The organism is Thiomicrospira microaerophila (assembly GCF_000934765.1).
GTDB classification, from domain to species: Bacteria; Pseudomonadota; Gammaproteobacteria; order Thiomicrospirales; family Thiomicrospiraceae; genus Thiomicrospira; species Thiomicrospira microaerophila.
Genome location: NZ_JYNN01000004.1, coordinates 114,579 through 158,077, shown reverse-complemented (window position 1 = coordinate 158,077; position 43,499 = coordinate 114,579). Strand labels below are relative to the sequence as shown.

Genomic DNA, 43,499 nt, shown 5'->3' with positions numbered 1-43,499 from the left:
GCGTTGGCACGCCATGCGCCGGTGTAGTAGCTGCCGTAGTTGTCGATCCAGGCGTTGCCGGTGTAGCGTGGGGTGGCGCGAAAGGCGACATCGACCCGGGTGGTGCCAAATTCGCGGCCGCGCTGGAGATTGGAGGTGGCGCTCACCCCAGCGAGGTCGTTAAGCAGGAGCATGCCGCGTTCCATTTTGGTGGCGCGGATAATGTCGTTTTGGTCGGGGCGTAGCGCGTGGTTAAGGGTTTGGTTGATGCGTTGGTTGCTGAGGTTAACGCCCTGCCCCGCGGTGACGTTGCGTTCCCAGTTGCCGCCGCCTTCTATGCGTCCGGGTTGGATGCGGATTATCAGGTTACCTTCGGTGATGTCTTGTTCGGGTAAGTAGGCGAAGGCGAGGAAGTAGCCTTTGTCATTAAGGTATTCGGTGATTTTGGCGGCAAGATGTTGCAAGCTGTTAAAGCCGTGCTGTTGGCCTATCGCATCTTGGATGATGCGCTGGAGTTCGGGTTCGGTGGCGAGGCCGTTATAGTTTTCAAATATTACCGACTTAAGGAGGATGGTTTCGCCTGTATCGGGCATCGGCGCAGGGAGTTGCGAGCCGAAGGCGGGGGTGATGTCAAATTGGGGGATGTTGGCTTCTTGGTCACGCAGTAATGAGCCGGCGTCGGGGGTTTGGGCGTGGGCCAGTGTTTGCGATGTCAGCCCGGCCAGCAGCGCGAGCAGGGTTAAATGATGTTTTTGATGACGCATAGAGAACTCCCTTTCATTGTTTTAATATTGTTAGATAACCTATCCCAGCACGGGTGAAATTCATTAAATGCGAACTTCCAGCGCTTATAAAAACTGGGGTTTTTCGATTTAATCTAATGATAAAGAAGATCGCTCAAAATTTAACTATCCATATTTGCCAGTTTTCTATCAATTTGCGTCAATCTCGGTTTTGCGTGTTTTTAAACGCTATTTTTGTCTTAAAATAGCGAAACGAATGATTTATAACCTAAACAATGAGACCCCGATGAACGCTAAAACATACAATATCTGTCAGGAATTTTATGCGGCTTGTTACACCTTGGACGTGGATAGTGAACCGGTGCTTAACGCGATTGGTATATCAACCCATGGCGAGAAGTTAAATAGCTTATATATAACCGCGCTCCAAATCAGCAAGCTATTTGAGGCTTTGGTGGTACGCTATGGCAAGGATGATTTCCATATTAAATTGGCAGATGGATTTTCAAAGGCGGCGTTTGGCCATGCCTTTTTAGCCTTGCAATGCAGTGAAAACCTAGTCAGCGGCGTGCACAGAGTGGCGCGTTTTAAAGAAATCATTGAGCCGGTGCGCTGGCATATTACTGAAACCCAGGATCGATTAAGCATTGAGTTGCAAAGCCTAAGCGAGGATTTTCCTTTGTATGGTATAGCGCAAATTATGAGTTTTTTGTGGTTGGTGAAAAGTTGCCGCAATGTTAGTGCGAGAAAGGTGGTGCCACAGAAAGTCACCCTAACCGATCCGGCGCCGCATCAATTGGAAATCGAGCAGGAAATGGGCTGTAAGATCGAGATCGGCGATAAACCGGTGATTGAATTTATGCTTGTTGATTTAGCTCATCCGGTGTTATCAGTGAATCGGTTTGTGACCAGTGGCTTAGAAGCTGGTGTAGCCAAAGCGGATATGCATCAGGCCGAGGATATAAGTTTGGTGAATGCTGTTTATCAAATTGTCAACGAACTATTACCTTCAGGGGTAATTACCAGCGAACGTGTGGCTCAGCGCATGGCTTTAGGCAAGCGGACCTTGGAGCGCCGACTATCCGATCAAGGGGTTCGCTTTTCGGACATAGTCCGCAGTTGCCGAAAGGATATGGCGCGTCATTATTTACATAACACCCAGTTAGCGATGCATGAAATAACCCTATTGCTAGGATTCCGCGAAACTAATTCGTTTTATCGCGCGTTCAAGGATTGGTTTGATTGTACACCGATTGATTTTCGAAGCCAGCGCTAACCCGAATAGGTTGGCGAACAAACCGACGTACAAAGTCGGCCGGAGATTGCCGCGTCGCTTTGCTCCTCGCAATGACAGAATCAGCCGTCATTGCGAACGCAGTGAAGCAATCTTTTGAACCAGAGCTCAGTCGGTTGGAGATTCCGGCCTTCGCCGGAATGACGGGGGATGTGCGGTTAGCTGGAGATTCCGGCCTTCGCCGGAATGACGGGGGATGTGCGGTTAGCTGGAGATTCCGGCCTTCGCCGGAATGACGTGTGGTTTGTGGTGCACAGTCGGCTGGAGGTTCTGGCCTTCGCCGGAATGACTGGATGTGCGGTTGGCTGGAGATTGCCGCGTCGCTTTGGCTGAATAACTACAATTTATTCACTTGCGCAAGGATTGGATTTGGTCAGATGGTAAGTCTGTGAGTTCAACAATCATGTCGTTATCAAACCCTTTCCTTATTAATGTCTTGGCAATTTCTAGTTTTTCTTGAATTCGACCTTCTTCACGACCTTTTGCAATTCCACGCTCCTCGCCACGGATTTCGGCCTCCTCAACATGGGTATCAATCACGTTTTTCATGTCGCGGTAATACTTTAGGCTGGCTTCATAGGTTTGGCGCTCAGTTGGGGTGAACTTGGCGATGCTGGCTTTTTCGAAGATGCGCAGGAAGATTTGTTGTTGTAGTCGGCGTGGGATGTCGTGCAGTTTATGTAGATTTTTGAATAGGAATAACCATTTGTCTTGGTCGGTGTCGAGTTCGTCTTCGGTTTTGGTGAAGTTGGGCATGGTGAGGTATATGAACATGCATTTGTCGTAGAAAACTTGGTTGTGTTGGTTTTTGAGCTGTACGGTATGCACCACATCTTTGTTGCCAGCGGATTTGTCTTCGTCGAATTCAAAGTCTAGGATGCCGATGGTGTAAACGGCATCGAGTTCAAAATCCCAGTCGTTGCCGCGCTCGGCTTGTTGTTGGATTGGGAAGCTGGCGTAGTAGACGCTGCGGTCTTTAAAGAACTTTTGTTTGGCTTTTTGGATTTCAACGATGAAGTGTTCACCGGATGGGCTGGTGCAATTCAGATCAAACACCGCGCGGCGATCCAGCTGGGTGGCACCGAGTTTTTCGTTATGGGTGAAGTTGAGCGCTTGGATTTGATGTTTCTGCGGCAACAGGGTATTGAGGAACGCAATCAGATTGTCCTTGGAGTCTTCTTCGCCAAACAGGCGTTTGAAGCCGTAATCGGTGAATAGGTTGAGGTATTTTTCTTTCATGCGCTGGCCCTGCTTGGTGTTTTTACAGAATGCTAGTATAGCAGAGTGGATAGGTTTGATGGTATTACGAACACCCGTGTCATTGCGAACGCAGTGAAGCAATCTTTCTCACTTTCTATTGCACCCGATTTGGATTGCTGTTTGACACTTTTGTTAAATCTGACATAATAATGTTTTTGCGCCGATTTGAGAATCAGCTTGCGGGCGCGTTACTAAGTACGGCTAAAGCGAGGACTATTCCCGCCTCTTTCCGTACCTCACTTTTGTTTTTTTGAATTGCGAGGTTGCACATGACAACAACTGTTTTTACATCTGAATCTGTTTCTGAAGGCCATCCTGATAAGATTGCTGACCAAATTTCTGACGCGATGCTGGATGCTATTTTGCACCAAGATCCACGCGCGCGCGTGGCTTGCGAAACCTTTGTTAAAACCGGCATGGTGTTGCTGGGCGGTGAAATTACGACTAGCGCTTGGGTTGACCAGGAGGAGCTTGTGCGTAACGTGGTCAAAGAGATTGGCTATGACAGCGCTGATTTAGGTTTTGATGGCGATACCTGTGCGGTATTATCCGCCATCGGCAAACAATCACCTGAAATCGCGATGGGTGTGGATGAGTTTGATGACCATGAACAGGGCGCTGGCGATCAGGGCTTGATGTTTGGTTATGCCTCAAACGAAACCGATGTGTTAATGCCCGCACCGATTTATTATGCCCACCGTTTGATGGAGCGCCAAGCGGCAGTTCGCAAATCAGGCGAGCTGGCCTGGTTGCGTCCGGATGCAAAAAGCCAAGTCACCCTTCGCTATGAAAACGGCAAACCTGTTGCGATTGACGCGGTTGTGCTTTCTACCCAGCATAGCCCAGACATTGGTAATGCGGAATTACGCGAAGCGATTATGGAAACCATTATCAAGCCTACCTTGCCAACAGAATGGTTGCATGCGAATACCCAATATCACATTAACCCGACTGGGCGCTTTGTGATTGGTGGGCCCGTGGGCGATGCTGGATTGACAGGTCGTAAGATTATTGTCGATACTTACGGCGGCATGGCGCGGCATGGCGGCGGTGCATTTTCAGGCAAAGACCCATCAAAAGTAGACCGTTCAGCCGCTTACGCAGGGCGTTATGTGGCGAAAAACATTGTGGCGGCGGGTTTGGCTGATAAGTGCGAAATTCAGGTGTCGTATGCGATTGGTGTCGCACAGCCTACTTCAATCAGCATTGACACCTTTGGCACTGAAAAAGTGGCGGTGGCAAAAATTGAACAATTGGTTGCCCAACACTTTGATTTACGCCCAAAAGGCTTGATTGCGATGTTGGATCTCTATCGCCCGATTTATCAAAAAACAGCGGCTTATGGGCATTTTGGTCGTGAATTACCCGAGTTTACCTGGGAAAAAACCGACAAGGCCGAGGCGCTTCGCGCTGATGCGGGGTTGTAAGCATGAAATCACAACAAAAATACCCGCAGGGTTTTAGCCTTGAGTGTTTTCCACCTCGCACCCCAGAAGGCAGCGAGAAGCTGAATCAGGTGATTAATGAGCTGGGTGTACTGAAGCCAGAATATGTGTCGGTCACTTATGGCGCAGGCGGCACAACCCAAGAAAAAACCCTTGAAACTGTGACGCACATCCAGCAAAACACCCCCTTTGATGCGGTGCCGCATTTGACCTGTATTGGCGCTTCTAAAGACAGTATTCGTGGGTTATTAAAAACCTACCAAGACTTAGGCATCAAACGTATTGTGGCGTTACGCGGTGATATGCCTTCGGGCATGATGGACCCGGGTGAATTTAAATATGCCGCCGATTTAGTGGCGTTTATTCGCCAAGAAACCGGTTCTCAATTTACCCTCGAAGTCGCCGCTTATCCTGAAACCCATCCTCAAGCGCGTAACTGTGATCAGGGGATCAAACACTTTAAACACAAGGTCGATCAGGGCGCGGATGCGGCGATTACCCAATATTTTTTCAATGCGGATAGCTACTTTTACTTTATCGAAAACTGTGAGAAAAACGGGATTGATTTGCCCATCGTGCCAGGCATTATGCCGATCACCAATTATGAGCAGTTAATTCGCTTCTCATCAATGTGCGGGGCGGAAGTGCCGCGTTGGTTAAAGTGCCGTTTAGAGAGCTTTGACGAGGATACCGTGGGTCTGCGTGAGTTTGGTCAGGAATATGTCACCCGACTTTGCCAGCGTTTGCTGGATAACGGTGCGCCAGGTCTGCACTTTTACAGCATGAACAAAACCCAACCCACCCTCGATATCGTCCGCGCCCTAAACTGGCGCAATGATAATTTACAAATGTAAAACTAAGGCTTATGCGCATTCCTCGTTTATATTTAGCTGTGGATTTACAACCAGGCCTGGTGGTAAATCTTAATAAAGATCAAGCACATTATGCGCTCACCGTATTGCGTTTGAAGAACGCGCACCCTGTGCAGGTGTTTGATGGGCTGGGGCAGCAAATAGATGGAGTGCTTCAGATTCTCAGTCGTCGTGATGCCCAAGTTCTTCTCGGTGAGCATCTTGAACGACCAAATACCGAATCGCCACTTAACACCCTGTTGCTGCAAGGTATTTCACGCGGCGAACGAATGGACTATTCACTGCAAAAAGCCGTGGAGCTGGGTGTAACAGAAATTCAACCGCTGTTTACTGATCGTTGTGAGGTGCGCTTAGACGCGGACAAAGCGGAAAAACGCCGCCAACAATGGCAAGCCTTGGTCATTAGCGCCTGTGAGCAATCGGGACGCGCACAGGTTCCCATCGTTCACGCCCCCGTTACATTAGAACACTGGATTGGTCAACTCACACAACCCGCACAAGGTCTAGTGCTTGACCCTTATGCCCAGCAGACACTCCAAACCATATCAAAGCCAAGCCACTTGCAAGCTTTTGCGTTGCTCGTCGGCCCGGAAGGCGGGTTAACTGACATGGAGGTGCAGCTTGCACAAAATGCTGGTTTGACCGCTATACGACTTGGCTCACGCATTTTACGCACCGAAACCGCCGCCCCGGTAATATTGAGTTTATTGCAAGCCCAGTGGGGTGATTTAAATTAACCCAAACCCAATTCCCGACTAAAAAACTCGGGAATTAGCGTTTTAATATTTGCTATAATTCGCGTTTTAATTATTCACCAAAGAGACGACAACCATGCCGCACGCTTATCAAGTTCCCCATTTAAAAACGGCGCTTAAAGGCCCTTTGCTTGAGCTTGAATCCCACCTGCTTGATCATAGCGTTGCCATCGAAGCTTGGTTTCGTCAACAATTTCGTGATACCCCAGCTCCCTTTTACGCCTCGGTTGATTTGCGTAACGCGGGCTACAAACTTGCGCCAGTGGATACCAATTTATTTCCAGCGGGTTTTAATAATTTACACCCCGATTTACGACCACTGGCAGTTCAGGCGACCCAAAATGCAATTACTCAAGCCTGCCCGGTCACCGATGGCGTGTTGATTATTCCTGAAAACCATACTCGTAATATGTATTATCTTGAGAACCTATGTACCCTCAAAGAAATTATAGAAAATGCCGGTTATGAGGTGCATATCGGCTCGCTCAATCCCGAAGTTGTCGAATCGACCGATATCAGCCTACCCTCAGGCAAAACTTTAAGGCTTAAACCGCTTAAACGTCAAGGCGAGCGCGTGGGGGTGGATGATTTTTTCCCTTGTGCGGTATTATTAAACAATGACCTTTCTGGTGGTCGCCCTGCGATACTGGAAAACATCGAGCAAACCCTACTCCCCCCATTGGAACTCGGCTGGGCCACGCGTTATAAAACCCACCATTTTATGCATTATGCGGATGTGGCGAAAAGCTTGGCGGAATTGGTTGACATTGATCCTTGGCTTATTACGCCTGAATCGGTGCAATGCGGCGAGGTGGATTTTAAAAATCACACCGGGCTTGACCGCCTAGCGGAAACGGTTAATCAGGTGCTGGCAAAAACTGAAGCTTATTATCACACCCACGATATCGACTGCAAGCCGTTTGTGATTATCAAGTCGGATAGTGGCACTTATGGGATGGCGATTATGTCGGTATACAATGCGCAAGACGTGTTGAATTTAAACCGCAAACAGCGCAATAAAATGACCTCAGCCAAAGAGGGACTTAGCGTGAACACGATGTTGGTACAGGAGGGGGTCTATACCTTTGAAACCGTGGATGAGGCGGTGGCTGAACCGGTGGTGTATATGATTCACAATCACGTGGTGGGCGGGTTTTATCGCATTCACACCGGCAAAACCGCCACCGACAATCTCAACAGCCCTGGGATGCACTTTGAACCCATGTCGTTCCAACAGTCTGGCGTAATCCCCGACCAAACCCAAGAACCCGATGCCGAGCCAAATCGTTTTTATGCCTATGGGGTTGTTGCGAGATTGGCCTTATTGGCGGCGGCGCGTGAAATTCAGTCGGCAAAGAAATCATCGCTAGAGTCGATCAAAGATTGACCCACTTCGTGGCATAAAAAACTTTTCATACAGGCGCGAGGCATAGGTATTGGTCATGCCGGCAATGTAATCACAAATAATCCGTTTTCGCTCGCGCGCGGATTGTGCCTTGTTGATTTTCTGTAAGGTATTGCTTGGCAGCAAGCGATCGGTATTCGCCTCCAGGGCTTTAAACAACTCCATCACAATCAACTGCCCTTTATACTCCATACCCTTAACTTCTGGAATACTAATCACGTTTTGATAAACAAAGCGTTTTAATAGATCCAGCACAACAGATTGCGACTCAGGTAAACAGGCTTGAAACCGCAACAAGGGATGGTTGAAGGTTTCATTTTGCTTGACATACACATGTTCAACCATCAGGCCGACCATCTTACTCACGGCATGTTTACGTGATTTCGAGCTACTGCTAAACAGGCGCTCTGTCATCACCTCATCCCAAAGCGCATGTTGTTTGAATAGCGGATCTTCCATCACTTGCGCTTGCCATAGATCACGGGTCACCATTTTCATCGCCACCGCATCTTCGAGATCATGAATACCATAGGCGATGTCGTCAGCTAACTCCATAATGGTGGTATCAAAGGCTTTATGTGCGGTTTTTGCATGCCCGGAATCAGATGGAATAAGCTGGGTAAAGGTTTGACGATCGGCTTGGCTAAAAGGCGCTAACACCCAATCAAACTCCGCCGTCTCTTCGGCATAAATACTTTTAGGCGGATACCAGGCCTGCATATTCCATGTTTTGAAGTTACTTACTTCCGGTTCGGCCAATTGCTGTTGATAAGCGGCGTTCTTTGCCACGACCTGATCATAAATAGCGGGATATTTGAGAACACCCAATGTAGCGCGCCGGGATAAGTCGATACCGTTATCTTGGGTGTACTCACCTAACTTGGTTAGAATTCGCAGTGTCTGCGCATTGCCTTCAAAGCCGCCATCATTACGCATCATATAATTAAGCGCCACTTCACCACCATGTCCAAAAGGCGGGTGCCCCAAATCATGTGCTAAACAAATTGCCTCGATCAAATAAAATGAGGGTAGCCAATCCATATAGGCCTGACCTTCGCCATCGGTTATGAGTTGCTCAACGATTCCCGAACCAATCTGCGCCACTTCCATCGAATGTGTTAAACGAGTACGAAAGAAATCCGATTCATTTAAACCAAAAATCTGTGTTTTCGATTGCAAGCGTCGAAAGGAAGCCGAATGGATGACGCGCGCTCGATCCCGCTGATAGACAATCCGCGCAGGTCTAGCCGGATATTGGTTTAAAAACTCCGTGTACTTCTGTGTCCAAATCGCTTCTTGCTCTATGGCATTCATAGCACCCACTCACTTTTTTTGTAGATGTCAGAGCTAAGCAAAATATATACCCAAACAACTTTTGAGGTGGTTTGTCGCACCTATTCATCACGCAAGGCTGGCATCAAGATCTAATTGGGTTTATGATTCTTTTCTATTCATTTTTTTAATCTCTACAACTCAAGAGGATTTTATGCAGTCTTTATCCCGTATTTCACGTCATCTATTGCTAGCCAGCTCACTGGCCTTCTCCAGCGCTACGTTCGCCGACTTATCTACAGCGGAACAACGTGCTAGTTACGCCATCGGGGTCGACCTTGCGAATAATCTGACTTCACAAGGCATTGAGTTAAGTGTTGAGGCTTTTTTACAAGGTTTAGGGGATACGTTACGCGGCCAGTCATTAGCCTTAACCGAGCAAGAGATGGCCAATGCTATTCGTGAGTTTACCCGTGACCTTGAAATAAAACAAAATGAACGCTTGGCATCGATCGCTGAAGAAAACCTCCTGCTAGGCCAAGCCTTTTTAGCAGAAAACAAGAAGAAGCCGGGCATCGTCACACTGGATAGTGGCTTGCAATACCGTGTTATCGAACAGGGCAAAGGCGCACACCCTACGGATCAAGACAGAATTATTGCCCACTATACTGGCAGGCTAATTGATGGCACGGAGTTTGATAGCTCTTATAACCGTGGAACGCCAATTGAGTTTGAATTAGGCGGTGTGATTGCAGGCTGGCAGCAAGCATTAAAATTAATGAAGCCGGGCGCAAAATGGGAAATCTTTGTACCGACAGACTTAGCTTACGGTACGCAGGGCGCAGGCAATGTGATTGGGCCCAACGAAGTATTGATTTTTGACATTCATTTTATCGTTACGGCGGTGAATGACTAAGAAAATTTAGATATAAAAAAAGCCCGCTTTAAGATCTAAAGCGGGCTTTGTCATAAGACAATAAAAGCTCTTCAAGAGGAGTTGTTAAAAACAACGTCTACTATATTAAACCAACCCCTCATTCATATCAAGATATTCTAATATCATTCTTTTATTATATTCTTATTTGCTGCGTTTTTATTCCCGAAAGCCAACCAGGCCTGGTTGACTTTTAGCGGCTTTTAGCTATTGTGCCGAAGACAGCAAGTTATTGACGCGTTTAATAAAATCAGCCGGCGAAGCTAATTGATCACCCTCCGCCAGCTGTGCTTGCTCAAACAGGAATAACGACCAATCTTTTAGCTTGGATTCATCTTCGAGTGACGCCAACTTTTTCACCAAGGCATGATCCGGGTTCAATTCTAGCACCGGTTTAATCTTCGGCATCGCCTGGCCCATCTGTTCCATCAGCTTCGCCATATGCGGTGTAATGCCGCCTTCTTGTGCGACAATACACGCCGGTGACTCGGTTAATCGGGTAGTCATCTTGACCTCTTCAACCTGATCACCTAGCGCGGCTTTCACTTTCTCAACGAGGTCTGTGCGTTGCTTTTTCTCGTCATCGGATAGACTGGCTTCATCCTCAGCAAACTCCTTGATGTCACCCTGCGTAATTGACTTGAGGGGTTTAGCGTCAAACTCCGTGAGGTGCGCCACTAACCATTCATCAATACGATCGCTAAGCAATAAAACCTCAATGCCTTTTTTACGGAAGGCTTCTAAGTGCGGACTGCCTAACGCCGCCGTATGCTTATCTGCGACAATAAAATAGATGGCTTCTTGTGACTCTTTCATACGTGATACATAGTCATCTAAACTGACACGCTGAGCCTTGTCGCCGGTGTGCGTGGTTGCAAAGCGCATGAGTTTGGCGAGTTTTTCACGGTTCGCGTAATCTTCAATCAGGCCTTCTTTGAGTACCTGACCAAATTGATCCCAGAAGGTTTCGTAATCAGTTTGGTCATCGGCTTTCGATAGCTTGGCTAGCTGATCTAAAACGCGCTTCACAGAGGCTGAACGAATCTTATCAACCACTTGATTACTCTGTAGAATTTCACGCGATACGTTTAAAGGCAAATCATTTGAGTCAATCACACCGCGTACAAAACGCAAATAAGCCGGCATTAAGTGCTCAGCGTCATCCATAATGAATACGCGTTTCACATAGAGTTTTAAGCCATAACGGCGATCACGATCGTACAGGTCAAAAGGGGCTTTACTGGGTATATAAAGTAACGAGATGTATTCGAGTGTTCCTTCGACCTTATTGTGCATGACCGACATCGGCTTTTCAAAGTCATGTGAAATGGTTTGATAGAAATTATTATAGTCCTCATCATTGAGGCTCGATTTTGGCTGGGTCCAAATGGCGGTCGCCTTGTTGATTTGCTTCCACTGCTTTTCCGTTACGGTTTGCTTATCTTCTCCTTCCCCTTCCCCTTCAGCTTCATCATTATCTGCCGCTACCGATACTTCCTCTAACATTTGAATCGGGAAATTGATATGATCTGAATAGGTGGTGACAATATTTTTCAAACGATAGTCCGTTAAAAACTCGTCCATCTCGTCTTTAAGGTGCAGTACAATTTCGGTTCCTTTTTGCGCTTTTTCAATCGTTTCGAGTGTAAATTCACCGTCACCGGCAGATACCCATTCAACACCTTGATCGGCAGCTGTACCCGCTTTGCGCGTGCGCAGCGTGACCTTGTCCGCGACAATAAACGCCGAATAGAAACCAACACCAAACTGGCCAATTAAATGACTGTCCTTTGCTTGATCACCGGTCATTTTTTCCAAGAATTTTTTGGTGCCTGAGTTTGCAATCGTACCAATATTCTCGATGACTTCATCGCGTGTCATACCAATGCCGTTATCACGCAAGGTAATGGTCTTTGCCTCTTTATCAAAGTCAAGCTGGATCACTAAATCACGCTCTCCTTCACTCAGTGCATCATTGGAAACCATCTCAAATCGCAGCTTATCCAGTGCATCAGAGGAGTTTGAAATTAATTCGCGCAAGAATATTTCTTTATTACTATAAAGTGCATGAATCATCAGCTTTAATAACTGTTTTACTTCCGTTTGAAATACATGCGTTTCTTTGTTATGACTCATTCAAAACATCTCCTTGGTTATGGGTTTAGGTTTAACAGCTATGTAATGGGGGTTTATTTATAAATTTCAAGCGAGCTAGGCCGGATATTTCATAAATTACCCGCACCCGCTTGTCTTTTGATTCTCCCAGCCCTTTTTTTTAGTCGGCAGCATCAATAGCACCAGCGCTCTTTTCAAAAAACACTGGCAAACCTATATCCTGAACGACCATCATGCAAATTTACAAAATACGGCTAAAACGAAAAAAGCCCCAAAAAGGGGCTTTTAATAGAGGGGTTTATGCCTAACTAGGAGCCTGTCGGACTAAACCAGTCGAAGCGAAAAAAAGTCTGGTTTAGCTTCGCTTTCTTCGATTGAGTCAGTTTTTGTTCAATTCCGAGGAGAATAGCGAGCTATTTGACGAGGAAGTGAACAAAAAATGGCCAAATCCAGCTTTTTTGCAGCCGATTGGCTTTAGTCCGACAGGCTCCTAGAACAGCTCGATTTCTTCTTGCTCCTCTTGCGCTTCATTCATACGCTTCATCATGCGCTCTTTCATAATTTCAATGGCTTGAACAGAGGGGATGTGTTGATCAAATATAAGTTCAAACAACTCTTCTTCTTCACGCATCGTTGTTCCACGGCGCACATTTTGTTTGAACTCATTCCACTCGGCTTCATCTTTTACACGCATTTCATGTGACACAATTTCAGCCAAACCCGATAAACCACGAGAGACATGCCCCAGACGCTGACTGAGTTTGTCATAGAACTGGAATGCAATAATCGCTTGCTGCATTTTCTGCGATAACTCGCCCGTTTGGTTTAACAAAAATGAATGTTGTTTATGAAATACCACATCATCGGTTTCCACTGCTGACATCTTTTCTGTTGCCGATTGAATCTCTTCAATATGCTGGGTCATGAAACGAAACGAATCAATCAGTGCATTAACAGAATTATCGCCCTCTGTAATAGACAGCTCAATTTGTGCAATCGATAGGTTTAATACTAAAATCGTTTCTTGTACTTCTTTTGACCCTAACGCATAGTCGGTTGTTTGCTGCAATTCCATTTCGTTATCCTTTAAAACTGATATTTAAGCCGCTGAAACAAGGCTAGGTTGTTTTTTGTCCATACCTGTTGTTTTATGAGAGATCAGCGCTTCTGCAATATCAATAATTAACGCCACTTTACCATCACCTAAAATCGTTGCGCCGGCAATACCGGATATTTTCATAAAATTACTTTCTAAACTTTTAATCACAACCTGTTGTTGACCCAGCAAATCATCAACGAAAATGCCTGAACGACGCCCGCCCTCTTCGACCACCACCAACAAGCCTTCTGACAAATCACTTCTGGCATCATTTACACCAAAGCGCTTATGCAAACGCACAACAGGGATATACTGGTCGCGCAGTTTATACAGCTCTGCTTGACCGGCAATACCTTTCACCAACGACTTATCGACTTGAATCGACTCTACAATAGATACTAATGGGAATACATAGGTCTGGCTACCCACAGAAGCAAGCTGACCATCCAGAATCGCGAGCGTTAAGGGCAAACGAATCGTAAAGATGCTGCCTTTACCACGCTCGGTTTGCACCTCGACACTGCCGCCTAAACCGCGAATGTTTCGACGCACGACATCCATTCCTACACCACGCCCCGAGACATCGCTGACAACCTCGGCTGTTGAAAACCCTGGGTGGAAAATTAAATCGACCAGGTCATCTTTGGTTAAACTCGCGTCGGCATCAATGATACCTTTATCAATTGCTTTTTGTTTTAACTTATCTAGATTAATACCCGCACCGTCATCGGTGATCTGAATGAGGATATTGCCGCCTTGATGGAAGGCGGCCATTTTCACCATGCCTTTGGCAGGTTTACCGATGCGCAGACGCTCCGCTGGATCTTCAATACCATGATCAATCGAATTACGCACGATGTGCACGAGTGGATCTGTCAGCTGTTCTAGCATGGTTTTATCCAACTCAGTGCCTTCACCTTCCATAATCAAGTCGATGTTTTTGCCTAGTTTTTGACTAACGTCATGGACAATGCGCGGCATACGGTTAAAGGCAAAACTTACCGGTAACATACGGATATTCATGACACTTTCTTGCAGTTCACGCGTATGACGCTCAAGATGGGTTAAGCCTTCTTTTAGTTTATCAACCCACTCTGTACTGTCTGGATTTTGCTCAGCTTGTTCACCAAACTGGCTCAACATGGACTGCGTAATAACCAGCTCACCCACCAGGTTTACCATCTGATCTATTTTACTTAAATTAACACGAATAGAACCGTCTTGCTGAGGTGCTTTCTTCTGCGGTTCCGCTGCCTTTGCAGGTGCGGCGGCGGGGTCTGCAGGCTTGGCTGTACTCACCGCCGCAGGTGAAGACGCTTGTTGAACTTCATCCATGTCAGATAAATCCTCATTTTCTGCTGCACTTACTACCGGCTCTATTTTAATTTCTGCCCCATCGCCATCTATCCATTCAAACACTTCTTTAATATCATCAAGATCAATCTCCATACCGGACAGGGTGAGAGTCCAGCTGATATATAAGTTTTCAGGATTAAATTCGGTTATATTAGGCAATTTATCTAGATGAGCCGTTACATCTAACTTACCTAAAGACTGCAACTCTCTAAAAATGCGCAGCGGCTCATTGCCAGTTTGCAACAAATTCTTTTCAGGTAGCAACTGAATTAACCAGCCTGATGGCGCATCAGAGGTCGATGCCGCTTTGTCTTGCTTTTTATCAGCTGAAGCAGGTTGGCCGCCTAAAATTGCTTCTAACTGGCCTTGAACGTGGCTAGCTCTCGCTTCATCAATCGGTTCGTGATTTTGAAGCTTGGTTAACATATCTCGCAATATATCAACCGCCGCCAGCATGACGTCGATTGATTCTTGGGTCACATCACGCTTAAAATCGCGCATTTCGTCAAGCAATGTTTCTAGAACATGGGTAAAGCCCGCAATTTCTGAAAAGCCAAAGGTACCACTTCCACCTTTAATCGAATGCGCTGCACGAAATATTTCATTAATCTTCTCTGAGTCCGGGCTGCCAGGTGGAAGCTCAAGCAGACCTGCTTCCATAATTTGTAAACCCTCAAAACTCTCTTCCAAGTAAGTTTGCCTGAACGTTTCCATCATATCCATAGTATTATCCCCAGAGAAAATTAATTTAAATTATTGCGATTTTCTAAAAAAGTTCAACATCGCCTTCAACAGGCTTATGGTCAATTTTATTAAAGTAACTGCTTTCTTGATCAACCAACGACTGATTATGCATCGCATTAAGACGACGGACTCTGACGCGTCCGGATAACGGATAGTACATGACTTTTCGTGGAAAAACATCACCTATATCCTGTGAAACAACTTTAAAGCCTTCTGTATAAATATAGTCAAACACAAAACCTATGTTATACCAACCGATATTGGTCATCGAGCTCATAATGCGCCCGCCACCAAATATTTTAAATTCCAACCTTTCGCGCTTGGCACCTGAGCGCAACAGGGCGTTGACCATGTTTTCCATCGCATAGTTACCGTAACGGTTAGCATCGGACAGGGCCGAATCACGACTGGCGTTTTTTTCAACGGGTAACATAAAGTGATTCATGCCGCCAATACCCGCCAGAGGGTCACGAACGCAGGCAGAAATACAGGATCCCAAGACGGTTTCTATGCGCTCTTCTTCACGAGTCACATAAAATTCACCGGGGAGTATTTTGATAGTTGGAATACCTTCAGCTGGATCAATACTTTTTTGCATAGTTAGTTTTAAAATTTAAAAAATTCATCATAACGCTTACTTAGCTTAAATTCCATAGCCATTTTAAATTCGGCTGAAAAAAGTGGTCTTTTTTTAACATATAGCCCATTCAAGAAGCTAAACCTATCGCTTTTGCTTCTTCTGTGCTCGGCGACGTTTAAAAAAATCCGACAGTTGTTGACTGCATGTTAAGGCCAACACAGAAGATTCAACCTCAACCTGATGATTTAATCTATCTGAGCTCACCAAATTAAAAACCGAGCCTGCTGCGCCGGTTTTTAAGTCGCAGGCACCATAGACTAACCGACTTATCCGTGCATGCACTATCGCGGCCGCACACATAGCGCAGGGTTCCAATGTAACATAAAGCGTGGTATCCGGTAGGCGATAATTAGCGGATACACGTCCCGCTGAGCGCAACGCCATCATCTCGGCATGCCCTGTGGGGTCATGTGAAGAAATCGAGTGATTATAGCCAACAGAAATACAACACCGGTCTTTGACGACCAAGGCCCCGACGGGGACCTCGCCCAAACGCTCTGCAAATGCCGCTAGCTCAATCGCTAACTGCATCCAAACCCTGTCCTGCTCGACCTGTGATAAGCTTGTTAGCAGCGTAAACCCCAACAGATTTTGTGGGTCACGAAAGCTTATTCCCATTCAATCGTAGCAGGTGGTTTACTGGAGATATCATAAGTCACACGTGAGATGCGTGGAATTTCATTGATGATACGGTTTGACACCTTCTCTAAAAACGCATACGGCAAATGTGCCCAGCGCGCTGTCATAAAGTCAATGGTTTCAACCGCACGTAAACTCACTACATAATCATAACGTCTCGCATCTCCGACTACGCCCACCGACTTTACCGGTAAAAACACGGTGAAGGCTTGCGAGGTTTTATCATACAGGTCGGCTTTACGTAATTCTTCGATAAATATATGATCGGCTAAACGTAAAATATCGGCATATTCTTTTTTGACTTCTCCCAAGATACGCACCCCCAGGCCGGGCCCTGGGAAAGGATGACGATACACCATATCGGCGGGCAGGCCTAACTCCACACCCAGCTTGCGTACTTCATCTTTAAACAATTCACGAAGTGGCTCTAGCAGTTCCAGCGCCATATCCTCTGGCAGCCCACCCACATTATGATGGGATTTAATCACTTTTGCTTTACCGGTTTTTGAACCCGCCGACTCAATCACATCAGGATAAATTGTGCCTTGCGCCAACCACTTCACATTTGTTAACTTTGACGACTCCTCATCAAACACTTCAATGAAAGTGTGTCCAATAATTTTACGTTTCTTTTCAGGGTCCGCTTCGCCAGCTAACTTATCCATAAAGCGTTTTTCTGCATCAACGCGTATGACTTTAACCCCCATATTTTGGGCAAACATCGCCATGACCTGATCGCCTTCTTTGTAGCGAAGCAAGCCATGATCCACAAACACACAGGTGAGCTGATCACCAATCGCTTTATGCAGCAAAGCCGCTACCACAGAGGAATCCACACCGCCCGACAAACCTAGTAATACATCATCCGTTCCGACCTGTTGACGAATGCGTTCAATCGATTCTTCAACAATGTTCGCAATCGTCCATAATTTTTCACAGCCACAGATCTGCGTGACAAAGCGCTCAAGAATGCGCAAACCCTGTTTGGTATGCGTGACTTCAGGATGAAACTGAATGCCGTAAAATTTTTTCTCTTCATCGGCCATACCCGCCACTGGGCAGCTATCCGTGCTAGCCATTAACTTGAAGCCATCAGGCATTTTCTCAACGCGATCACCGTGCGACATCCACACATCTAACAAGCCGTGCCCTTCTGCATTCACATGATCTTCAATATCACGGAACAGTTCAGTATGACCACGCGCTCTGACCTGGGCGTAACCATACTCATGTTCATCGGCATGAATAACCTGACCACCAAGCTGCTGAGCCATAGTCTGCATACCATAACAAATACCAAGCACCGGCACGCCTAACTCAAACACTAATTCAGCGGCTTTAGGGGCATCATCACCGATCACTGTTTCAGGGCCACCAGACAAGATAATTCCCTTAGCGCCAAATTGTTTAATAAAGTCTGGCGCGGTGTCCCAAGGTTCAATTTCGCAATAAACGCCAATTTCGCGTACACGGCGCGCGATCAGCTGCGTGTACTGTGAGCCAAAATCCAGAATAAGAATACGATGTTCGTGGATAGAATGCTGTGTCATAAAAAGTCCAATAATTAAAATACAAAAAGCAGCGCACGCACGCTGCTAAAAAAACAATCACATCAGAGTTAAACGCGGTAGTTTGGGGCTTCTTTGGTGATCATCACATCATGTACATGACTTTCAACCATCCCCGCATTGGTAACACGTACAAACGAAGGTTTGCTATTCATCTCTGCAATATCCTTACAACCTGTGTAACCCATGCTTGAGCGCACACCGCCAATTAACTGATGAATAATCGGTGACAAGGAACCTTTATAGGGTACTCGCCCTTCAATACCCTCTGGCACCAATTTATCTTCAGCATTAGAGGACTGGAAGTAACGATCACTTGAGCCTTGTTTTTGTGACATGGCGCCTAACGAACCCATGCCACGGTAGGCCTTGTAAGCACGACCTTGAAAATACTCTACCTCACCCGGTGACTCTTCTGTACCCGCAAACATACTTCCCAGCATAATCGCTGACGCGCCCGCAACCAGCGCTTTTGCCACATCACCAGAAAAACGAATACCGCCATCGGCAATCAACGGCACGCCGGTTCCTTGTAATGCCTTGGCGACATTCGAAATGGCTGAAATTTGAGGCACACCGACGCCCGCTACAATCCGCGTAGTACAAATAGAACCCGGCCCTATCCCTACTTTGACCGCGTCAGCACCGGCTTTTACTAGATCTAACGCCGCTTCCGCGGTAGCGATATTGCCGCCAATCACATCAATCTGAGGAAAGTTTTGCTTTACCCAAGCAACACGATCAAGCACACCTTGAGAATGCCCGTGCGCGGTATCGACCACGATGACATCCACACCTGCTTTAATCAGCGCGTTAACACGTTCTTCAGTATCGGCTCCGGTACCGACTGCCGCACCCACGCGCAAACGGCCATTTGAATCTTTAGAGGCTAACGGATGTTCGTTTGACTTTAAAATGTCTGTAACGGTAATCATGCCCTTCAAATCAAAATTATCATTCACCACCAACACACGCTCAATTCGATGCTCATGCAATAAATCTAGCACCACATTACGATCAAACTTTTCTGGCACGGTAACTAATTTTTCTTTTGGCGTCATCATAGCGGTAATCGGCTTGGTTAAATCCGTTACAAAACGTAGGTCACGCCCCGTTACCAGACCCACCAGCTTGTCACCATCCATCACTGGCACACTGGAAATATTATTTTCTTCAGTGACTTTTAATACATCGGCTACACAGGTGGTGACCTGAACCGTAATCGGATCTAAAATAACACCATGTTCATATTTTTTGACTTTGCTCACTTCCGCCGCTTGCTCATCAATCGTCATGTTTTTGTGAACAATCCCAATACCGCCCTCTTGTGCCAAAGCAATCGCTAAACGTGCTTCGGTCACCGTATCCATTGCGGCTGAGACAAAAGGAATATTTAATGCAATATTTCTTGTCAATTGTGTTTTTAATGACACATCCTTTGGTAGCACAGTAGAGTGTGCGGGGACTAATAAAACATCATCAAATGTTAGCGCTTCTTGCAAAATTCTCACGTTGTCTACCTCTCATAAATCTTTTATAGGTGGATTAGATATTTTATTGGTACGGGTAAAATTTTTTCTTCAGAAGCCATTTTACAACACTTTCAATAACTTAAATCTATAATCCCATGGAAAATACCAAATTTCATTCATTTATCGAATCATTTTACTCTATTATAAAGTTTGACAGCGGCGGGGTAAACTTAATAACGTATAGCCAAGCTACGAAAAACAGAAAAAAACCTGTTCGACCTTTAGCTTTTTGCGTTAATCCTATACAATTAACTTTGTGGTGTAACACATAAAAATAAAAGCTCAATTCTATTCTGGAGGAATACATGAAAAAATTATTAGTCGGTGCAACCGTTGCAGCAGCGTTCTCTTTAACCGCTTGTGCGCAGACCCAAGCGACTACCGCCGCTGTACCTGATGATGGTTATGCCTCATTAGTAGCGGAAGCACAAGCGAAACAAGCACAATCTAAAGCAGATGGTAATGTATGGCAACAACGCAACATGAAACTGCCTTATGTCGATCATTATCTCGCTGAAGCGGAGAAAGCCCGCCTAGAGTCTGTTCGTCTAGCTCAGGAAGCGGTTAAGTCAGCTAACGGTCAGATCGACCAAACTAACTATGGCAGAAACTTAACGCCAGGTTGGTACAAAGAAGCCAAATAATTTAATACCACTTAAAAAAACCGGCCTAGTGCCGGTTTTTTTATCGCGTCTATCCGCTGTCTTTCATTACTTATTCTTCAGATAGTCTTCATCACTAAAGGTACTGACCCACTCCGGTTTCATCAACACCAGGCCTGCAATAATAAAGCCATTCAAAAACGCCTCAGGTGCGGCAATCAAGGGGATATAAGGAATAAAGCTGTAATTAAGCTGGTCTAGGGTATAAGCACCCGACAGCCCCATCACCAGTGCGGCCGTCAGCATCGCGAGCAACGCACCGATACCGGCCGACAAAAACCCATTCAAAAACACATAAACAAAAAAGTTACGATCCAAATAACGGTAGGCTAACTTATAAACCCACCAGGTAACAATGATAGGAATCCAACCCATCAGCATCGCATTCATACCAAACGCCAGCCAACCGGCCTCCCCTGAAAAACTAACACCGACTAAACCTAAAGTCATCGCAATAATCGCAAACTGCGGCCCAAACATCAAGGTGGCAACCGTCATCAGTAAAAAATGAAAACTAAAACCGCCGCCAATACTGGCCGACAGACTCCATAACAAAATAATCACCAACGCCGCACCAAACAACACATTTTGTGCGGCACGATCACGCTTGACCTTATACCAAGGCGCGGTGCGCAATGCCCAACCCAAGGTAATTAAATAGGCTAACCAACCAAAAACAATCCAACCCGTACCGAGCAAACCATCAGGCAAATTCATATGAAAGTCCTTTTTCTAAAAGCATTGACGTTTATAATACTCTTTTTTGACAATAAGCCCTAGCCATGAACAAAGCAAAAATACTCTTTGCCCTTTTTTATGACCTGCTACTGCTCTGTGCCGTTTGGTTTTTCGCGGCGCTGCCGTTTGTATTTTGGCAAGGTCCGGGATTTGAAAGCAACCCCCTCAGCTTACTGATGTTTCAAGTTTACCTATTGGTAATCAGCTATATTTATCTCAGCTATTTTTGGCTGCAAACCGGCCAAACTCCTGGGCTACGAACCTGGAACCTTCGGCTGGTTCGACTCGATGGCTACTTGCCTACGCGCAATGATGCCAATAAACGATTTTTCTTTAGCCTGCTGTCGATTGCCAGCCTAGGGCTCGGCTGGATTTGGCTGTTTTTCAACCCAAACGGACAAACACTCCACGACCAATTGGCGCAAACTCAAATTATTAACATAAATAACCCTAACTAAACACTCAGGCACCTAAACACCCAAACATGACCACAAGGATACCTAACATGGCACGCATCATTATCCACACCACAACACTTGACCAAAAACAACTGGCTATTATAGAAAAAAGTCTAGGGTTGCCTTATCCCCATTCCAATCACTACCGCCTCGACATCGCCGATGCACCTTCAGCGGATAAACTGAAAGAACTGGGTCAGCAATTACAGCTCGATATCAATCGCCTGCCGGCTGACTTCGACCCCTCACAGGTTAAACTGGTGATTAGTGATATGGATTCCACACTGATCTCAATTGAATGCATCGATGAAATCGCCGATATGATGAACCTTAAACCGCAAGTATCTGAAATTACCGAAGCGGCAATGCGCGGAGAACTCGATTTTGCCCAATCCCTCACCCAGCGTGTCAAACTTTTGACAGACCTGCCCACCGAGGCATTGCAACGTGTTTATGACGAACGCTTAACACTCAACCCAGGCGCTGAAGTCTGTTTAGAAGGATTAAAACAAAAAGACATTCAATTTGCACTGGTATCTGGCGGATTTGATTTTTTCACAGAACGTCTTAAACAACGACTAGTGCTAGACTTTGCACGCGCAAACAAACTGGCGATCGCCAACAACAAACTCACAGGACAGGTTGAAGGCAGCATTATCGACGCCCAAGCCAAAGCGGATTTTCTACATGAGCTCTGTAATCAGCTCAACATCAAACCCAACCAAGTCATTGCGATAGGCGATGGCGCAAATGATCTACTAATGATGGGCGAAGCCGGCTTAAGCATCGCCTACCACGCCAAACCCAAAGTACAAGCCCAAGCCCACACCGCCTTCAACTTCAGCGGCCTCGATGCTATTTTGGACTTTGTGGATTAAACCAAGGCGAACCTAAAACCTACCTAAACAACCGATGGTAGGTGCCTTGTTTGGCGAGTAGTTCTTCGTGTTCGCCGCTTTCTATGATGTGGCCGTCTTCAAATACCAGGATTCTGTCCGCTTGGCGGATTGAGCTTAGGCGGTGGGCGACGATAAGGGTGGTGCGGCCAGCGAAAAATGGGGCGAGGTCTTGGTAGAGTTTTCGCTCGGTTTCTAGGTCGAGGGCGGAGGTGGCTTCGTCCATTATCACGACTTTTGGGTCTTGCAGGATCATGCGGGCAATCGCTAACCTCTGGCGCTGACCTCCGGAGAGTTTAATGCCATTGCGCCCAACGATGGTGTCTAGCCCTTGTTCTAGCTCTTTAACGGTTTGTGCCAATTGCGCTTGCGATAAGGCCTGCCAAAGCTGGTCGTCGGTTAAGTCGCGCCCTAACCCTAGGTTAAAGCGTAGGGTTTGGTTAAACAGCATCGGGGTTTGCAAGACGGTGGCGACATGTTCACGCACAGATTCATAGCCAACCTGCTCAATCAGCTGGTCGTTGTAATAGACCTGTCCGGCATTTGGCTGATAAAAGCCGAGAAGCATTTGCACTAGGGTGGTTTTTCCGCCGCCACTTGCGCCGACTAAGGCGAGTTTTTCACCCGGCCGTATTTCAAAGTTGAGATTGTTGAGCACGAGTTCGCTCTTGCCGGGATAGTGAAAGCTGAGGTTTTCAACCCGAACACTGACTGGTTTCTCATTCGAAAACGGGTTGCTCTTGGCGGGATAGCTAGGTTCTTGTCTTAAATCCAACACCGAGTTAATCCGCGACAATCCGGCGCTGGCGGCATTATAGCTGTATTGAATCGCTAATAATTCTTGTACCGGCCCCATCATAAACCATAGATAACCAAACACCGCCATCATTTGACCAATCGATAAATCCGAAAACACCACCATCAGCATGCTGACGCCACGGAATATATCAAAGCCCACGAGAAAGATTAAAAAAGACAAACGACTTGCGGCATCGCTTTTCCAGGTAAAGGTTTCGGAATGGCGTTTAACGTTAAACGCTTTTTGGTTGATTTTACTGAAAAACGAGCGCCCTTGATTACTGGCGCGTACCTGCATCAAGGCATCGAGGGTTTCAGATAAGGCTTGCTGAAACGCATCCAATGCGGTGTTTTCATCTTTTTTAAGTGTCTTTACCTTGCGCCCCATTTTGACGGTGAAATACACCACAAGCGGGTTCATTAACAGGATAAACAAGGCCAACTGCCAATGCAGCCAGAGTAAAATAATCGTCATGCCCACCAAGCTGAACAGCGCAATAATCAGCTTGCCCACCGTTGTGCCTAAGAAGCTATCAATGGTATTCACATCGTTCACCAGTGTCGCGTTGACCGATCCCGTACCGAGGGTTTCATACTGCGCCATCGACACGCCTTGCACCCGCGCGAGCAAGTCGCGACGAATACGATAGGTTACGTCTTTTGAAATCACCGTAAACTGTTGCATTTGCCAGACACCCAGCCCTACCCCTATCGCACGCAGCAGGATCGTTAAAATAGTAATCGCCACAATGTAATAGACGGCCGAATACCAACTCGCTGGCGCGATCGCCTGCAAGCTAGCGACTATCCAAGCCGGTTGATCGAGCAATACTTCATCCACCAATAGCGGTAAGAGTAACGGCAGCGGAATGGTGGCGAGGGTGGCGAAAAAAGCAATGATATGCGCTTTAATTAACAGGGGTTTATGGGTTTTAATCAATTGCCAAATGCGCTGCCAGCTATATTGATCCACCAGGTCGGGTTGTAAATCCTGAAGATTTTGTGTGGTTGAATTTAGCTTAGGCGTGGCGGTCGTGGCGTTCATATCGACTCCAAGTGGCGATCATTAATGAGGTAATTTAAACAGTCGACAAAAATTATCGCTGGTCGCTTTGGCAACCTGCTCAAACGGCAGGTCGCGCAAGCGAGCCAATTCCTCGACCACATAGCGCGTATAACCTGGCTGATTTACCTTGCCGCGATAAGGAACTGGCGCAAGATAAGGCGCATCGGTTTCTACCAGAATCCGCTCTAGCGGCAATGCTTGTGCCACCGCTTTGAGTTCTTTCGCATTTTTAAAGGTTAAGATACCGGAAAACGATATATAAAACCCAAGTTCCATCGCCTGTTGCGCGGTGGCTAAATCTTCAACAAAACAATGCATAATACCGCCCACTTGATCCGCGCCTTCTTCACGCAAAATCTGTAACACATCCGGGGTTGAAGCGCGGGTATGAATCACGAGCGGCTTGTCTAATTGTTTGGCTATCGCGATGTGCTGACGAAAGCGGGCTTTTTGATAATTCAAATCAACCTGATCGGGTGATTGATGAAAATAATCCAGCCCCACCTCGCCGATGGCTAAGACTTTGGGATGACTAGCCGCTTGAATAATCGCCTCATCCGTCGCCTGCACACTCTCATCACTACACGGATGAATGCCGATACTGGCATAGACTTCTGGATAGCGGTCGGCCAATTCAATCACTTCTTGCCATTTATCCGGTCCAATCGCCACACACATCATGCGCTCAACGCCGAGCTCACGGGCGGAGGTAATCAACTGCTGGGTATCACCGACTGAGTCGGCGTCGATAATATTTAAATGGCAATGTGAATCAATAATCATGGTTTAACAACGTCCTCTTATTCTTGAATCGCTAAAAATGTTAGGCAGTGGGCTAGAGGTTTCAGATTGTAGCGCGAGATAAAGCAAACATAATGACTCTAGCAGTAATTCCTTGTTCGCATTGCCCAACCAATCGCGTTTAGCTTGCAGCACTTGTTGCTGAAACCCAAACCACTGGGTTTTTACGCCCTGTTGCTGATAGAGGGCTTGACGAATCGCGCTCACGCTCAGCAGATAAAACTGATCAAATACGGCTTCGGGATTCGGCCACTTTAACCAAGCGCTGGCGCAGTCCGATGGGGTTTTGCGCTGTGTAACTAAATCATGGATATCCGTTTGCCAAGCCTCATCTTGCAACCAGGCCTGGTTGTTAAGCCAGTCTAACGCGGCCAAGGGCGCACCCCAGTTTAGACGCAATGCACGCTTGCCACGCGCGCCATCCATTTCATTGTTTGTCTGAGTTAACAACCAGGCCTGGCTATCCTGCATACTCGGCGCATTAAAGGCCAATTGCTGGCAACGGCTAACAATCGTCGCCGGCAAGCGCTCCAACTGATAGCTGGTTAAAATCAGCAGGGTTTTTTCGGGTGGTTCTTCCAATGTTTTTAACAGGGCATTAAAAGCGGACGTATTCAGGCGCTCGACCTCAGGTAAAACCGCGACCTTGTAACCACCTTGATGCGAGGTTTGCATCAGCTTTTGCGTCAGCTGTCGAATCTGCTCAACACCGACTTCTTTTTTGCCTTCTAATACATCTAATTGGAAAAAATCGACATGGGTGTGTTCTAAGAATTGATGGCAACCTGCGCACTGCCCACAGGCGGTATGCGACTGACAAAAAAGTGATTGTGCCATCTGCTGGGCAAATTCGGTCAAGCCTAATCCGTTTGTTCCGGTCAGTAGATAAGCATGCCCCAAGCGTTCAAACTGTGCGAGCCATAACGACCATTGCGTTTGCTGCCAAGGATAAATCATACGGCGCTAAGCCGCTGAAGTTGCGCCACAATCTGGCTTTGCACGCCATCCAAAGGCTGCGCCGCATCCAACACACAATAGCGTGCGGGCGCTTGCGCCGCACGGTTAAGATAGGCCTGACGCACCTGTTCAAAAAACACCGTTTTCTCCTGTTCAAAACGGTCGGTTTCGCCGCCGCGTTGCGCCACGCGTTGCATTCCCAGCGCCACTGGCAAATCAAAAACAAAGGTACAATCGGGTCTAAAATCCTGCTGCACCCAGTCTTCTATCGGTGCAATGCGCTCAAACCCCAAGCCGCGTGCCGCGCCCTGATAAGCATAGGTGGCATCGGTAAAACGATCGGAAATCACCCATTTTCCTTCGGCTAGGGCCGGCTTAATCAGCGTTTCGATATGCTGCGCACGTGCGGCAAACATCAGCAACAGCTCACAGCTAGGTGTCATAGAGTGATATTGCTTATCAAGCAACAAACTACGAATCGCCTCGCCCAACGCGGTACCGCCAGGTTCACGGGTAATCACCACCTGATGACCTCGCTGCTGCAACCAATCCTCAATAAAGCGCAGATTTGTCGATTTACCCGCACCTTCACCCCCCTCAAGGGTTAAAAACTTTCCATTCATTCACTTCACTCTCATGTTTAGTCCGGATACTTGGTTTAGCGTCGGTTCAAAATGTAACGGCGCACGGCGCGGTTGTGTTCGTCTAGGGTGGCTGAAAAATGATGCTCCCCATTGCCTTTTGATACAAAATACAGGGCATCGGTTGTCTCTGGATTCAACGCGGCCAACACCGCTTCGCGGCTCGGCATCGCAATCGGCGTGGGCGTTAGACCGTGATTGCGATAGGTATTATAAGGCGTCCACGTATCCAAACCTGCGCGTCCAATCCGCCCTTGATAACGATCACCCATGCCATAAATAACCGTCGGGTCGGTTTGCAATCGCATGCGTTTGTTTAAACGATTAACAAACACCCCCGCAATTTTTTGACGCTCATGCGCCGCACCGGTTTCTTTCTCAATAATAGAAGCCAAAATCAAGGCTTCATAAGGGGTTTTGATTGGCAAATTTTCCGATCTAATTCGCCACTCAACCTCCACAAACATCTTCATGGCCTGCACCGCGCGCGCCACTAACATTTTGTCGGTTTCACCCTTATGATAATAATAAGTTTCAGGCAATAACCAACCTTCAAGGTTATTTGTGACGCCTAATTCAATCGCCAAATCCAACCAGGCCTGGTTGTCTAGAACTCGATTTAACTTAGGTAAACTATCGAGTTTTTCTTTAACCTGCGCCAGCGTTTCTCCCGGAATAATCACAAACGGATAGCGCACTCGCGGCGCATGGATTAATGCCTGCGCCAATTGTTCAAACGTCCATTGCGGATCAATCTCTAGCTCACCGGGCCTTAACTGATGGGCAAGTTCATGATAACGCAAATACCATTCAAATTCACGCGGGCGCTCTAACAAGCCGGCCTGGTGTAATTGCTGGGTCATCCGCCGCGCCGACACCCCCGAGGGCAAATCGATGATTTTTGCATGCGCTTGCTCGCTTATGGGTTGCTGGATAAGATGATAACCATAACCGATAACGCCCAGCATCGCCACCAAAGCCAAAAGGAACAAGGACAAGACCAGCCAAACAAATCGTTTTAGTTTGCTAGACTGCTCGCGGTTATTGGACTTCTTGGTCTTCTCGCTCGCCTGCTCGCGCTCGTGGGCTTTGTCAGAAGGAGTCTTAGTGGGCTTTGCTTTCATTTAATTAAAAGGGTCTCAAATCATAGAAGCAGAATTATAACACACGGTCTTTTAGCATCTATGCTTCCAAGCCTGGTAGACCCTTACACTTTTGTTCGATTTCCGAACATTAAACTTATATTCAAGTAAATGCTTTTATAAAACTACTCCAATCGTAAAAAGATGACTACTTATGCGTCAAGGTAAACACACCATCCCAATCTTCAGCGGGTGGGGTGGTGATGTAGGCGTCGCAGCGTTCGATAAACAGCTGTTTAAAGCCGTTATACTTTTCGGGTAGTGAGCTATACATTTGTTTTGCTAGCGCAAAATCCTTAAGATGGTAGGCGTTATGCGCTGACCAAACCTGGTCGGCTATCGCTTTGGCTTGCTCAATATCATCAGTCTCATCCTTGTCACCAATCGCGAGGGGGCAGAGGAGTAACACAGGTTCATTTTTACCTTTTACCCTAACACGATCAACGGGCATGCAAACAATCCGCTCTTTGACCTGCGCCCAAGTAAACTCCGAGATGAGAACAGGCAAGTGATATTCTTTGGTTAAACCTTCCACCCGTGACCCTAAGTTTACCGCATCGCCGATAATCGTATAGTCTAGCTTTTGGCTAGAGCCGATATTGCCTAACACCACCCGACCGGTATTAACCCCGACCCCGACATCAATCTTTTGCAGCCCTTCTGCAACCAGCGTGGCATTAACCTTTGGCATAGCACGCGTCATCTGCAATGCGGTGACGGTGGCATTGTAGGCATGTTCATCATCTTTGAGCGGCGCGCCCCAAAATGCCATCGAGGCATCACCGATAAATTTATCCACCGTGCCTTTATTATCAAAGGTGATTTGCGTGACTTCCTCCAAATGGATATTCAACAGTTTCACCACTTCTTGAGCGCTTAGCTTTTCTGAGATACTGGTAAAGCCACGAACATCGGAAAACACAATGCTCATTTCTTCTTCTTTACCCACCTGGGCATTAAGTTGATCTTCATAGTTATCTAATACTTCTGTAAGGGCCGCAGGTGAAACATACTGGCTTAACATGGCTCTAACTCGTTGTTTTTCGCGCCCCTCCGTGGCAGCAAAATAGGCGGTGAGCATTAACCAGGTCATCGCCCCGGAAAACAAGCCGGGAATCAGATCAAACTGAATATGGTACTGCGCAAATAACCAAAGACTCAGTGCCACCAGGCCTGCCAATAAAAAACTAGGCAACACCAACTGCCCGACCAAGGAGCTAAACCTTAAGGCCGTTAGCAATACGATCAGGCTGATAAAAAAGATTGTTAACCAGACGAGGGTTTCAGGTACTTGATAAATAAAGTCTTGCATCAGGATATTGCTGGCAATTGCCGCATGCAAAAACACCCCTGGCCAACGGCTATCGACAGGGGTATTTTTTAAATCCTCCAAGCCCACCGCGCTGGTACCTATTAGCACCAGTTTATTCGCAAAGGTGTCTGGGGCTAATAATCTGGGGTCAGTATAGAGCGCCTCTAAATCACCTTGACGCAAGGCGGCCACCGAGGCGAGTACACTAGAAACCGCATAAGACTCAAACTCGCCATAAAAATTCACCGCATAGTTACCTTGACGATTCAGCGGCACCACTAAATCATCCAGTTTTACTTGGCGGGGTTCAAATGTAATTTGCTTAATCGCCAAGCGATCCAACAAGGCGGACATAGATAATACCGGGTAAAAATCACCTTGATAATCTCGAAACAAACGCGTGCTGCGATACACGCCATCTGGATCAGGTGCAAACTCAACCACCGCCATGCGATGACTATGATCACGCAGCGGATTAAAAGGAATATAAAAGGTATTGTTGTTCGATGGCGCTAAGCCTTGGATGTCTTCAACGCGATATTTTTGTGCAAACCCTTCTGGCAATGGACGATCTGCATAGGGATTATGCGGATCTTCAAGAATTTGCATCGCATGGGTGACAAAATCAGTTTGCGCACTCATCTCAACCAGCGCCAGGTCATGATGACTAATCGAGCCATCGGCTTCTAGATGTGTTTCGGTGAAAAGAATATCGAAGACCACCGCTTGGGCTTCGGCCATCGCCATATACTCAATAACATCCGCCCATACAGAGCGTGGCCAGGGCCAACGGCCAACCACCGGATCCATCGCGGACAAGGAGGCCTCATCAATCATCAACACCACCACATCTTCGGAGGCTTTTAATTCGTCACGAAACAAACTGGCCTTAAAGTCATCTGACCAGTTTTCGATCACCCGAAACCCATCACTTTGGAAAATCCAGAACGAGAGCAAACATACTGCCAAGGCAATCAAACCGCTGTGCAATCGACGCTTTTGATTTTTTTTGAGTTGTATCAAACCAAAAAACACGCAGAGTTAATCCGCTACAGTTATCGCCAGGCTCTCTTCTATATCATCCGCGAAACGAACCCAATCTACTAGCTCCTGATGTTCAGCATGCACAAAATCAAACACCGAGTAGAGCTCATTAATTTGTGCCAAGCTTAAGTTTGTTAAATCAATATCTTCAGCCAGATCAAGCCCAGTTGTAATAAGCCGAATTTGAGGCAGTGTCTGCGCAGAGTCGTTGTTCATTGTTAAGATAATTGATTGACCGTACCCATCATCAATCAAGTTAACCGTCAATTGAATATCATCTAAGCTTTGCCACTGATTAGCCTTGTCAACAAACACCAGTTTATCTTTTGTGACATCAAAATCAAAAATATAAACCGAACCTAATTGAGTTGTGGCGCTAGAATTATTGCCATCAAGCCTAACCAATAACGTACCTACATGCTGATCGATCCAACTTGAAAAAGAATCTCCTGTACTCATATCATCTGGAACAGCTAAGTACTCGACCAACTCAAAACGATGCTCAGGCCTGCTAGACCAGCCATAGTCCGTTACATTAAAAACCTCCACTAGATCATAGGTTTGTTTCTGATAAATCACACCTGCAGAATCGAAATATTTACCATCTACAAATACACTGACTGGATGGCCTATCTCATTATAGCTTCTGGTAGTCACTTTATCCTCAACTACCAAACCATTTAAATCTTTACGAACTTCATCCGTCACCACCACGCGATTTCCATTTTCATCTTCACTAAAAACACTAGTAAATTGATAGCTACTCCAGTCATTCTTTCCGACTATAGTCTCACTGATGCGCTTCCAACTATCTTTATCATAAACAATAGTATGCTCTTCTTCTGTTACATGCACACTTGTTTCGTACTGATTGCGAGACACATAGACTTGTTCCTCGACGCGATTCCCTTCATGATTTATTGAAAAAATTGAAGATCGGGTTGAATAATGATTGGCATGGTCGTTAAAGCTATCGGAAATGATCATAAACCAATTTGAGTCATATTTCTGGTAACTTCCCGCGAGACTATCTTCTTGTTCATCATCATAATAGCTATGTACAGTAATGTTATACTGCTCTCTATAACCACTTTCTAATACCAAGTCACTGGTGAACCAATGCTCGGTTTCGCCCACAATACCAGCGGAGCCATAAATATAGCCAGAGTGATCACTTCTAATATACGTTTGCTCAAGCCATTTTTGTGGAATGTCAAATTGCTCGGAAAGTTTGGTTAAATCCAATGACTGATCCGGTATATCTATATCATAATAATTAAGTGCATCCAACAGTGTTTGACTTAAAGGTTTCGAAGCTTGATCATCTGCAAAATACACATAATTTTCAAGACCAACAACGCCATCTACTGCCGCACGGAGCCGAATATTTTTGACAAAAATGTCATAAATATATTCTGAACCCCAGTCGCCACTAAACAGATCAAGCAAATCAAAACTAAACATTATTGTGGTATCTGTTTGCGTAAACACGAGTGAATCCATATAATCTGAATCACTATAAATAGAACGAATCATACGCTCATGACCTGCCTCATCACGCAAGGCCATCTCTAGACGATAATAGTTGAGTAGATCATTGCTAAACCCTTCACCTGAAAAATGAATATCAACCCGCGTACTATCGGTAGCAAACTCAACAGCACTTACCGCAACAGACATCCCTTCAATCAAGCTCGATGCTTCATTATAGTTTTGCTGACTAGGTAGTGTAACCGCCTCTATACGGTTCTGCATTTTGTCTGATAACACAAAATTTTGGTTATAGGTATTAGACAAAGGTGCAATCTTAAACTCACGGCTCAAATTTGTTCCAATTTTATTTTGCTCTGATACGCAGGTTTCTACCCCGTTATCAAAGCGCCAACATAGTTGAGCATCGTTAATCAGTTGGTTTAATAAAACACTATTATTAACCCCATCAAAAGCATCAATTTTACCAACTAAATATTCAACATTATCAACATTCTTAACCTCAAGTTTGACGCTATAACTTCTACCATCTTGAAAATTCGGGTTTGAGTAAGCACCTTCTGCCTCACCTAATAGCGTGCCATAATCAAACCAGGGCAAACTAGCTAAATCCCCTATTATTGACTGAACCGTTTCAGCGTAAAATTGAACATAAACTCCTAACCTATCCGTTACCGCACCTCCAGAAAGGTTCACGCCTTTACCAATAACGCGATCAGGCGTATTAGTAACATCTAAGTCTGACAGCCTTAAAGCATCCTCAACTAATTGAGCCGCATCAACAAAATACACATTCGCAGCAAATTGCTGAATGAGATCTTCATGGAAAACATAAACAGCCAATGTATGCGTCCCTGATGGAATAGTCAATGATAGCCCATCCACCAATGTAGCCCCCCAAGCTCCACCTTCTCCTGGCAATGGCTCCGGTATTGGCTCCGGTATTGGCTCCGGTATTGGCTCCGGTATTGGCTCCGGTATTGGCTCCGGTATTGGCTCCGGTATTGGCTCCGGTGTTACAGGGTTAGGTCTGTTTGGCACCACTATATTTAGCTGTTCTTCTACAGTTGTTGCCGTTTGTCGTTGTGCAGCAGCAGCAGCCGCCGCAATTTGTGCAGGCGTCAATGCCGTGCCTAAGCTAGCAGCTTGCTCAATAGCTTCACGCACTACCTGCGCTGTAGCAACAGCACTTGTCACCGCACTTGTTGTCGCCGTAGCAATGCTCGCTGTACGTGAGGGCGCACTTAATGTGGTGGTGAATGCTTCACGTTGTGTTTCATCAACAATCAAAGCTGCAACGTCTGTCGCTGCTCGCGTCACTACGTTAGTCGTTAAAGCCGCTGTTTGGCTGGCATCGGTTAAGTTCACGGTGGTACCGGCGGCGCGCGCGGCGCGCACTTCAGTCGCTAAAGAACGCATTACGGTCGCGTAGGTTTGCGCAGCAGGGAGTGTGTTGTTATCTGAACGAGCCGCTTGCGTAATCACGTTAACGACTTGATGAACCGCTTGTACCGCCGCGAACATAACCTCAGGACGTTTTACGGGGTCGGTATCTAATGGCACATCTGCAGGAATGCCCAAAATTTCACGCGCGACAGACTCGGCTTCCGCCAAATCCGCACCCGAACCACGAAGCGCCGCGACTAAAGAAGTTACTGGAGTAATGTTACGCATCCCCGCCGGTGCTGAAAGCTGTCCTTGAAAGGCTGCTGTTTGTATTAAGGTATCTCGCTGTTCTGCAAATTGGGTTGGGTCAGCTCTTAATGCTTCTAGCGTGTCTTCATCAATGAGTGCGGTATCGACGGTGTCGTCGGTTGATGAACAAACCACATCCAACGCATAAGTATAAGCAATAGGTGCACTAATCACATAAAAACCATTAATATCTGTCAGGCTTTTAACAAAATACCCCTCTAGCTGACAACTCATATTCCAAAGGTAGCCATCGACAACTTGACCCGTAATTGTTTCAGTTTCTGGTAGTGGCGCAGGGTGTAATTGTTGGTTTATTTGCAGAACAACGTTTTCGGGAAGGCCATTAAAGCTGGATAAGCTCTCCAAGCTGATCTCCACAATCGTGCTAAAATCCAAAGCTGTAATGCTAGTTTTATCCGATTCAGTCATTACAATGTTTTTAAGCTCTAAAAAATCAACCACATCTTGTGCGCTCTCTAAACGTGCCAACTCCACCAGTTCAGTTTGAATCTTAGTCACTAGAGTCTCGGGTAACCCATCAATCGCTAGTAAATCATCTAAGACGGAATAAACTGCATTTCTAAGATCTAAATGCAGTATTTCCTGTTTTTCAGAGTCATTCAACTCAATACCTTGATCCTCAATAAAGCTAATCAAGGCCGCTGATGCTTGTTGTTGCGCCCAATAAATATCAACTTTAAGTTTAAGGCTACTTTCTGGAGCCAATAAGTCATACACATCCTCCAAGCTAAAGGTTTCAGGTAAGCCAACCCAGTTCAGTTGACGAATTTCTTTTCGCTCGCCAGGATTTAATGCAATACTTAAAGCTTCCTCAATATAACTAACCACATCTAATGTAGCTTGAAGCTTATCTATCAAACTCGTTAGATCACTGGATGGCGACTCAACTGATTTAAACAATGTCAAAATATCCGCAACACTAAAGCTTTTTAATGTTTGGACTTTATTAGCATCAATACCTTTAACCGCCTCTTCTCCACCTTCGTTGATAATAAAACCTGAATTGACTAAATAATCAACAATAAGTTGTTGTTCAACGGAGTCTGCTGCCTTAGTCGCCTCGCTCCCTACTGTAGTTAACTCATCTACCTTAACACCATCTTCGCTCGACAAATCGACAACCTTAGCTTCAACCTGTTGCTTGATAACATTAACCACATTAGTTGACTGAAGCGCCGATGCTTGGATAGAGCGAATATCAATTACAGTTTCTTTTTGATAAATGGTTTGCGTTTGTAAAGCCGTAATCGCTGCGACCTGTGTTGCATTAGATATTTGAATTTTGGCCTGATCTGCTACCTTAGCTTGAACAGCTAGCTTTGCAGCAGGTACATTTGGAATCTCCCTTACCAACGTTTCAACAGATTTAACTTCAACGTTAGTAGGTGGTGCAATCGCAACCTGAACAATCGCGTCTAAAACGCCATCTGCAACATCTTCCGAGCGTGTATCCTTATCTTCTTGCTTTGCTACGGCCACCATCGTTTCTATTGCTCTGTTTACCGCTACCGTAACGGCGAGTGCTTTTCGAGCTTGTGTTGTTCTAGTAGCATCCCCTGATGTGACTGCGTCAACTAACTCCTCAATAGGATCCTTATCCAACTGAGACACATCCTCAAGACCTAGTGCCGCTTTAATAATATTCTGCGCTTGTTCAAGTGTTTTACCCGTATCTACTGTACGTGCGACAAGCGTGCTAAGCGATGTAACGTTAGCTGTTAAATGGCGTGTATCTGTAATAATATTTTCAGTCTGAATGGTGCTTGATATTGCTTTCCCAAGGTTCAATGGCGCACGCAAACGTGTGTTAAAAGCTAAATTCGTATCAGTATCCACCCCACCGATAACCAGAATACGTGACTGGGTAAACAATTGTACAAGCGTTTGATTTTCAGGCAACGCGTATTCAAAGCTGTACTTTCCCTTATCATCCGTTCTTGTGCTAGGCTCACTTTCATCACACACATCATTTTTATTTAAGTCCAAGCATACCAAGGCGTCTTCAATGTAACCATCCACTACCGCACCGGACATTTGCAAGTTTACTGTCCTTTTCACATTAGAAGGGGGTACAGGGGCTTCAGTCGGGGCTTCAGTCGGGGCTTCAGTCGGGGCTTCAGTCGGGGCTTCAGTCGGGGCTTCGGTCGGGGCTTCGGTCGGGGCGGATGTCGGGGCTTCAGTAGGTTCAGGAGTGGAAGGCGCAGTTGCACCACCATCAGATCCCCCACCTAAACAACCAGATAAAATACTTGCAATCGAAACGGCCAATATTGTTTTTTTTGTACGTAAATTCATAGATCCGCTGCCCCTGTTAAATTTAATTTCAGCCTAGCGTGCAAATAAACTTTCTTTTTGCACAATTTTTAAGATATTAATTTGATTCTAAAGGAGCTCTGCATCGGCTTCAAGCATTAATTTCTCTAACGCCTACTTTTTTGCACTTAAAAAAACACTAGAAATTAAAAAAACCTGCCCCCACCGCATTCCAATAAAAAAATTAAAATCACTATCTTAAGTTAAATTTGATGTATAAGTTTTATAAAAATCGGTTCAACAACCAAAAATAGCTTAAGCAAAAACCCAACCTTCTACTTAAGTTATTTTTTCATCGCAACAATGCTTGATATAAAACAGAAACTAACACAGATTTTTGTTTTTTTATTGAAAAACTTTGCACATTTTGCATTTCAGCAATAGAATAAAACTCACGTTAAAACATGTTAAGGGTTTTATTCATGAATAGCAGTCATCGCCACACTACTTCTCCCTGGTTTGCAAAAACGTACCATTTTTTGGTATTTTTAGTATTTTCAACGTTTTTTTTAAACCAAGCTGCCGCTAGTACTCAACTTACTCTTTACATTTCAAGCCAACAAGCCAAAGTCATGTCAGAACCTGCATTTAATGCGAGCTTGGTTACGACACTTCGTTTAGGGGATGAGGTGATCCAATTACGCCAACAAGGCGCTTGGTTCGAGATCACAATGACGGATGGTTCAAGCGGTTGGATTTCCCGGTTTTTAGCACGTGATACCCCTCCATCAGAACGCGTTACCGTATTGCCGAGTGATGGCAATGTTGAATTACGTGATGTGCGCCGCCGCACCTCTGCACTCACCACCGCGGCCGCAGCACGCGGCTTGGCAGGTAGCGCGGACGCTGGCGATGGCTTACAAGCAGATACGGAAGCCCTGCGATACATGGAAGGCTTTAGTGTATCACCCGATTCTATTAAAATGTTTATGCAACCGATTATCACCGGAGCGCAGTAGATGAAATATCTTTTTAACCGCAAATTGATCTTAGCGCTATCCGTCGCTTTGACATCAAATATAGCCCTATCCAACCCGGCCTGGTCGAACGAAACTACCGATGGTTTTGATGTTAATACACTGATTGAATCCAGCTTAAACACCGCCTTGATTGAAAAGCAACTCTCCTTTCGGCAACGTGCCTTTACGGACATTGTTGAGCCTGAATATACCGCAGATGACATTCAAGCTGAAATTATTTTTGGCCGTGAACTGGCAAGCAAAATTCTTGGGCGCTATCCGGTACTGCGTGATGACAAGCTAAATGACTATGTGAGTCATGTGGGGCATACACTCGCACAGTTCTCTCAACGCCCTGAGCTGACCTATTATTTTATTGTGCTCAACACAGATGAAATCAATGCCTATGCCGCACCAGGTGGGTATGTATTTATCACCAAAGGCGCGCTAAATAAGGCGCAAAACGAAGCCCAACTGGCCGCTATTCTAGCCCATGAAATGGGGCATATTGAAGCGCGCCACTACGTGCGTGCCATCGGATTACGTGGCACGAATGCCAATGCCGACAACAGTTTAACCGCTATTCTTTCCGGTGGCGGCAATGCGGCCGTCGTCGCATTTAATCAGGCCGTGAGCCAAGCGATGGAAATTTTATTTGAGAAGGGTTTACAGTCCAAACAAGACGAGTTTGAGGCCGATGCGGCTAGCGTTTGGCTATTAGTGAATGCAGGCTACCAACCTTCAGCATTGGCGGACTATTTTGTGATGCTTAGCGGTACGCCAAACAATCAAACCCAGGTCCTGTCTAACACGCACCCGCCGATGAACGAACGGATTACTGAACTTCAAAACATTCTGAATGAGCATGGTTTAGACGGATTACGTCTTGCAACCCTAGAGGAGCGCTTAAATGAACACCGTTAAACAAGTTAAACTAAAAACGCTAGCGCTCGCTATGGCTGGCGCTAGCATGGCGATGCCTGCTTTGGCAGACGAATTTCACTATCGTGATATTTTAGTCGGCGATCGTGCAGCAGGCTTAGGTGGTGCGTATACGGCTATATCGGATGATGCATCGGGACTTTATTACAATCCCGCCGGCATTGTTTATAGCACCTCGACCAAAATATCAGGCTCGGTCAATGCGTTTAATTTTAAAAACACCACCTACTCGGGCATTAGCGATTCGAACCCTAATCAAAAATGGACACGCACCTCATCCGGGATGGTCGCCAATTTCTTTGGCGTTATTCAACCGCTTGGCGCAGGCGTGGCAGGCTTTTCGATTGCGATTCCAAATTATGACCTAGAAGACCAAAGCGACAGCTTTACGCATTTACAATCAGCAAAGCGGCTCCAGAACACCGACGAAGTAGGCACTGAACTAGGCGTCAACCGAACCTTAGGCGAGGCAAACCAATTTGCGGCACTTGAGCAAAACGCGATTAGAAATCAAGAAATTGACTACAACAATGCCGATACCACAACCCTTGCGGGCATTAGTTATGCCTTTCCGGTGAGTGAACAGCTTTCCGTTGGGATGACCCTTTATGGTTATATGCGAAAAAAAGAATCTACACTAAAGCAAATTTCGATTATTGAGGGGCGTGACATCGATGATGCGCCTGTTTTTTTGAAAGACAGCTACTATCAAAAAGTACAAACTGATGAACTGGGAATCCAACCTAGGTTAGGCCTGATGTGGTCACCGATTGAGCGTGTTTCAATAGGCATGATGATTCAAACCACCATCATGCTATCAGAATCCCCAGACACACGACTAGACCAAACGCTTTGCACCGGCACACAATGCTATACCCTTGAGGGAAGTAACTTTGTCGCGCTGGACACCAATGCACACCAACATACCGATATAGGTTTAAACGAAACCACCAAAAACAAGCTGCCGACCGAAGTGAATTTAGGTCTCGCCTACTTTCCCTCTAACGCACTCTTGTTAACCGGTGACTTCAGCTATGCCACGTCCACAGATCGCTATGCCGCCACATGGAACCTCGCCGGTGGTGCTGAATACTTTCTTAACCCCACATGGGCCGTGCGGGGTGGCTTATACACCAATAACGCCAATACAGAATCGAATGTGTCTGTGCATGGCGATCCACACATTAATGAAATCGGCTCTAGCTTTTCGGTTACACGTTATACCAAAACATCGAATATTACCGTCGGTTTAGGCTATCTTGGTGGCACCGGAACGGCCAACCTGTTTGGTAGCTCCAGCCATACCCAAGAGATTAAAACCTTTGGTATGAATCTTTATGTGTCCACATCAGGCAGCTTTTAACTAAACTTTTCAATCCACTTTTTTGCACTTTAAAAACACGAAGGAGACACCATGTTTAAACATAAAATCTTAGTCACTGCCATTGCGATGGCGAGCTCATCAATGGTCAGCGCATCTACATTTTACAATGCGGGTTCCACGCTAGGCTATGGCGACGTCGGCAACACCCACACACTTTTTAACGGCTTTCAAAACCCTGCCTCACTCGGTGGGGATACCTCTAAACGGCTATGGGGCTTAGGCTTAAGTGCGGGGATTGATATTTCTTACACAGGTATGTCAGGTATTGAGGATCGTGTTGAAAATGTACAGAACGAGCTAGATGACCTATCAGATCGCCTTGCAACGAGGGTTGGAGCTCTCGATCAAGCAACCGTTATCGCTAACCCTACGCAAGTAGCAAATGACTTAAAAACCGGTCTTGAGGAGGATTTAGAGGGTGTTGTTGATGGCTTTTTTACAGACTTCTCTAATCTAGGAATGCAGCTGCAAACATCCTTCTCACTGCCGCTTGTCATTCAAACCCATAACTGGGGTGGATGGATGGTCGGCGCATCCGTAACCTCTGGTGCCGCGATCAAACTCAATCAATCGCAAGGGTCAGATCTGAATGTAGATGTTGTATATGCTCCCACAGAAGCAAATCCTAATAACTTTACCGCGGACGCCACAGCACAAACCAATGCCGCACTCAACATCACCGGCTACCACCTAACCGAAGCAACACTAGGCTATGGCATGGACCTTGACCGTTGGTTTACACTAGGTGAAGGCAGTTTAAACGCGGGGTTCCGTGTCAAGATGATGCAGGCCAGCTTTAAACACTATGCGTTTGGTTTAGACAGCATCATCAATAACCCAGACCAAGACTTTAGTGATGAAATCAGCGATGGTATCCAAGAAGCCATTACCTCCAGTGATACGTCTACGGCTTTTGGCGTCGACTTTGGTTTACAGTACAATGCCAAAAACTATATGCTCGGCTTAACACTTGAAAACCTAAATGCACCCAGCTTTGAGTATGGTGCCATTGGCCAGGATGCCGCCAACTTAATAGCAAGCAACCATTTACCTTCTGAAATTTCCTTGGACCCTAAAGCGCGCGTTGAGGCTGCACTTTTCTCGAAGAATAGACGTTGGACACTGGCCGGTTTTGCTGACCTCAACAAAACAACCGCCATCACCGGCTTAGAAACGCAAAAAGCCGGCATTTCGGCCTCCTATGCCTCTAACCTATGGTATGCACCAGACATTCGATTTGGTTACACCCATGAAGCAGCTGGCAATGAGTTTTCACGCATGCACGGTGGTTTAACTGTTGGCTTCGTTAGCCTCGACCTTGCCCTCAGCTCACTTGACTTTGAAGAGTTCGAAGACAACTCGCTCGCACTTAACCTAGCCGTTGAATTCAAGTTCTAATCTACCATTGCCCCCGCATTTCGGCGCGGGCTTGAGTGGGGGAAATTTGTTGCATCGTCATCAGCGCCCAGTCAGGGAAGCGATTGGGCTGTTGGGTGGTGAGTTCAAATTGGTTATCAAATTGATTTGGCGGATTTAAACGACTGGTGCCTTGCAATTGCCAACCGTCTTGCTCGGCATTGATTTGCAGCGCAATGGTTTTCTCTTGCATCAGGGCTTCAATGTTCAATTGTTCAATCTGCGCTCCCATCAGGTTTAAATCTGTAACAATCACGCGCCCTGATGCGTCTTCTAACCAGGCCTGGTTATAGTCCATTTTAATCATCAGATCACGTAGATGAAGCTGGCCTGTTAAACCTCGCAACAAAAACTGTTGCTCGGCAAAGGGTGCGGCTAGCCTTGCGATATCCAGTTGCCCCTGCGGAATATGCAACCTAAGTTGCGCGGGCGTCGCAACAAGCCGCAGGTCGAGCTGATCTTGCCCATGACGTAGTTGCATCTCCATCGGCAGTGATTGTTTGATCGCCCCCAACACCAGGTCTGAGGGCTTTAACTGCCAGCTTAATTCCCCTCCTAATTTTTCAGCTAACTGCTCAAAGCCCGCGCCCTGATAGGCCATCGCCACCTGCCCTTGCCAAAGCGTGCCTTTGGGTTGCGTCACACGCAACTCAGCTGGAATCTGGTCGCCAAATTGGGTTAACACATAACTCACCGGAACCTGACTGACAAAGCCCGCCATGAACACCAGCAACAGCAACATAGCGCCACTTATCCAACGCACCAACTTCATGATAATAAGCTCACGACAATAACCTCATGGTAATAACTCCACGACAACAATCTCACGATGCCAGCCTAAAGTTCAATGTGACTTTCACCCGCCCTTGACTCACTGGCTCAACTTGTAAGCGCTCTGGAGTTAAACCCTGTTGCTCAAGGCGGCCCAACCATTGAAAAAATCGCGGCGCATCCACCTGATTAAACATCACCTGCACCCCATTCGGTGCAGGGCGAATGGTCTCCATTTGATTAATCAGGTTCTGGCTTCGTAGCGTTTGCTGGATATGCGCAAGCAGTTGCGACTGGGTTTGCAGCGTTGGTGCATCGTCAGCACGCTGCCCCTGCGCCTGCTGAATCGCCGGAATTTGTTGATTAAGCCACTGCCACTGCTGTTCAGCTATCGCTAAACGCTGCTGCGCTTGCTGTTGCTGGGCCACTAAAGGTTGCCAACCAAAGCGATAGACCAACAAAACCAACAACGCTACCACTAATAGCTGCAACAACATCCGCTCTCGCGCCGCCAATCCTTGCCAGCGTGCGGCAAGCTGTTGACCTAACTCAGTTTGCATCAACATGTAATACGCCCTCCACGGCGGAGCCTGTTAAGCTTTGAATTTGTAATCGCGCATTCAAACCCACGGGCAAATCGGCTTTTACTTTTGCCAATAATTGATCTAGCTGCTCTGTGGTACGCCCTATAAGCTGTAAACTAAAACGCTGGTTTTGCCAATCCATTCGCCCAGGTTTTATCGCATTTTGCGCCAGCAAATGGGGCTCGATAAGGCTTAATAATTCAACCGGCGCAAGCGATGCCGCCGACTGACCGGACTGGTTTAAAAATGACTGGGTTTGCACTTGGATATTCACAATCCGCTGGGTTTGCGGAAACAACTGACGAAACAGGGTTTCGGTTTGCTGCTGATAGGCTTGGGCTTGTTGCAAGGTTTGCTCGGTCTGCCAATGGGTTTGCACCCCGACTAACAACAACCAAATCGCCGCCAGCCCAGCTGGCCAGCGCCAAGCACGCGATGCCGCCGATGATTTAGCTTGTGGCGAGAACTCACCTTGGCGCAAATTCACTTTACGCAACAGGCTTAAGGGCGTGTCGGCTGGCGTGATTTGCCTGACCTGTTCAATCTTAATGTCGGGTTGTTGTGCTTTGACTAAGGCAAACCAATTGGCCCAAACCCCATTCGCCATGCTAGCGCCGCGCAATTCACCGCTACGCAACAACAGGCTATCGGCCTCAATCATCGAAGGGGCGCTGATCCAGTTATTATCGGTGCTATTATCGGTGTTATTATCCGTTTTATCATCGGCTTGTTTCGCTTGCGTGGCTAGCGCAAAACACTCCGCCACCAACCAGGCCTGGGTTAAACCCTGTTTTTCAAGCTCCGCCAACCAGGCCTGCATCTGCGCTCTAGCCACCACCGCCACTTGCGTCAAGCCTTGTTTATCGCGCTCAAGCGCGATCAGATGCACTTCTTCCAGCGGTTGCGCCAATTGTTCTTCGAGCGCATAAGGCAAGGCTTCTTGCCATTGGCTGCGCGATTTACCCGGCACAAACACCTGCAAAATGCTCACCCAACGACTCGGCACCCAAATCACCTTCGGCGCGGGTTCGTTCAGGTGAAGCTGTCCGTTTACATCAAAATAACTCATCATCCGCTAAGGCGATCCATCGTTGAAGCAGGTTAACCTGCTGTTGTTGTCGATAATATAAGGCACGGGCATTGAGTTGCGCCACACCATACTCCACCGTACCATTCAATTGAAAAAATTCAGTTTGCACACTAATCAAACTATCCGGTAAGGCCTGATTAATCTCCTCAAGTTCGCGCCCCGTATTTTGTTGCACAAATTGTCGAAACGCCGCCACATCCTGCGCTGGTTCCTCTAAACGCATTTCGCGCCAGACCTCAACCAAGGTCGCATCCATAAACTCCGCGAGCCCTTGTAACACCGCGGGTTCAGCGGTATTGATATTGATCGGCGTGATTTTTGGCAATACACTCAACCAAGGCGCGACCAACGCAAACTGCTCGGCATCCATGCCTTCTAGCAACCGCGCTTCTTCTAGCACCACCATCCTTCTGTTGGCGGCGCGATAAGCCGGCGTGCGCAACAAATAGGTATCGGATTCCGCGCCACCCGCTATCGGATTATTATCCGCATCCAGCCAATCAATCAGCGGCGCAACCCAATCGGTAGGCAGGTTTTGTTGACGCAGCATACGCTCTAACACCCCACGCCATTGTGCTTGTTTTTCAGCATCCGGCTCGATCAGATTATTCAGGTTAAAACGCGCCTGCATGTCAAACAGCTGACCCCCAATGTCGCCACCCTCAA

35 protein-coding genes (1 of these 35 only partly in view) are annotated in these 43,499 nt (G+C 46.5%); 13 read left to right on the top strand and 22 right to left on the bottom strand.

The genetic code is table 11. The features are described 5' to 3' along the window. A partial coding sequence (locus tag NA59_RS03525; RefSeq protein ID WP_044408011.1) for a POTRA domain-containing protein occupies positions 1 to 743 on the bottom strand: 743 nt, incomplete at its 3' end. 265 nt (positions 744 to 1,008) lie between these two features. Here NA59_RS03525 and NA59_RS03520 point away from each other — a divergent pair. Then, on the top strand, positions 1,009 to 1,998 hold the full coding sequence (locus NA59_RS03520; RefSeq protein WP_232504024.1) for an AraC family transcriptional regulator: 990 nt from the start codon (positions 1,009 to 1,011) through the stop codon (positions 1,996 to 1,998). Between the two features lie 366 nt (positions 1,999 to 2,364). Here the strand turns inward: NA59_RS03520 and NA59_RS03515 are convergent, their stop codons facing one another. Beyond that, positions 2,365 to 3,255: an Rpn family recombination-promoting nuclease/putative transposase gene (locus tag NA59_RS03515; RefSeq protein ID WP_044408005.1), complete on the bottom strand. Its 891-nt coding sequence runs from the start codon at positions 3,253 to 3,255 to the stop codon at positions 2,365 to 2,367. Positions 3,256 to 3,545: 290 nt separating this feature from the next. On the opposite strand from NA59_RS03515, the gene metK reads away from it, so the two are divergent. The 4 genes from metK (at position 3,546) to gshA (ending at position 7,735) form a co-directional block, all read left to right on the top strand. Further along, on the top strand, positions 3,546 to 4,703 hold the full coding sequence (metK, locus tag NA59_RS03510; RefSeq protein ID WP_044408003.1) for a methionine adenosyltransferase: 1,158 nt from the start codon (positions 3,546 to 3,548) through the stop codon (positions 4,701 to 4,703). Between the two features lie 2 nt (positions 4,704 to 4,705). Beyond that, positions 4,706 to 5,575, top strand: a complete 870-nt coding sequence (gene metF, locus NA59_RS03505) for a methylenetetrahydrofolate reductase [NAD(P)H] (RefSeq protein ID WP_044408000.1) — start codon at positions 4,706 to 4,708, stop codon at positions 5,573 to 5,575. A gap of 11 nt (positions 5,576 to 5,586) precedes the next feature. After that, entirely contained in the window at positions 5,587 to 6,330 is a 744-nt protein-coding gene (locus NA59_RS03500; RefSeq protein WP_044407998.1) for a 16S rRNA (uracil(1498)-N(3))-methyltransferase, read from the top strand. Between the two features lie 94 nt (positions 6,331 to 6,424). Beyond that, positions 6,425 to 7,735: a glutamate--cysteine ligase gene (gshA, locus tag NA59_RS03495; protein WP_044407997.1), complete on the top strand. Its 1,311-nt coding sequence runs from the start codon at positions 6,425 to 6,427 to the stop codon at positions 7,733 to 7,735. Here gshA and NA59_RS03490 read toward each other — a convergent pair. Then, positions 7,715 to 9,067: an anti-phage deoxyguanosine triphosphatase gene (locus NA59_RS03490; protein WP_052501435.1), complete on the bottom strand. Its 1,353-nt coding sequence runs from the start codon at positions 9,065 to 9,067 to the stop codon at positions 7,715 to 7,717. The two genes, gshA and NA59_RS03490, sit on opposite strands and share 21 nt — an antisense overlap. Before the next feature lie 172 nt (positions 9,068 to 9,239). Between NA59_RS03490 and NA59_RS03485 the strand changes: the two genes are divergently transcribed. Further along, positions 9,240 to 9,941, top strand: a complete 702-nt coding sequence (locus NA59_RS03485) for an FKBP-type peptidyl-prolyl cis-trans isomerase (protein WP_044407994.1) — start codon at positions 9,240 to 9,242, stop codon at positions 9,939 to 9,941. Positions 9,942 to 10,166: 225 nt separating this feature from the next. Here NA59_RS03485 and htpG read toward each other — a convergent pair whose 3' ends face one another. The 7 genes from htpG to guaB all read right to left on the bottom strand — a co-directional run bounded on the left by htpG (position 10,167) and on the right by guaB (position 19,631). Next, on the bottom strand, positions 10,167 to 12,095 hold the full coding sequence (htpG, locus tag NA59_RS03480) for a molecular chaperone HtpG (RefSeq protein WP_044407991.1): 1,929 nt from the start codon (positions 12,093 to 12,095) through the stop codon (positions 10,167 to 10,169). A gap of 469 nt (positions 12,096 to 12,564) precedes the next feature. Next, positions 12,565 to 13,149, bottom strand: a complete 585-nt coding sequence (locus tag NA59_RS03475) for a hypothetical protein (protein WP_044407989.1) — start codon at positions 13,147 to 13,149, stop codon at positions 12,565 to 12,567. 24 nt (positions 13,150 to 13,173) lie between these two features. Beyond that, positions 13,174 to 15,252 carry a chemotaxis protein CheA gene (locus NA59_RS03470; protein ID WP_044407986.1) on the bottom strand — a complete coding sequence of 693 codons (2,079 nt, stop codon included), beginning with the start codon at positions 15,250 to 15,252 and terminating at the stop codon, positions 13,174 to 13,176. A gap of 43 nt (positions 15,253 to 15,295) precedes the next feature. Beyond that, a complete protein-coding gene (gene cheD / locus NA59_RS03465) occupies positions 15,296 to 15,871 on the bottom strand; it encodes a chemoreceptor glutamine deamidase CheD (protein WP_044407984.1) in 576 nt (191 codons plus the stop codon). Positions 15,872 to 15,994: 123 nt separating this feature from the next. Next, positions 15,995 to 16,531: a tRNA adenosine(34) deaminase TadA gene (tadA, locus tag NA59_RS03460; RefSeq protein ID WP_044407981.1), complete on the bottom strand. Its 537-nt coding sequence runs from the start codon at positions 16,529 to 16,531 to the stop codon at positions 15,995 to 15,997. Further along, entirely contained in the window at positions 16,522 to 18,102 is a 1,581-nt protein-coding gene (guaA, locus tag NA59_RS03455; protein WP_044407979.1) for a glutamine-hydrolyzing GMP synthase, read from the bottom strand. The genes tadA and guaA overlap by 10 nt, the downstream gene beginning before the upstream one ends. Before the next feature lie 68 nt (positions 18,103 to 18,170). Next, entirely contained in the window at positions 18,171 to 19,631 is a 1,461-nt protein-coding gene (guaB, locus tag NA59_RS03450; protein ID WP_044407975.1) for an IMP dehydrogenase, read from the bottom strand. A gap of 326 nt (positions 19,632 to 19,957) precedes the next feature. On the opposite strand from guaB, the gene NA59_RS03445 reads away from it, so the two are divergent. Continuing rightward, the gene (locus tag NA59_RS03445; RefSeq protein WP_044407972.1) at positions 19,958 to 20,296 is read left to right on the top strand and encodes a hypothetical protein; all 339 of its coding nucleotides are present in this window, start codon (positions 19,958 to 19,960) and stop codon (positions 20,294 to 20,296) included. A 66-nt stretch (positions 20,297 to 20,362) separates the two neighbouring features. Here NA59_RS03445 and NA59_RS03440 read toward each other — a convergent pair whose 3' ends face one another. Then, positions 20,363 to 21,031, bottom strand: a complete 669-nt coding sequence (locus NA59_RS03440; RefSeq protein WP_044407969.1) for an energy-coupling factor ABC transporter permease — start codon at positions 21,029 to 21,031, stop codon at positions 20,363 to 20,365. A 65-nt stretch (positions 21,032 to 21,096) separates the two neighbouring features. On the opposite strand from NA59_RS03440, the gene NA59_RS03435 reads away from it, so the two are divergent. Together NA59_RS03435 and serB are read left to right on the top strand one after the other, a co-directional pair. Continuing rightward, entirely contained in the window at positions 21,097 to 21,510 is a 414-nt protein-coding gene (locus NA59_RS03435) for an RDD family protein (protein ID WP_044407966.1), read from the top strand. A gap of 47 nt (positions 21,511 to 21,557) precedes the next feature. Next, a complete protein-coding gene (gene serB, locus NA59_RS03430; protein WP_044407963.1) occupies positions 21,558 to 22,388 on the top strand; it encodes a phosphoserine phosphatase SerB in 831 nt (276 codons plus the stop codon). 19 nt (positions 22,389 to 22,407) lie between these two features. Here the strand turns inward: serB and NA59_RS03425 are convergent, their stop codons facing one another. From NA59_RS03425 to NA59_RS14930, 7 genes are all read right to left on the bottom strand, one after another. After that, complete coding sequence (locus NA59_RS03425; protein WP_083944904.1) at positions 22,408 to 24,249, bottom strand: ABC transporter ATP-binding protein; 1,842 nt, start codon at positions 24,247 to 24,249, stop codon at positions 22,408 to 22,410. A gap of 21 nt (positions 24,250 to 24,270) precedes the next feature. Continuing rightward, complete coding sequence (locus NA59_RS03420) at positions 24,271 to 25,053, bottom strand: TatD family hydrolase (protein WP_044407961.1); 783 nt, start codon at positions 25,051 to 25,053, stop codon at positions 24,271 to 24,273. 3 nt (positions 25,054 to 25,056) lie between these two features. After that, the gene (gene holB, locus NA59_RS03415) at positions 25,057 to 26,028 is read right to left on the bottom strand and encodes a DNA polymerase III subunit delta' (RefSeq protein ID WP_044407958.1); all 972 of its coding nucleotides are present in this window, start codon (positions 26,026 to 26,028) and stop codon (positions 25,057 to 25,059) included. Continuing rightward, positions 26,025 to 26,651, bottom strand: coding sequence for a dTMP kinase (tmk, locus tag NA59_RS03410; RefSeq protein ID WP_044407955.1), 627 nt, complete (start codon positions 26,649 to 26,651; stop codon positions 26,025 to 26,027). The genes holB and tmk overlap by 4 nt, the downstream gene beginning before the upstream one ends. Positions 26,652 to 26,686: 35 nt before the next feature. Then, positions 26,687 to 27,793: an endolytic transglycosylase MltG gene (gene mltG / locus NA59_RS03405; protein ID WP_083944901.1), complete on the bottom strand. Its 1,107-nt coding sequence runs from the start codon at positions 27,791 to 27,793 to the stop codon at positions 26,687 to 26,689. Between the two features lie 166 nt (positions 27,794 to 27,959). After that, positions 27,960 to 30,158: a CHASE2 domain-containing protein gene (locus tag NA59_RS03400; RefSeq protein ID WP_044407952.1), complete on the bottom strand. Its 2,199-nt coding sequence runs from the start codon at positions 30,156 to 30,158 to the stop codon at positions 27,960 to 27,962. 6 nt (positions 30,159 to 30,164) lie between these two features. Continuing rightward, positions 30,165 to 35,669: a hypothetical protein gene (locus tag NA59_RS14930; protein WP_044407949.1), complete on the bottom strand. Its 5,505-nt coding sequence runs from the start codon at positions 35,667 to 35,669 to the stop codon at positions 30,165 to 30,167. A 590-nt stretch (positions 35,670 to 36,259) separates the two neighbouring features. On the opposite strand from NA59_RS14930, the gene NA59_RS03390 reads away from it, so the two are divergent. Genes NA59_RS03390 through traF form a run of 4 tightly spaced genes read left to right on the top strand, consistent with a single transcriptional unit; the run spans position 36,260 to position 40,370 of the window. Then, positions 36,260 to 36,646 (top strand): SH3 domain-containing protein, encoded by a 387-nt coding sequence (locus tag NA59_RS03390; RefSeq protein ID WP_157792534.1) that lies wholly within the window; start codon positions 36,260 to 36,262, stop codon positions 36,644 to 36,646. Continuing rightward, positions 36,647 to 37,570, top strand: coding sequence for a M48 family metalloprotease (locus tag NA59_RS03385; protein WP_052501434.1), 924 nt, complete (start codon positions 36,647 to 36,649; stop codon positions 37,568 to 37,570). Continuing rightward, positions 37,557 to 38,951 (top strand): OmpP1/FadL family transporter, encoded by a 1,395-nt coding sequence (locus NA59_RS03380; RefSeq protein ID WP_044407943.1) that lies wholly within the window; start codon positions 37,557 to 37,559, stop codon positions 38,949 to 38,951. Before NA59_RS03385 ends, NA59_RS03380 begins: the two co-directional genes overlap by 14 nt. A 51-nt stretch (positions 38,952 to 39,002) precedes the next feature. After that, positions 39,003 to 40,370 carry a conjugal transfer protein TraF gene (traF, locus tag NA59_RS03375; protein WP_044407939.1) on the top strand — a complete coding sequence of 456 codons (1,368 nt, stop codon included), beginning with the start codon at positions 39,003 to 39,005 and terminating at the stop codon, positions 40,368 to 40,370. A gap of 1 nt (position 40,371) precedes the next feature. Here the strand turns inward: traF and gspN are convergent, their stop codons facing one another. The 4 genes in view from gspN to gspK are tightly spaced (at most 52 nt apart) and all read right to left on the bottom strand, a layout consistent with a single transcriptional unit that may run on beyond the window. Next, on the bottom strand, positions 40,372 to 41,160 hold the full coding sequence (gene gspN, locus NA59_RS03370; protein ID WP_044407936.1) for a type II secretion system protein N: 789 nt from the start codon (positions 41,158 to 41,160) through the stop codon (positions 40,372 to 40,374). A 52-nt stretch (positions 41,161 to 41,212) separates the two neighbouring features. After that, positions 41,213 to 41,725, bottom strand: a complete 513-nt coding sequence (gspM, locus tag NA59_RS14205) for a type II secretion system protein GspM (RefSeq protein WP_052501433.1) — start codon at positions 41,723 to 41,725, stop codon at positions 41,213 to 41,215. After that, on the bottom strand, positions 41,709 to 42,815 hold the full coding sequence (gene gspL, locus NA59_RS03360) for a type II secretion system protein GspL (protein ID WP_044407933.1): 1,107 nt from the start codon (positions 42,813 to 42,815) through the stop codon (positions 41,709 to 41,711). Before gspL ends, gspM begins: the two co-directional genes overlap by 17 nt. Beyond that, positions 42,799 to 43,499 carry the 3' portion of a type II secretion system minor pseudopilin GspK gene (gspK, locus tag NA59_RS03355; protein WP_044407930.1) on the bottom strand. It continues 316 nt past the right edge of the window, so 701 of the gene's 1,017 nt are visible here — the last part of the coding sequence; the start codon falls outside the window, past its right edge; it ends in the stop codon at positions 42,799 to 42,801. The genes gspL and gspK overlap by 17 nt, the downstream gene beginning before the upstream one ends.

Excerpts from the sequence above, each read along its gene's own strand:
- NA59_RS03520 (WP_232504024.1), top strand. The coding sequence starts at position 1,009 with ATGAACGCTAAAACATACAATATCTGTCAGGAATTTTATGCGGCTTGT.
- NA59_RS03475 (WP_044407989.1), bottom strand. The coding sequence starts at position 13,149 with ATGGAATTGCAGCAAACAACCGACTATGCGTTAGGGTCAAAAGAAGTA.
- gshA (WP_044407997.1), top strand. The coding sequence starts at position 6,425 with ATGCCGCACGCTTATCAAGTTCCCCATTTAAAAACGGCGCTTAAAGGC.
- NA59_RS03500 (WP_044407998.1), top strand. The coding sequence starts at position 5,587 with ATGCGCATTCCTCGTTTATATTTAGCTGTGGATTTACAACCAGGCCTG.
- cheD (WP_044407984.1), bottom strand. The coding sequence starts at position 15,871 with ATGCAAAAAAGTATTGATCCAGCTGAAGGTATTCCAACTATCAAAATA.
- htpG (WP_044407991.1), bottom strand. The coding sequence starts at position 12,095 with ATGAGTCATAACAAAGAAACGCATGTATTTCAAACGGAAGTAAAACAG.
- NA59_RS03445 (WP_044407972.1), top strand. The coding sequence starts at position 19,958 with ATGAAAAAATTATTAGTCGGTGCAACCGTTGCAGCAGCGTTCTCTTTA.
- guaA (WP_044407979.1), bottom strand. The coding sequence starts at position 18,102 with ATGACACAGCATTCTATCCACGAACATCGTATTCTTATTCTGGATTTT.
- traF (WP_044407939.1), top strand. The coding sequence starts at position 39,003 with ATGTTTAAACATAAAATCTTAGTCACTGCCATTGCGATGGCGAGCTCA.
- gspN (WP_044407936.1), bottom strand. The coding sequence starts at position 41,160 with ATGAAGTTGGTGCGTTGGATAAGTGGCGCTATGTTGCTGTTGCTGGTG.
- NA59_RS03420 (WP_044407961.1), bottom strand. The coding sequence starts at position 25,053 with ATGATTATTGATTCACATTGCCATTTAAATATTATCGACGCCGACTCA.
- NA59_RS03470 (WP_044407986.1), bottom strand. The coding sequence starts at position 15,252 with ATGGATATGATGGAAACGTTCAGGCAAACTTACTTGGAAGAGAGTTTT.
- metK (WP_044408003.1), top strand. The coding sequence starts at position 3,546 with ATGACAACAACTGTTTTTACATCTGAATCTGTTTCTGAAGGCCATCCT.
- NA59_RS03385 (WP_052501434.1), top strand. The coding sequence starts at position 36,647 with ATGAAATATCTTTTTAACCGCAAATTGATCTTAGCGCTATCCGTCGCT.
- metF (WP_044408000.1), top strand. The coding sequence starts at position 4,706 with ATGAAATCACAACAAAAATACCCGCAGGGTTTTAGCCTTGAGTGTTTT.
- NA59_RS03490 (WP_052501435.1), bottom strand. The coding sequence starts at position 9,067 with ATGAATGCCATAGAGCAAGAAGCGATTTGGACACAGAAGTACACGGAG.
- mltG (WP_083944901.1), bottom strand. The coding sequence starts at position 27,793 with ATGAAAGCAAAGCCCACTAAGACTCCTTCTGACAAAGCCCACGAGCGC.
- NA59_RS03435 (WP_044407966.1), top strand. The coding sequence starts at position 21,097 with ATGAACAAAGCAAAAATACTCTTTGCCCTTTTTTATGACCTGCTACTG.
- holB (WP_044407958.1), bottom strand. The coding sequence starts at position 26,028 with ATGATTTATCCTTGGCAGCAAACGCAATGGTCGTTATGGCTCGCACAG.
- NA59_RS03440 (WP_044407969.1), bottom strand. The coding sequence starts at position 21,031 with ATGAATTTGCCTGATGGTTTGCTCGGTACGGGTTGGATTGTTTTTGGT.
- tmk (WP_044407955.1), bottom strand. The coding sequence starts at position 26,651 with ATGAATGGAAAGTTTTTAACCCTTGAGGGGGGTGAAGGTGCGGGTAAA.
- gspL (WP_044407933.1), bottom strand. The coding sequence starts at position 42,815 with ATGATGAGTTATTTTGATGTAAACGGACAGCTTCACCTGAACGAACCC.
- serB (WP_044407963.1), top strand. The coding sequence starts at position 21,558 with ATGGCACGCATCATTATCCACACCACAACACTTGACCAAAAACAACTG.
- NA59_RS03425 (WP_083944904.1), bottom strand. The coding sequence starts at position 24,249 with ATGAACGCCACGACCGCCACGCCTAAGCTAAATTCAACCACACAAAAT.
- NA59_RS14930 (WP_044407949.1), bottom strand. The coding sequence starts at position 35,669 with ATGAATTTACGTACAAAAAAAACAATATTGGCCGTTTCGATTGCAAGT.
- gspM (WP_052501433.1), bottom strand. The coding sequence starts at position 41,725 with ATGTTGATGCAAACTGAGTTAGGTCAACAGCTTGCCGCACGCTGGCAA.
- NA59_RS03485 (WP_044407994.1), top strand. The coding sequence starts at position 9,240 with ATGCAGTCTTTATCCCGTATTTCACGTCATCTATTGCTAGCCAGCTCA.
- NA59_RS03390 (WP_157792534.1), top strand. The coding sequence starts at position 36,260 with ATGTCAGAACCTGCATTTAATGCGAGCTTGGTTACGACACTTCGTTTA.
- tadA (WP_044407981.1), bottom strand. The coding sequence starts at position 16,531 with ATGGGAATAAGCTTTCGTGACCCACAAAATCTGTTGGGGTTTACGCTG.
- NA59_RS03515 (WP_044408005.1), bottom strand. The coding sequence starts at position 3,255 with ATGAAAGAAAAATACCTCAACCTATTCACCGATTACGGCTTCAAACGC.
- NA59_RS03380 (WP_044407943.1), top strand. The coding sequence starts at position 37,557 with ATGAACACCGTTAAACAAGTTAAACTAAAAACGCTAGCGCTCGCTATG.